The sequence below is a fragment of the Sphingobacterium sp. WOUb80 genome (genome assembly GCF_050058145.1).
GTDB lineage: Bacteria > Bacteroidota > Bacteroidia > Sphingobacteriales > Sphingobacteriaceae > Sphingobacterium.
The window spans coordinates 4267694-4325364 of the sequence record NZ_CP165617.1 but is presented as its reverse complement, the minus strand read 5'-3'; the positions used below and the strand labels follow the sequence as shown (position 1 = coordinate 4325364).

At 40.0% G+C, this 57671-nt stretch carries 34 protein-coding genes and 5 tRNA genes (2 of these 39 running past the window's edge); 29 read left to right on the top strand and 10 right to left on the bottom strand.

The window, feature by feature from the left end; translation table 11 throughout:
• The 14 genes from AB1Z56_RS18125 to AB1Z56_RS18060 form a co-directional block, all read left to right on the top strand.
• On the top strand, nt 1–2142 hold the 3' portion of the coding sequence (locus tag AB1Z56_RS18125) for a SusC/RagA family TonB-linked outer membrane protein (RefSeq protein WP_426789823.1). 1032 nt of this gene lie to the left of the window's left edge; the window shows 2142 of its 3174 coding nt (coding positions 1033–3174); its start codon lies beyond the left edge, outside the window; the stop codon is at nt 2140–2142.
• A gap of 4 nt (nt 2143–2146) precedes the next feature.
• Nucleotides 2147–3652 carry a RagB/SusD family nutrient uptake outer membrane protein gene (locus AB1Z56_RS18120; protein WP_426789822.1) on the top strand — a complete coding sequence of 502 codons (1506 nt, stop codon included), beginning with the start codon at nt 2147–2149 and terminating at the stop codon, nt 3650–3652.
• Nucleotides 3653–3935: 283 nt separating this feature from the next.
• Nucleotides 3936–7064, top strand: coding sequence for a SusC/RagA family TonB-linked outer membrane protein (locus AB1Z56_RS18115; RefSeq protein WP_426789821.1), 3129 nt, complete (start codon nt 3936–3938; stop codon nt 7062–7064).
• A gap of 27 nt (nt 7065–7091) precedes the next feature.
• Nucleotides 7092–9170, top strand: a complete 2079-nt coding sequence (locus tag AB1Z56_RS18110) for a RagB/SusD family nutrient uptake outer membrane protein (RefSeq protein WP_426789820.1) — start codon at nt 7092–7094, stop codon at nt 9168–9170.
• 197 nt (nt 9171–9367) lie between these two features.
• Nucleotides 9368–10429 (top strand): glycoside hydrolase family protein, encoded by a 1062-nt coding sequence (locus AB1Z56_RS18105; RefSeq protein WP_426789819.1) that lies wholly within the window; start codon nt 9368–9370, stop codon nt 10427–10429.
• Nucleotides 10430–10561: 132 nt separating this feature from the next.
• Nucleotides 10562–11962 (top strand): glycoside hydrolase family 28 protein, encoded by a 1401-nt coding sequence (locus tag AB1Z56_RS18100; protein WP_426789818.1) that lies wholly within the window; start codon nt 10562–10564, stop codon nt 11960–11962.
• A 104-nt stretch (nt 11963–12066) separates the two neighbouring features.
• Nucleotides 12067–12282 (top strand): hypothetical protein, encoded by a 216-nt coding sequence (locus AB1Z56_RS18095; protein ID WP_426789817.1) that lies wholly within the window; start codon nt 12067–12069, stop codon nt 12280–12282.
• Nucleotides 12283–12303: 21 nt separating this feature from the next.
• Nucleotides 12304–15654 carry a DUF4450 domain-containing protein gene (locus tag AB1Z56_RS18090; protein ID WP_426789816.1) on the top strand — a complete coding sequence of 1117 codons (3351 nt, stop codon included), beginning with the start codon at nt 12304–12306 and terminating at the stop codon, nt 15652–15654.
• A gap of 88 nt (nt 15655–15742) precedes the next feature.
• The gene (locus AB1Z56_RS18085) at nt 15743–17899 is read left to right on the top strand and encodes a hypothetical protein (RefSeq protein WP_309365803.1); all 2157 of its coding nucleotides are present in this window, start codon (nt 15743–15745) and stop codon (nt 17897–17899) included.
• A 3-nt stretch (nt 17900–17902) separates the two neighbouring features.
• Nucleotides 17903–19036 carry a glycoside hydrolase family 88/105 protein gene (locus AB1Z56_RS18080; RefSeq protein WP_426789815.1) on the top strand — a complete coding sequence of 378 codons (1134 nt, stop codon included), beginning with the start codon at nt 17903–17905 and terminating at the stop codon, nt 19034–19036.
• Between the two features lie 429 nt (nt 19037–19465).
• Nucleotides 19466–22720 carry a SusC/RagA family TonB-linked outer membrane protein gene (locus AB1Z56_RS18075; RefSeq protein ID WP_426789814.1) on the top strand — a complete coding sequence of 1085 codons (3255 nt, stop codon included), beginning with the start codon at nt 19466–19468 and terminating at the stop codon, nt 22718–22720.
• A 173-nt stretch (nt 22721–22893) separates the two neighbouring features.
• A complete protein-coding gene (locus AB1Z56_RS18070) occupies nt 22894–24702 on the top strand; it encodes a RagB/SusD family nutrient uptake outer membrane protein (protein ID WP_426789813.1) in 1809 nt (602 codons plus the stop codon).
• 94 nt (nt 24703–24796) lie between these two features.
• Entirely contained in the window at nt 24797–25939 is a 1143-nt protein-coding gene (locus AB1Z56_RS18065; RefSeq protein WP_309365807.1) for a glycoside hydrolase family 88/105 protein, read from the top strand.
• Between the two features lie 74 nt (nt 25940–26013).
• Nucleotides 26014–27051 carry a GntR family transcriptional regulator gene (locus tag AB1Z56_RS18060; protein ID WP_313267372.1) on the top strand — a complete coding sequence of 346 codons (1038 nt, stop codon included), beginning with the start codon at nt 26014–26016 and terminating at the stop codon, nt 27049–27051.
• Nucleotides 27052–27227: 176 nt separating this feature from the next.
• Here AB1Z56_RS18060 and AB1Z56_RS18055 read toward each other — a convergent pair whose 3' ends face one another.
• From AB1Z56_RS18055 to panC, 9 genes are all read right to left on the bottom strand, one after another.
• Complete coding sequence (locus AB1Z56_RS18055; protein ID WP_309365809.1) at nt 27228–27800, bottom strand: DUF4136 domain-containing protein; 573 nt, start codon at nt 27798–27800, stop codon at nt 27228–27230.
• 199 nt (nt 27801–27999) lie between these two features.
• Nucleotides 28000–29643: an NAD+ synthase gene (locus tag AB1Z56_RS18050; RefSeq protein ID WP_426789812.1), complete on the bottom strand. Its 1644-nt coding sequence runs from the start codon at nt 29641–29643 to the stop codon at nt 28000–28002.
• Nucleotides 29644–30558: 915 nt separating this feature from the next.
• Nucleotides 30559–31152, bottom strand: a complete 594-nt coding sequence (locus AB1Z56_RS18045; RefSeq protein ID WP_426789811.1) for an FKBP-type peptidyl-prolyl cis-trans isomerase — start codon at nt 31150–31152, stop codon at nt 30559–30561.
• A 202-nt stretch (nt 31153–31354) separates the two neighbouring features.
• Nucleotides 31355–32041 (bottom strand): hypothetical protein, encoded by a 687-nt coding sequence (locus AB1Z56_RS18040; RefSeq protein WP_426789810.1) that lies wholly within the window; start codon nt 32039–32041, stop codon nt 31355–31357.
• Between the two features lie 75 nt (nt 32042–32116).
• Nucleotides 32117–32584: a thioredoxin family protein gene (locus tag AB1Z56_RS18035; protein ID WP_426789809.1), complete on the bottom strand. Its 468-nt coding sequence runs from the start codon at nt 32582–32584 to the stop codon at nt 32117–32119.
• Between the two features lie 14 nt (nt 32585–32598).
• Nucleotides 32599–34935, bottom strand: a complete 2337-nt coding sequence (locus AB1Z56_RS18030) for a TonB-dependent receptor (RefSeq protein WP_426789808.1) — start codon at nt 34933–34935, stop codon at nt 32599–32601.
• Between the two features lie 370 nt (nt 34936–35305).
• Nucleotides 35306–35668, bottom strand: coding sequence for a hypothetical protein (locus AB1Z56_RS18025; RefSeq protein ID WP_309365815.1), 363 nt, complete (start codon nt 35666–35668; stop codon nt 35306–35308).
• Nucleotides 35669–35788: 120 nt separating this feature from the next.
• Complete coding sequence (gene panD / locus AB1Z56_RS18020) at nt 35789–36139, bottom strand: aspartate 1-decarboxylase (RefSeq protein ID WP_070570112.1); 351 nt, start codon at nt 36137–36139, stop codon at nt 35789–35791.
• 44 nt (nt 36140–36183) lie between these two features.
• The gene (gene panC / locus AB1Z56_RS18015; protein ID WP_426789807.1) at nt 36184–37044 is read right to left on the bottom strand and encodes a pantoate--beta-alanine ligase; all 861 of its coding nucleotides are present in this window, start codon (nt 37042–37044) and stop codon (nt 36184–36186) included.
• 148 nt (nt 37045–37192) lie between these two features.
• Between panC and AB1Z56_RS18010 the strand changes: the two genes are divergently transcribed.
• The 4 genes from AB1Z56_RS18010 to uvrC all read left to right on the top strand — a co-directional run bounded on the left by AB1Z56_RS18010 (nt 37193) and on the right by uvrC (nt 43264).
• Nucleotides 37193–38011 carry a glycogen/starch synthase gene (locus AB1Z56_RS18010; protein ID WP_309365817.1) on the top strand — a complete coding sequence of 273 codons (819 nt, stop codon included), beginning with the start codon at nt 37193–37195 and terminating at the stop codon, nt 38009–38011.
• Between the two features lie 369 nt (nt 38012–38380).
• On the top strand, nt 38381–38860 hold the full coding sequence (gene ispF / locus AB1Z56_RS18005) for a 2-C-methyl-D-erythritol 2,4-cyclodiphosphate synthase (protein ID WP_309365818.1): 480 nt from the start codon (nt 38381–38383) through the stop codon (nt 38858–38860).
• Nucleotides 38861–39100: 240 nt separating this feature from the next.
• Nucleotides 39101–41371 carry a penicillin-binding protein 1A gene (locus tag AB1Z56_RS18000; RefSeq protein ID WP_309365819.1) on the top strand — a complete coding sequence of 757 codons (2271 nt, stop codon included), beginning with the start codon at nt 39101–39103 and terminating at the stop codon, nt 41369–41371.
• 93 nt (nt 41372–41464) lie between these two features.
• A complete protein-coding gene (gene uvrC / locus AB1Z56_RS17995; RefSeq protein WP_426789806.1) occupies nt 41465–43264 on the top strand; it encodes an excinuclease ABC subunit UvrC in 1800 nt (599 codons plus the stop codon).
• Between the two features lie 75 nt (nt 43265–43339).
• Here uvrC and era read toward each other — a convergent pair whose 3' ends face one another.
• On the bottom strand, nt 43340–44218 hold the full coding sequence (gene era, locus AB1Z56_RS17990; RefSeq protein ID WP_293901579.1) for a GTPase Era: 879 nt from the start codon (nt 44216–44218) through the stop codon (nt 43340–43342).
• A 115-nt stretch (nt 44219–44333) separates the two neighbouring features.
• On the opposite strand from era, the gene AB1Z56_RS17985 reads away from it, so the two are divergent.
• The 11 genes from AB1Z56_RS17985 to cysS all read left to right on the top strand — a co-directional run.
• Nucleotides 44334–44406: transfer RNA gene (locus AB1Z56_RS17985), tRNA-Met, on the top strand.
• A 55-nt stretch (nt 44407–44461) separates the two neighbouring features.
• Nucleotides 44462–44534: transfer RNA gene (locus AB1Z56_RS17980), tRNA-Met, on the top strand.
• 55 nt (nt 44535–44589) lie between these two features.
• Nucleotides 44590–44662 (top strand) — tRNA-Met (locus AB1Z56_RS17975).
• Nucleotides 44663–44716: 54 nt separating this feature from the next.
• Nucleotides 44717–44789, top strand: a tRNA-Met gene (locus tag AB1Z56_RS17970).
• A 55-nt stretch (nt 44790–44844) separates the two neighbouring features.
• Nucleotides 44845–44917 (top strand) — tRNA-Met (locus AB1Z56_RS17965).
• Between the two features lie 540 nt (nt 44918–45457).
• Entirely contained in the window at nt 45458–48631 is a 3174-nt protein-coding gene (locus AB1Z56_RS17960) for a SusC/RagA family TonB-linked outer membrane protein (protein ID WP_426789805.1), read from the top strand.
• A gap of 17 nt (nt 48632–48648) precedes the next feature.
• On the top strand, nt 48649–50283 hold the full coding sequence (locus tag AB1Z56_RS17955; RefSeq protein ID WP_309365822.1) for a RagB/SusD family nutrient uptake outer membrane protein: 1635 nt from the start codon (nt 48649–48651) through the stop codon (nt 50281–50283).
• A 289-nt stretch (nt 50284–50572) separates the two neighbouring features.
• Nucleotides 50573–53563, top strand: a complete 2991-nt coding sequence (locus tag AB1Z56_RS17950) for a SusC/RagA family TonB-linked outer membrane protein (protein ID WP_426789804.1) — start codon at nt 50573–50575, stop codon at nt 53561–53563.
• Nucleotides 53564–53573: 10 nt separating this feature from the next.
• Nucleotides 53574–55208, top strand: coding sequence for a RagB/SusD family nutrient uptake outer membrane protein (locus AB1Z56_RS17945; RefSeq protein WP_309365824.1), 1635 nt, complete (start codon nt 53574–53576; stop codon nt 55206–55208).
• A gap of 167 nt (nt 55209–55375) precedes the next feature.
• Nucleotides 55376–56677, top strand: coding sequence for a ribosome biogenesis GTPase Der (der, locus tag AB1Z56_RS17940; protein WP_309365825.1), 1302 nt, complete (start codon nt 55376–55378; stop codon nt 56675–56677).
• Between the two features lie 21 nt (nt 56678–56698).
• Nucleotides 56699–57671: the 5' portion of a cysteine--tRNA ligase gene (gene cysS, locus AB1Z56_RS17935; RefSeq protein WP_309365826.1), read on the top strand. Its footprint extends 494 nt past the window's final position; 973 of the gene's 1467 nt are visible here — the first part of the coding sequence; its start codon is at nt 56699–56701; the stop codon falls past the right edge of the window.

The following is a 57671-nucleotide window of genomic DNA, read 5'->3' as shown; positions in this document are numbered from 1 at the left end:
CAAAATTATCAGGTTGCAGCGTCGGGAGCGACAGAATTTGTCAATTATTATGTCTCTGGGAATTATCTCAATCAGCAGGGTATTGTGAAAGGATTGGATTATAAAAACTATACTGCCAGGGCTAACGTTGAAGTGAAACCGAATAAGAAATTCGCATTCGGTTTAAACCTAGCACCTACTTATTCTATCGGAAATGACCCAGGTGTGGAAGGAAAGGATAATATCATGCATCAGATTTATTCGATGTCACCGGTTCAGGATCATCCTGCAGGAACTGTAAACGTTTTTGACAATGAAAAATATCCTTGGAGCACTTCAACAAATGATCCCATTGCCAAATTGAATTATTATATCGGGGAAAACAAAATTTCACGTTTACTGGGAACAGTTTATGGACAATACAATATCCTTGATAACTTCAATTTTAAGACTACGGTCAATTTGGATCAAACCGATAGCCGGAGCAATAGATTTCAGCCCTATACAGTTGGAGGAACTTTAGCTAACCGAACCAATAATCCGAATCAAGCGACCTACGGATCCAATAGTGTTTACCGAAAGCAGACCTTTGTGAATGAAAATACCTTAAATTATCACCTCAATATTGACAAGCATGATGTTACTGCGCTGTTGGGACAAGCTTATAATTTTGATAAACTTGAAACTTCTTCCATCACCTCGCAGGGAGGTTATACCAATAGTTCTATAACAACTTTGAACGGCGCAGTTGCTACAGTGGCTTCAACAGGTGCAACACAAAGTGTCTTGCTCTCTTATTTTGGGCGTGTCCAATATGCCTATGATGGTAAGTATTTGCTGTCTGGAAGTATTCGTCGGGACGGCTCATCACGTTTTGGATCCAATACCAAATGGGGTTGGTTCCCATCGCTATCCATGGGCTGGCGTCTGTCAGAGGAGAATTTTATGAAACCAATGGCCTTTATCAATGAGCTGAAATTACGCGGAAGTTATGGTGAATCTGGGAATAACAATATAGGTGATTACAGCAGTATTGCTTTATTGGGATTTTATAATTATTCGTTAAATGGTCTTTCGGCATCCGGGCAGGCGCCAAGCAATATTATTAATCCGGACCTAAAATGGGAAAAATCCCGGACTTATGATATTGGGTTGGATTTTGGTCTCTTAGGCTCACGCATCACCGGTTCATTTGACTGGTATACACGCAAAAGCAGTGATTTATTATTAAATGTCCCTTCCATGCTGGCGACCGGTTTTTCTTCCTATTTGGATAATGCTGGTGAGGTGAAAAGTAAAGGCTGGGATTTTGAGATCACCTCCCATCAAATCAGAAAATCGGATTTTTCGTGGTCTACCTCTTTTAACATCAGTCATAATTCCAATAAGGTAACAAAACTTGATGGGGAGCAAAAAGAAATTTTAATTCCATCTTCGTTTGATATCCAACATAGCCTTTTACGGATCGGTGAACCGATGTATAGTATTTATGTTGTTAAACAAGAAGGTATATTGAGTCAAGCAGATATTGATGCTGGGGTTGCATTGTATGGTAGCCAAAAGGCAGGCGATCCAAGATATGTGGATGCCAACGGGGATGGTGTGATTGATGCGAATGACCGTGTGATTGTGGGGCATCCAAACCCTAGCTATGTGTGGGGGATAACCAACAACTTTAAGTATAAAAATTTTGACCTGAGTTTTATGTTTCAAGGCCAGAATGGAGGTCATATCTATTCCTTATTAGGAAGGGCATTGGGACGTACGGGCCAAGGATCATCGGACAATGCACTTGGTTTTTATCGGGATAGATGGCGTTCAGAAGAGGAGCCTGGAGAAGGCCGTGTTGGAAAAGCTTATTCAACGTTTGGGCGGATTAAAAATACAGATTGGCTGTATTCCTCGGATTATTGGCGCCTACGCAACGTCACTCTTGGTTATAATATAAAAGACCTGAAATTGGGAAGTCAGTCCAAACTTAGTTTAGTCCGTTTATTCGTGACATTGGAAAATTTTTGGGGAAAGGACAAATATGACGGCGGTGTAAATCCCGAATCTTCAAATACAAATCTAAGCGGAAGCGCTGATTATCCCGAAGCGGGTGATTATGGTGGCCTGGCAATTCCAAAAACAGTAACATTTGGTTTAAACGTAAATTTTTAAGACAATGAAACAATTAAGTATATTTTTGTTGATGGCAGGTCTATTGGGATCTTGCAAAATGGATCTTGACCAGCAACCGATTTCTAGCGCTACCTCAGCGACTTACTTTAAGACCACGAATGATTTTATTCAAGGATTGAATGCCATATATAATAGTACACGAGGATATCCAGACCGTCTAATGAATCTTTCGGAGACACGATCGGATAATTTGTACGCCGTATCAGATGGCGGAGTGCGCGATTGGGAAGGAATCAACAGTTTTCATAAAACAATTGCCAGTAACCCCTATGTAATAGAAGCTTGGCAAACAAATTTTAACGGTATCTTTCGTGTAAACAATTATTTGGAACAACTTGAGGCGAATGGGGTTACAGCCATCTCGGATGTGAATCTTCGCAATAGAACGGAAGGCGAGGCCCGGTTCTTGCGTGCATTTTTTTATTTTGATTTGATTCGGTACTTTGGAAAAGTGCCACTGATCGATAAGGTTGTCTCTGCCAGCCAAGCCAAAAACATTGGTCGGAGCAACGTGGAGGAATTGTATGCTTTGATTATTGAAGATCTTAACAAGGCTATTAATGTGCTGCCTGCACCCAGTGCGTACGCTGCGGCAGATAAAGGTCGTGTCAATAAGTATGCTGCAAAAATGTTACTGGGATTGGTTTATATGACGCGGTCAGGACCTACTTTGGGTGTTGAAGGTGCGGGTTTGAACAGCAATGAATGGCCGAAAGCTGTGGAGCAGTTTAACGATGTGATCAATAGCAACGAGTTTGGTTTGTTGACAAGCTATAATAGCATTTTTGATTACGGTAATGAACGCAACAAAGAAGTTGTTTTTAATATTGAATATTCGAGCGGCGCGAACCCTGTTGTTGGGGCAACATTTCCTTGGGTACTTGTGCCTGACAATTGGTTCAATTCACTCGGGCTAGCGACGCAAGGAGGCCTTACGATTAGACCTGTATCTGATGACTTGCTTAAATTGTATGATGCAAGCGATGGTAGGAAAACATTCAGTATTCAGGAAGGATATATCTATGGGAATGTTGCTGAAACAAGATCATTTGTTAAGAAATTTGTGGACCTTACTAAAGTGCCCGCAAATCGAATGGATTGGCCAATAAATTACATTGTATTTCGCTATACGGATTTACTGTTGCTAAAAGCGGAATGTGTATTGAATGGTGCACCGGGGACCATTCAGACGGATGTGGATGCGGTCGTCAATCAAATCCGAAAACGCGCTGGATTGACAGCTGAGCTGACCAATGTCACTAAATCACAACTGATGGACGAACGGAGACGGGAGTTTATTGGCGAAGGCTTACGATGGTTTGATCTTGTCCGTAGTGGTAATGTGGAATCTGTCATGAAGGCTTGGATCGCGAAAGAGGACGTCGCAAAGCAGATGTCAGATTTCCAAGTCAATTATGTCTTATATCCAGTGCCACAGTCAGAACTAGATAACAGTCCCGGATTATATACACAGAATCCCGGATATTAATATGTTGATTAATTTAATCGCCCTTAGCATTTAAGGGCGATTTTTTTATTTTTGGTGCCAGCTAATGACAGGATTGAACAGGATGGTTATTACAAATCATCCTGTTATTTTTAGCCAACATTATAAGCCTGAGGGGAATTCTGATTATCTTTTTAAACCAGTCATCCTATAAAGCAATAAGTAAAGATCATACAACATTTTCATTATCTCGTGTAATGAAATCGATTTTCACTACCGAAGATCAACAAGGGAAAGAATAAAATAATACCTAAATAATACTTTAATGATAAACTATTTAACAATTAGGTTTGATCATCATGTAAAGAAGTACACTTTTTTGCTGTTTATGGCGATGCTGTGTACGTTTAATTTATTTGCTCAAACAACAAGGACTGGAAAGGTAAACGATGAAAAAGGTTCACCTATTCAAGGTGTGACGGTACAGTTAAAAGGTAAAGCCATGACGGTAAAGACCAATGCCGATGGGTCATTTACCATTACTGCCCTCCCCTCTGATGTATTGGCCTTCAGAAGTCTTGGCTTTGAATCCCAAGAAATTTCTGTTGGTAGTCAAAATAATTTCAATGTAGTTCTAGCACAAAAGGTCGATGTCATGGACGAAGTCGTGGTGGTTGGTTACGGCACGATGAAAAAGAAAGATGTAACGGGTTCGATAGCGAGTGTGGGGGAAAAAGAACTGAAAGCAATGCCCGTAAAAGATGCATTGCAAGCCATGCAAGGTAAGGTTGCGGGGGTTGATATTACATCGAATCAACGGCCGGGAACAACTGGTAGCATAAAAATCAGGGGTGTAAGGTCGTTAAACGCCGATCAAGACCCTTTATATGTAGTTGATGGGATGGTATTACAGGCCGGTGGCATTGACAATATCAATCCAAGCGATATAGAGACCATCGACGTCTTAAAAGATGCTTCTGCAACCGCTGTGTATGGTTCACGTGGTGCAAATGGGGTTATCTTGGTTACGACCAAACAGGGGAAAAAAGGTCGTTTATTGTTAAATTATGCTGGTACAGCGACATTCGAGAAGATGTATGATGTCACAGAATACATGGATGCTGCACAATGGTTGGATTATGCGCGCTTGGCGAAATTTGGAACAACAACACCTAGTTATACAAGTGACTTTTCAAAGTGGGGCTCTGTAGCAGCCTCCTGGGCAAATATCGCGAAAGGTTGGACCAATAATAATACGGTTTGGGATCCAAGCTTAGTAGGTAATTACGATTGGGCTGATGCTGGCCGTAAAAATGCCTTATCTACTGAACATACCTTAAGCGTCTCTGGTGGTGGCGAGAATTCAAAAGGTTATGGTTCATTTGGCTATTTAAAGCAAGATGCCACACAGCCAGGACAAAAATTTAATCGCTATACCTCGAAAGTAAGTTTTGAAGCGACTCCGACGAAGTGGTTTACTATGGGGGCTTCACTAAATGTATTTTTCTCCGATCAAGATTATGGCTATAACTTTTCTAAATCGGTTACTGGAGCAGGTGATTACTACAACGCTTTACGAGGAATGTTGCCCTGGACAGTACCCTATGATGAGAATGGAAACTACCTGAGAAACCCTGCGGCAGGTGATATCAATATCATTAATCCAATTAATGAATTGGAATACAATACCAATCAACGGCAGACTTTTGGTGCGAATGGTAGTTTCTTTAGCCAATTGGATTTTGGACAGATTTATGAGCCATTAAAAGGTTTAAAATATCGTGTGCAATTTGGGCCGGAGTTTAGATATTATCGTGCGGGCTTGGCCAATGCGGCTGAAGGAATTAATGGTGACGGAAATAACGCAGTAAGGTTTTCGACAACTCGAAATCTTGCTTGGACCTTGGATCATTTGATCTACTACGATCGCGACTTCGGCACAGATCATCACTTGGGGATTACCTTATTACAGAGTTCATCGAAAAAAAATGTCGAAACAAGCGATATGCGTGCGGCCGATGTGTATAGTGCAAATGAACTATGGTATAATATTAGTTCCGGAGGTTTTATCGGTAGCTACGGGACAGGCTTATCAGAACGACAAATGGAATCCTATATGGCTCGTGCAAACTATAGCTACAAGGACCGTTATATGTTAACTGCTTTTGTGCGATGGGATGGATCGTCGGTATTGGCTCCAGGGCATCAATGGAGTTCATTCCCCTCTGTAGCTGCTTCTTGGCGTATTGATCAAGAGGATTTTATGAAAAATTCATCTTACATCAATACTTTAAAATTACGCATGGGATTTGGTATCGTAGGAAACGAGGCAATATCTCCTTATCGAACTAAAGGCTTATTAACACAGAACTTTTACAATTGGAGTGCAACGAATTCAACGCCAGGCTATATTGCATCAGACCCTTCTGCGGCGTCTCCCCAATCCATGGCAAACCCTGAGTTGGGTTGGGAACGTACGACGCAATATAATATGGGAATAGATTATGGCTTTTTCAATAACCGCGTTAATGGAGCGCTGGATTTCTATAAGACACGAACCAATGATTTAATTATGTTGATGGGATTAAACCCTGTAACAGGATTTCCAAATACTTGGGCAAATATTGGGAAAACCGGTGGCTGGGGGATTGATTTACAATTGAATACTGTCAATATCAAACAGGATAATTTCCAGTGGAATACAACTTTAACTTGGTCCAAAGACAGGAGTAAAATTATCCAATTGCAAAACGGTCGTACGAGTGATATCAGCAACAAATGGTTTGTAGGTCAGGAAATTTCTGTTCCTTACGATATGGTTTACGATGGTATTTGGAAGACTTCCGAAGCAGAAGAAGCTAAAAAATATGGTGCTAATCCTGGACAAATTCGTGTAAAAGATATTAGTGGTCCGGATGGTGTGCCTGATGGAAAAGTGGACAGAAACTATGATTCACAAATATTAGGTTCTTATCGTCCGAAATGGTCAGCAGGTATTATGAACACCTTCACCTATAAAAACTTTGATTTATCTTTCTTTATTTTCTCCCGTTGGGGGCAAATGATTAATGCTGGTGCGGAGACCTTAGGCGGTCGTTTTATGATGCGTAAATTGGATTATTTTATTCCTGGGGTTCATGAAGATGCAGAATATTACCAACCAGGATCAAATGGAGAGGCGGCAGATCCGTGGAGTTCTTCCATGAATTACCGTGATGGCTCATTTATTAAGTTGCGGAATGTAAGTTTGGGCTATAATTTTCCGAAAACAAAATTAGCGAAGCTGGGGGTAAGTAACTTTAAAATCTATGCACAAATTATGAATCCGGCAATGTTGTATTCAAAAGTGGATTTCTTGGATCCGGATTTAGCAAGTTATAATAATAACACGACACAAGCTGGCTCAGCAATAACAACACGAGGTGCAGTAATTGGTGTAAACATTGGGTTTTAGACCGTAAAAAGATTAAAAAAGATTCTCATGAAAAATTATAAAATATTAATTGCTTTAATGCTTGGATCAGCGGGATTGCTGGGATTAAATGCTTGTAGTAAAGATTTTTTAAAAGAAGAGCAGATCACCACACCGACGACTGACTATTTTAAAACACAGGCAGGGTTGGATGATCTGGCGACAGGAGTTTACTCGAAGCTGAAATTTAAATATAATTATACCTGGGGCATGGCTCTGTTTAATTTAGGTGTTGACGAGTTTACGGATGCAAATAACCCCTCTCCGAGCTTCAATAGTTATAGTATGGATCTTAACCCAGCTGAATCAACCTATGGGGGAGCAAATATTCAGCCGGTGTTTGACAATATGTATAGCGGTATTGAATCGGCCAATACCCTGATTCAGAATGTACCACTGTATTATGATAAATCCAACGCCAACTATAATACACGCTTAGGTGAGGGGTACTTTATGCGGGGATATTTTTACTTGCAGTTAATTGTTCAGTTCGGTGGTGTACCCTTGAAATTGACACCAACCGAAAAAGTAGAATCTTATTTTACAAGAGCTTCCGAAGATGCTTGTTTTGCGCAGGCCATTTCGGATCTGGAGCAGGCTTATGCCTTGCTGCCCGCTTCGGCGACAGAATTTGGACGGGTGACCAAATCTGCTGCGGCACATTACGTTGCTAAAGCCAGACTGACTCGGGCCAGTGAGTTATATGCTTCTTGGAATTCAAAATATACTGCAGAAGACTTAGATGCTGTTATCAAATATGGAACGGAAGTCGTGGCGGCACATCCCTTGGTTGATGATTACGTAAAACTATGGGACTATCAAAAAGCCAATAGTGCCAATGAAAAAGTATCTGAGGTTGTTCTTTCGGCACAGTTTTCGGACGATCAGGCAACCTGGGGACGTTATGGAAATCAGATCCATCTTTACTACCCTGCTGTTTATCAAGATTTAGGTGGAACGAGTCGAGACATATCGGGCGATCGTGAATTCTCCTATGCACGTACCACAAACTATACCTTAGATGTCTTTGACCGCGTCAATGATTCCCGTTTCTGGAAATCCTTTATTACGATGTATGGCGCCAATAATACCGCGAATGCACCTGTATGGACTGCAGCTAATGCATCTCTTGGACCAGAAGGAACTGTTGTTGGAGCGAAGCGATTCAAAGGTGGTGAGCTCGGGATTAAATACATTGTTAACAACGCTGGTGATACCCGCTACAAAGCAGTGGCCAGCGATGCAACAGGAGTTCTTAAAAATGGCGTGATGCAAAATCCACATACGTTTGTGCGTTATTTTCAAGGAGAACCACAAGCTTGGGTGGGGCAACATGGAAATAATGGTTACTTTGGTGTCCAGTCACGTTATGTGGCACTTTCAAAATTTAGAGATGGTTACCGGGTAAGTATTGCATCGGCCAATGGTACCCGTGATGTGATTATGGCGCGCTCGGCAGAAGATGTCTTGATGGTAGCCGAAGCGTATATCCGTAAGGGTGAAGGCCAATATGCTAATGCCATACAGTGGATCAATAAACTGCGCAGCCGTGCCGGCTATAAAAGCGGTGAAGACCGTGCGAAGAATGTTGATGGCGGACAAGCCTACAAGAATAATTCCTATGCTGTTGGCAAAGGAGGAGGCTTTTCGGCGGAAGGAGCCATCTATTGGGAAGGAAACTCATACTACGAATCCAATAATGATATAGCGAAAACTACGGCATCTTCCGAAACCCAGATGCTGATCAATTCTGTCGCTGATGTTTATAATTCAGCCGTTGACGCGCCAATCTACGAGAAATTGGGTGCAACAAGCAATGCACAGAAAATGATGGCATTTTTGTTGAATGAACGCACACGTGAATTGTGCGGTGAACTCTATCGTTGGGAAGATCTAGCCCGTACCAAAACCTTGGAAGCGCGATGGAAAGCCTTTAATGACGGTTATGTACGTGGGAATACCGTCTTTAGTCCAAATACACATTACTATCGACCGATTCCGCAATCTTTCTTGGATGCAACCACCAATGAAAGTGGTGCTGCATTGACGCCGGCCGAAAAACAGGCTATGCAAAATCCGGGATATTAATTTCTGAGGGTAATAAACGTGAACCTGACCTACCTGTTCTGAATTGAATGGGTAGGTTTTTTTATGTAAAATGCAATCGGTTGCAGGATAGGGCAGGATAGGTTCCTTCGCTAGTTTTAGTATCTTACGGCTTGATTCGTATAACATTGCGGATCTAAGTAAACCAAATTGTAAATCAACGGAAGGGAAATGTTCACATGGATAGAAGAGTCTTCTTAAAGTCAAATGCATTTTTATGGATGACAGCGATATTACCTTTAGGTACATCGGCCCAAAAAAGCAGGATGCAGTCTCCCTATTTCAAATTGAAACCGATTGGTCGCTCTTTACAATTACAGGATTATTTTATTTGGTGCTCATCTCCGATTTGGGGGAACGATGGTAAGGTGCATCTTTTTTATTCACGTTGGCGAAAGGAAAAAGGGATGGGAGGCTGGATCAAAGGTTCTGAGATAGGGCACGCAGTTGCTGATTCTCCCTATGAAACATTCCAACATAAGGATGTTGTTCTACAACCTCGGGAAGGATTTTGGGATAGTACAACCTGCCATAATCCTCTGATAAAAAAGATAGCGGATACCTATTATCTTTTTTATATGGGAAACTCCAATGGAAAAACAGATACGAAGAGGATCGGTGTGGCAACTTCTACAAGCTTGGATGGACCATGGAAACGGAGCGATAATCCCATTTTGTTGCCCGGAGCGGAAGGTGCATGGGATGATCATTGTACCACAAACCCAGCATTTCTAAAAGGTAACGATGGTAAATTTTGGCTGTATTATAAATCTTGGAATACGGCTGAATACCTGCAGGATAAAGGTCCTGTTCGAGGAAATCGAAAGTATGGATTGGCCAAAGCTGAACATCCATTGGGACCCTATATGAAAGTATCCGTACATCCGGTAATTGATTTTTCTGATCGTCCTCATAATGCGCAGCTTGAAGATGCTTTTGTATGGAAACAGGATGAACAGTATTGTTTGTTAGCTAGGGATATGGGGTTTTACAATCACGAATATGGATTGATCTTAAAATCATCGGATGGCGTTAAATGGTCTGAACCGCAAGTAGCCTATTTAAATTTATCAACATATATTCAGGAGCCGCCGCCACCCGCAAACTTGAAGCGCTTTGGCAGACTTGAAAGACCTATGATCCTGATGGATAAAATAACGGATAAACCTCGCTTCCTTTTTGGAGCCACGCAAGGCGGAATAGCAGAAACCTCGACAGCCTTTGTATTTGAGATCGTGTGAAGAATCTGCCATAATCGTATTTAATTCGAGAAAATAACTGCAAAGTTTTGCTTCTGTATGTTGAAGATCGATAGAAGTGAGCTGAATTTGGCAGCTGATATAACAAGTATAACCAGAAACAATTATAAGCCAATGAAACAGATTTTTAGTATGCTCCTAGCAATTTTTGCATGCGTAGCAAGTCAAGGGCAACAAATAACCTGGGCCAGTGCACAGCAACCCTTAAAGGAAATAGAACAGCTTAAAAAGATCATTGTTGCTCCTACATTTAAAAAGAAAGATTATTCCATCGCTGATTTCGGTGCTATTGGAGATGGCAGGACGAAAAATACAGTGGCCTTTAAAAAAGCTATTGAAATGTGTAATAAGCAGGGGGGAGGACGTGTGATTGTGCCAAAAGGTGTCTATCTGACCGGTGCTATTTATTTGAAAAGCAACGTTAATCTGCATGTGAGTGAAGGGGCAACAATACTATTTAGTCGGGATAGTACTGATTATCCGATGGTATTCACGCGTTGGGAAGGCATGGAATGTATCAATTTTTCTCCGTTCATTTATGCGTATAAAGAAGAGAATATTGCGATTACAGGAAAAGGATTGCTGGATGGAAATGCCGATAATGATCATTGGTGGTATTGGTGTGGTGCCCGAAAATATGGTTGGCACGAAGGTCGTCCTGGCGAACAAAAGCCTGCCCGCGCAATTTTGCATCAGCAGATGGCCGAAGAGAAGGATCCGCATAAAAGAGTATTTGGCGATGGAAATTTTCTTCGTCCCAATTTTGTACAGCCTTATTTATGCAAAAATGTCTGGATTGCTGACGTCAAGCTGATTAATTCTCCGATGTGGAATCTCAATCCTGTTCTATGTGAGAATGTATTGATAGAAGGCGTGAAAGTGGTGAGTCATGGACCTAATAATGATGGCTGCGATCCTGAAGCAAGTAAAAATGTATGGATCAGAAATTGTTATTTTGATACCGGCGATGACTGTATTGCTATTAAATCCGGAAGAGATGAAGATGGCCGTAATATTGGTCGACCTGCGGAGAATCATATCATCGAAAATTGCGAAATGAAGGATGGTCATGGCGGCGTCGTTATCGGTAGTGAAATTGCAGGCGGAGCCAGAAATATTTATGCACTTAACAATGTGATGGACAGTCCAAATTTGGATCGGGCTCTACGGATAAAAACTAGTTCCAGCCGAGGCGGGATCATTGAAAACGTCTTTTTTTATAACACGGAAGTAGGGCAATATAAGGAAGCGGCTGTACGATTTAATATGTTTTATGAAAAACCCGGAAAACATATTCCGACGATTCGCAATATCTGGGTCGAAAACCTTCATGTTAAAGGCGGCGGAAAGTATGCTGTGCTCTCCACGGCCTACGAATCTTCACCTGTAACCGATTTTACGATGGTTAATTGTAAGATTGATGGTGTAAAAGAAGCGTTTAAAGTTGATTACCTCAAGAATGTCACGCTAAAAAATGTCATTGTCAATGGAAAAGAAATCAAGTCTTTCGATTAACATAACATCTCCAGCGATGAAAAGTATAAACGCTAGTGACTGCGAAGTAGCATAACGGTCATTAAAAGATCGGCACATAGCTAATTCATGAAATAATTATTGATATGATACGAAAGTATTTGATTTTTTGCGGTTTGCTGGTGGGAGCTGTCCTAGAGATGGCTGTTGCCCAGTCAAAACATTGGAAAGATAATGACCGTATACTTCATTATACAGAAGATCAGGGTGACTTTCTTTTGGTTAAAGGACGATATCGATTTAATCGTGCGCTTTATGGTAATAACCTAGCATCCCGTGTCGAAGCAGGCGATTTACCTTAATTTGCACTCTACATGCCTGGGATGGCAGGAAATCTACAATTTGTCCTGAGTAATAAACAGCTGCGAAAAAAAATGATTGATGCCGATCATATTGAAACAAGATACCGACCTGGAGCTATGTATTATCGGATCAAAGATGCTTTACTTGGCAAAGGTTATATCGATATCGTTGTGATGGCACAGGCCGATGCTGAAGGGATGATCGTAAAACTGCAAGGAACAAATATTAAGCCTGAAGTACGGGTCTATGCTGCCTATGGTGGAGCTAGCGGAAAAACTTTTAGCAGAAACGGCGACATAGGCGCGGATCCGGAATCGGGGTTTTATCTTCTCCCTGCATACTGTGAACATAATCAGTATACGGTAGAAAAAAATAGTTTTGAACTTAAATATCAAAATAAGAAAAATGAAGCCCAGTTTATTCAAGGTAGTTTTTCAGGGCTTTCAACACTGCAGATGTCAGATGCAAGGGTCCTGGAGGATCTATCGCGTCTGGGTAAGACGGAGGATCAGGGTAACCCTATCATTGTTGGGGAATATATTCTGGCTAAAAAATCATGTTATATTCAAATCTCTAAGGGTAAGCTCTCTGCTGCAAAATTTTCTGAAGGCACATTAGAAAAGGCTTATGAGCAAGCGGATCAGAAAAGGGTTTCCCTGGCTAGTCGAGTTAAAATAAACACACCGGATCGATATATCAATAATTTGGGGGCAGCACTGTCGGCAGCTGCCGATGGTATTTGGGAATCACCTACTTTCTTGCATGGGGCTGTGGCATGGCGTATGCGTTTGAATGCCTGGCGGGGTGCTTACGCCGCAGATGTATTGGGTTGGCATGACAGAGCGAAGGAGCACTTTTCCAGTTATGCCAGTTCACAGGTGGTCGAACCATGTTCTGGACCAGTTGTGATGGATACAACCTTGCACTTAGCTCGACATTTGGAAAAAATGGGTACTTCTATGTTTTCAAGCGGCTATATTTCTCGTAACCCACACAACAACACAGTAGCCCATCACTACGATATGAACTTGGTCTTTATCGATCAATTGTTGTCGCATTTTAATTATACAGGAGATGTCGCTTATATCAAAGAGATGTGGCCCACGCTGACTCGGCATCTCGATTGGGAAAAGCGAAATTTCGATCGGGACAATGATGGCTTATACGATGCCTATTGTGCAATATGGGCCAGTGATGGTTTACAATATTCCGGTGGCGCTGTCACGCACACAACCGCCTATATGTACCGCACCAATCACATGATGGCTCAATTGGCGCAGATAATTGGAGAAAATCCTAGACCCTATCAAGAAGAGGCAAATAAGATTAAAAAAGCGTTAAAAGATCGACTTTGGCTACAAAAGAAAGGTCATTTTGCTGAGTTCCAGGATGCGCTTGGCAATCAGCTTATACACGAAAATGCTGGTTTGTGGACCATTTATCATGCCGCGGACGTAGCTATCTTGGATGATTTTGAAAGCTACCAAAATCTCCAATATGTAACTAATTATTTGCCAAAGATTCCTATTCGTGTCAAAGGACAAGAACAGCATGACCTATATACATTGCCTACGACGACATGGCAGCCCTACACTTGGTCGATCAATAATGTTGCTTTGGCAGAGAATCTACAGACAGCATTGGCCTATTGGCAATCTGGTCGGGCAGATGATGCTTATCAGCTCTGGAAAAGTAACCTCATGGAAAGTATGTACCATGGGATCAGTCCAGCCAACTTTCAGCAGCTTTCCCATTATGATGCATTTAGAGGCGAATTATACCGTGATTTTGCCGACCCTATTGGTGTGGCATCTCGTACCTTAGTCGAAGGATTATTTGGCGTGCATCCGCGTCTATTGGACAAACAATTGTTTATTAAACCTGGTTTCCCATCGACATGGAATTTTGCACAGATTGAAATGCCGGAGTGGAGTTATACGTATAAGAAAACTAAAAATGCTATTACATTTCAGATTAACACGCGTTATGCGATGCCCGTAAAACTTGCATTGGAAGTTCCCGTAGATTTTACCCAGGTGAGTGCTGTTAAGGTCAACGGAAAGGAAGTCAAGTGGTCGCTAAAATCTTCCGCTATAAATGGGCCATGTATTGTTATTGAATCTGAAGCTGAGCGGAATTTCGACGTCACAATCATAGGTGATGGACAACTCGAAAAGATGGATACTAAAAATGTGACCCAAGTATTCACCGATCAATGGGCTTTTCCTTTACCTGCTAACACCCAATTGTTGGAAAGTTACGATCCTCAAGGAATTATTCAAAATCGGATAGGTCACAAATTTTCTTTTGTCGAGGAAGAGCGTGTAGGAACCTTTTTTGCGAAGCTTCGACAAGGGAATATGGTTTGGTGGCAAGCTGTTGATATTCGATTATTGCCGCCATTAAAAGCAACTATTGTAAAAAAACAGGTTAGTTATGATCTAGTTGTAGAAAACCGTTCGGGGCAGCCACAACGACTGGCGATTGATCATCAGGATTTTCAGGCAACCTTAAACTTGAGGTCAGGAGAAACAAATAAACTGGAACTTCCCATCAATATCTTTTCAAAGGGAACAAATAGCGTTGACCTGGTTGTGGGAACTTATCACCAAAAAGTAAATTATATCGATTGGAATATCGATGATAGACCTGATTTTTTCGAAAAAAATTTATCGAGTTATTACAATGCCCGTTTGACGGATATCTTCCAGCAGAAATATCTTTCGCCAAGACCGGAAGGGCCGACTTTGCAGCTGCCTTGGCAGGGGATAGGCAATTGGTGTTATCCATTGACGACGGCGAATATTGATGACAGCGGAATCATGAAAAAAGCCGAGCAGAAGGATCTAACATACCTAGGTATTCCGTTTCAGCTAAAAAATGACTCCAAAAATGTTGTCTTTGTCAGCCAGTGGGATAATTATCCGACAAGCGTCAAAATACCTTTAGCAGGCCAGGCCAGCAAAATGTATCTCTTGGTCGCCGGTTCTACAAATCCGATGCAATCCCAGTTTATCAACGCCAAGATTAAGGTCAATTATACCGATGGAACTTTAGATACGCTAGATCTCATCAATCCTATAAACTGGTGGCCTATCGAACAGGATTACCTCGATGACAACCACGCTTTTGAACTCCCCGATGAACGAATTCCTTACCGAATCAGTTTGAAGTCTGGAGAGCTTTATAAGGGAGGAACTTGGAACCGTTATACCGATATAAAAGGATATAGCAACCGTGGAGTTGATGGCGGGGCAGCTACATTATTGGATTTGCCCCTAAACAAAAAAAAGAAACTTCAATCAGCAGAACTTATTGCCGTAGCAAACGATGCGGTCATCGGGCTGATAGGTCTCACTTTAATGCGATAGATAAATTAAGAAATATTAAAAATGTGTACCGAAATTTCTAATAGAAATCTTGAACTCGGGATAGAGTATGTATAAAAAACCAATATAGATGAAAAAGAAGTTTAGTATTATTTTCACTTTCCTTGTAAGTGTCTTAAGTCCTATGTTGGTCCTAGCTCAGCAAGGGACAAAAATTAATCGAGAAAATGTCGTTAAAAGGCATAATGTTTCCAATCACGCCATGGATACATTAGCTTCGCTCACGGTCGGTAATGGTACCTTTGCTTATACGGTTGATGCTACGGGAATGCAGTCTTTTCCCATTTATTATAAAAATGGGGTTTCTTTGGGAACACAGTCCGAGTGGGGATGGGATTCCTTCCCCAATACAAAGAACTATAAATTTGAAGAAACATTAAAATCCTACGATTTTAACGACGAGGGGCGGAACGCAAAATATAGTATTCAATTGAAAGAACCGGAGCGCAATGCGGAAGCTGTCAACTATTTTAGAGAAAATAAACATCGTCTGCAATTGGGTAATGTAGGCTTGGAACTTTATTTGAAAAATGGGCAACGGGCAACTATACAACATATCCAGGATATTCGACAGGAGCTGAACCTTTGGACGGGTGTTATCACAAGTGAATTTCGAATTGAAGGAGAACCTGTTTCTGTAAAAACCGCATCGTATCAAGGCAGTGACCGCATAGCAGTACATGTCGCTTCGCCATTGATTGCACAGCAAAGGCTGAAAATATTTGTACATTATCCTTACCCAAGCGGAAAATTTCTGGATGAAGGTACCAACTATGATCAGGTGAATGATCATAAAACAACCCTCGTAGCTCAAGCGGTAAATGGTGCAGTGATAAATCATCAGTTGCAGGGGGCGAATTATTTTACACAATTGGATTACTCGCAGGGAACGTTAAAAAATACGGCTTCACACTATTTTGTGTACCAACCGGCTGCTACGCTCGGAGAGTTTGATTTTTCATTTGCATTTGCAGCGACAAACAACTTTGATAAGAAGAGCGTCCGATATACTGATGCGGCAGATGAAAGTGCAAGCTCCTGGAAGCATTTTTGGGAAAGTGGTGCTGCGGTAGACTTTGCAGGCAGCACAGACCCAAGAGCCAATGAATTGGAAAGAAGAGTTGTACTCTCTCAATACCTGACAAAAGTACAATGTGTCGGAAGCAATCCGCCCCAAGAAACAGGCCTCACTTTTAATAGTTGGTATGGAAAACCACACACGGAAATGCATTGGTGGCATGCTGTGCATTTTGCATTATGGGGACGTCCAGAAATTATGGAAAAAACATTGGATTATTATTTTAGGACCTTTGAAAAAGCGAGGGAACTCGCAAAGCGACAGGGCTATCAAGGGGTTAGGTGGATCAAAATGTCGGATAACGAAGGGAATGAAAGCCCCTCGTCGGTAGCTGCATTTTTAGTTTGGCAACAGCCACATATTATCTATATGACCGAATTGGCCTACCGGGACAAAAAGGATCTCGCTGTCCTAAAAAAATACAAGGATCTCGTATTTGCCACAGCTGATTTCATGGCTGACTTTGCACATTATGATCAGGCAACAGGTCGCTATAATGTAGGCAAGGGGGTTATTCCTGCACAAGAAGTTTTCAAAGCTTCCGAGACGATGAACCCGACCTATGAGGTCGCCTATTGGGATTGGGCACTTCGCATAGCCCAACAATGGAAAGAGCGTCTGGGAGAACCAAGAGTGACCAAATGGGATCAAGTTATTGAAAAATTGGCCCCATTACCAAGTAAGGACGACGTCTATTTGGCCACTGAAACTGCTCCCGATTCTTATACTTACGATCGTTGGATGACAGACCATCCTGCGGTACTTGGTGCATTAGGAATGGTTCCTGAATCACCGAAGTTAAATAAAGATGTGATGAAAAATACGCTGGATGTCGTTTGGAAGAAATGGCATTGGGAAAAGACCTGGGGTTGGGATTTCCCTATGACGGCCATGAACGCTGCTCGTTTGAATCTTCCCGATAAAGCGCTTGATGCACTATTTATGAATATTCAAACCAATACTTATCTAAAAAATGGACATAATTATCAAGATGGACGACTGCGGATCTATTTGCCAGGCAATGGTGGGGTGCTGACGACCGTGGCGATGATGCTTGAAGGTTGGGATGCGTCTACAGGTGATTTACCAGGGTTTCCAAAAGATGGCTCATGGGTTATAAAAAAAGAAGGATTTAAAAAAATGCCCTAATATATGATGAAGAAAATAATATTACTACTGCTTTTGGGTTGTGGAACAGTGGCGACGATTGCTCAGGAATTGCCCGGTAAATCAACGATCGTGCGTGAGCTGCGTTCCGCTAACGACTATTTTATGAATAAATGGCCCGATCCGGCCAAGACCATTATTACAAATAAAGAAAGACCAGCCAATATCTGGACCCGCGGCGTATACTATGAAGGACTTATGGCCTTTTATAAGATCGATAAACAGAAACGATATTATGATTATGCTGTAGAATGGGGGGATAAACATCATTGGAAACCTGTCCGTGGAGAAGTTTATACAAGACATGCCGATAATCAAAATTGTGGGATGACTTATATTGATCTATATCGCATTGATCCGAAACCCGAACGCCTGGCAGCAATCAAAGCAAATATAGATTCTGTTATTAACAGTGATCGATATGATGACTGGACTTGGATCGATGCCATCCAAATGGTGATGCCTATTTTTGTTAAACTAGGTGTAACCTTAAACGATACAAAATATTTTGACTATATGTATAAGATGTATAGCCATATTAAGTACCAGGAAGGGGGACGAGGACTTTTCAATGCTGCAGATAATCTATGGTGGCGTGATAAGGACTTCGTTCCCCCTTATAAAGAGCCTAACGGTGAAGACTGTTATTGGGCGAGGGGAAACGGTTGGGTTCTAGCTGCCTTGGCCTTGGTACTGCAAGAATTACCTAAGACCGATGCACATTATGCAGAATATTTGGGAGACTTCCAAAAACTTGCGAACGCATTGCTTCCATTGCAAAGAGCGGATGGTTTTTGGAATGTTAGTTTGCATGATCCGAATCACTTTGGTGGAAAAGAAACCTCGGGTACAGCATTGTTTGTCTATGGAATGACTTGGGGAATAAATGCTGGACATTTATCAAAAAGAGATTTTTTACCAGCGGTGGAAAAGGGATGGAATGCAATTTCTAAAGAATCGCTGCAACCGAACGGATTTTTAGGATATGTGCAATCGACAGGAAAAGAGCCCAAAGATGGCCAGCCTGTTACTGTTGATAAAGTTCCAGATTTTGAAGATTATGGGCTTGGTTGCTTCCTCTTGGCTGGAACTGAAATATATAAACTTACAAAAAGATAAGCCGACACTTTAAGTGAAAAATTTTAAAGATGCATTATAAAAGAAAATCTCTTACAAAAAAGGCGCTCTTCATAATTGAAGAGCGCCTTTTTTGTAAGATTTAGATTACTCTCTAAATGTGTTGTTATCAATTGTGTCATTCGGACATACAACAGTACAGTGCAGGATGATGAAACCGGTTGCATTGGGTAATATTGAGTAAACCAATACTATACAATTATAAACCAAAAGCTGACAACAGTTGGCTTGAAACTTTCATTGTTATGAAAATATATATGTATCATTTATTTTTCTGGGCATTCATTCTTTCCTGTTTCAAAGAGGGGAAAATTTTTAAAACAGGTTCAGACAATGGGTTTCCAGATGTGATTACAGGACAACCCGGTGCGAGTCAAAAAACGCTAAACGTCAACACTAAATTATATACTCATGTTAAAAAGAATGTCGCAGGGCAAGTCTACGTTGTTTAGCTCAAAGCTTAAACTTGCACTGGTTGCAATAGTTTTGCCAGTTCATTTGTGGGCACAGTCAAACAAGATCTCCGGCGTTGTCGTCGATGATGCTAATACGCCACTGATGGGGGTTAGCATTCGTGTCAAAGGCACAGGTTCCGTGATCCGAACAGATTCGAAAGGAGCATTCCAATATGCTGCTAAAGAGGGAGACATTTTACAATTGTCGAGTGTTGGTTTTGAAACAGCGACGTTTGTTGTGAAAGGGAATACGCCAATAAAAGTACAGCTCAGAAAATCCAACCAGGATCTTGATGAAGTTGTGGTTATTGGATATGGTACCGCTAGAAAGCGAGATTTGACTGGGGCTGTCGGATCTATAAAAGGTGCTGAAATTAAGGATATTCCAGTAACAACTGCTGCTCAGGCGTTGACAGGTAAAATTGCGGGGGTTAATATTGTGACACAAAGTGGAGCACCGGGGGCGGCGGCGAATGTCACAGTTCGTGGTGGAACGAGTTTTACAGGATCGAGCAATCCATTGGTTATCGTTGATGGGTTTGTTTTAGATGGTGGATTGAGCAATGTTGATGCTAGTGATATTGAAAGTATCGATGTACTGAAAGATGCTTCTGCTTCGGCTATTTATGGTTCCCGTGGAGCTAATGGTGTCATATTGATAACAACCAAATCGGCAAAATCGGGTCGGACCAATATCGATTACAATACCTATTTCAGCTTCGAAAAATTAAGTAAAAAATTAGACTTGTTAGATGTCGAGGAGTATGTGAAATACCAATATGAGTACCAGGCTTTAGGGGGGAGACAGCAGCAATTTGCTGCCATGTTTGGTGGAGATGCCACAGCCCCTGATTTTGCAAGCAATGCTTATGCTCATATACAGCAGGATTATGCGGGTCGGGCTGGAATCGATTGGCAACACGAAGTTTTTGGTGGCTCGGCGATCTTGCAGAATCATAATATCAATGTTAATGGTGGAAATGAAAAGACCAAATTGATGTTGAGTTACAATAATATGAGTCAAGATGGGATTTTGGCCAAATCTGGTTATAATCGTAACAGTATAAGAGCTAAAATCAATCATAACCTTTTTAAGGGGGTAGATTTGGACTTCAATACGCTATTGCAAGATGCAAATACACAAGGAGGGGGATCGTTGGGAGGGATGCTGAAGATGTCTATTTTGCAGCCCGTAACAGGGGGTATCCGATTTACTAACGAACAGTTGTTGCATGCAGATATAGCAGAAGAGCTTCAGGCGGTAGATTCACAATATGATATTTATAATCCGATCATCATGAATGATGCCGTTACGAAGACGAAAGCAAGTCGTTTAGCTGTGGTCAACTTAGGTTTAAATATTAAATTTCTCGATGATTTTACATTTAGGACTGCAGGTTCATATCAGTGGAAGCAGACAAGAAATGATATGTGGGATGATGGACGTACTGTAAACGCCCGGAATAATGGTGGTCCTTATGGTTCAAGAAGTAATGCCGAAGGATATCAGTGGCAGTTGACCAATACGTTGTCCTGGATGAAACAGCTAGAAAAGCACAATTTAAATCTCATGATTGGTCATGAAATCCTTTATTCCAAAGACCAAAGTTTAGGACATACATATTATGGGTTTCCACAAAGTAATTTTGGATTGAATGATGTATCCCTGGCGACCCGGATAGACCGTGCAGATGTTGACGAAGGCCGATATGGATTGGTCTCTGGATTTGCACGCGGAATTTATAATTATAATGACCGCTACTTGTTAACGGCCACCTTGCGCGCGGATGGTAATTCTAAATTCAAAGAAGGCCATCAATGGGGGTACTTCCCGTCAGCATCTGCAGCCTGGAATATACATAAAGAACATTTTATGGAAGGGCAGGTATTTTTCGACCAGTTAAAAATACGTGCTGGTTATGGATCTACAGGGAATGATAATATCGGTAATGTGACTTACGCTACATTATATGGATCCACAATCGCAGCCATTAACAATACAGAAGTTATTGGTTTGAAGCCAAGTGATTTGCTGGGTAATCCTGAATTACAATGGGAAAAGACACAAACGTCCAATATTGCGCTTGATATCGCTATTCTAAAGAATCGTATTAGTTTAACTACAGACTTTTATTCCAACAAGTCGAGCAACCTCTTACTGAAACAGACCATTCCAACATCAACTGGTTATCGTTATCAAAATCAGAATGTTGCCGCTCTACGCAATCGGGGAGTGGAGTTTACCTTGCGAACAGTGAATATCAAAAAGCAGGACTTTCAGTGGCAGACCAATTTTAATATTACATTCAATAGATCGAAAACACTGGGACTGTATGGCTCCAGTAGTGAAAATAGTGACTTTATGCTAAATAATCTCAGCTCTAGGATAGACTTTATTACAAGGGTTGGCGAAACAGTGGGACAATTTTATGGATACAAATACGATGGTGTATATACCACCGATAATTTTACCCAAAACGCAGATGGTAGCTATAGTTTGAAAGACGGTGTAGCCTCTTTGAAGGGAAAAAACAGAGCGAGTATTAAACCTGGAGATGTCAAATACTTGCCTACAGCAGGGGAGACCGATAGCAACGGCAATCCTGTGTGGTCGACCAATGATCGTACGGTGATAGGGAATCCTGAACCGAAGTTTTTCGGCGGACTAGGGAATAACTTTTCTTACAAAAAATTCGATTTAAACATATTTTTGAATTTTGCTTATGGTAATAAGGCATTTAATATGAATACACAACGGTTTATGGGACCCTATTTACCGAACCAAAATTCACTAGGAAAGATGGCCGAGCGGTTTACACTGGTCGATCCAGTTACAGGAACCGAAACGAAGGATCTCAATCGTCTGGCCGAACTGAACCCCAATCAACAGCAGAAAGATCAGGTCTGGAGTCTAAATTCGACCAATAATATTGCCATTAGCGACGCTTTAGACTATTATTTGGAAGATGCCTCCTTTTTGCGCATTAACAATATTACGTTGGGTTACACCATGCCCCAAGAATTATCAAAACGTGCATTTATTCAAAAAATGAGAGTATTCTTTACCCTCAACAATATTCATACATTCACTAAGTTTTCAGGATATGATCCTGAGGTGGCATCAACATCATCGATTTTAACGAGGGGTGTAGACAACTCCGCCTATCCGAGGACAAAAAGCTTTGTCATAGGCCTTAATTTGACTTTTTGATCGAATTTAGATGTGTAAAGAAAAATGGAACTGAAAAGGTCGATAAGATAAATAATATATCAGTATTTGAAGAACCGTTTATAAACAGAAAAATAATTTCCTATGAAATGCAAGCTGTAAGACCAATTACAGGAGCGTGGCAGATTCATAAGAAATAAAACAATTATATTCCAATGAAAAGAATTGTAATAATAGTAGGTATAGCCTGTTTATTGTCAACAGGAGCATGTAAGAAATTTTTAGATCTTCCTTCCCAAAGTGATTATGATAGCAGTAACATTTTTGAAAATGCCGATCGCGTAGAAATGGCATTATTGGGCGCTTATACAAGTGTCTTTAATTCTGAATTATATTACCAATTCGGTATGGGGACAGATGAATGTTTTTCAACGGAAGGAGAGACGAACTCCAAGAATCAAGTATCTAATTATGTCTATACTCCGGCAACAAGTCCGTCTTCTACCTATACAGCGATGTATTCCGGTGTTGAACAGGTCAATGTATTGATAAAGAATATTCCGTTAATGCAGCCAGGAACAGAAATAGAAAAGAAAAAACTGGATATGCTTCTTGGAGAATCATTGGCTATAAGGGCTAAGAATATGTTGAATGTGGTACGTTATTTTGGCGATGTTCCCTTTCCGCGTATTCCTGTAGTCGATGCCGGAAGTTTTTCTTCTTCTCGGGTAAGCCGGGATACTATATTGGACGGTTGTATTGAAGATTTGCAAAAAGCTATCACGTTACTTCCTTGGAAAGGTGAATCGGGGTTATCGGTGGAACGTATCTCAAAAAATGCGGCATATGGTCTTTTGGCTAGAACAGCATTGTACGCGGCGGGATATTCCTTACGTTGGGATTTAAATTCATATGCAGCAAGTAGCGTACAGTTGAATAGGCGTTCAGATCAGGGTAGAATACAGCAGTTATATCAAATTGCTAGGGATGCTTGTAAGGCGGTCGTAGAGCGAGGTGAAAATAATTTGATTGATTACGAAACGATTTTTAGAAACCTCATTAATGGAAAGTATGACAATGAGTCTATGCTGGAATATGGACAAAAAGGTGCAGATCGAAATGATGCGCAAATCGGTTATACCAATGGATTCTTTTCACATACAAATTCTTTCTATGGCAAAGCGCAGCCGGCAATGGCCGCATTTCCTACTTATTATTTTGAATTTGAAGCGGGTGATAGCCGGCGGGATGTAACCATTGCATCTTATTCCATTACATCAGATAGCAAGCACCAGATGAATACCTACGCGAGCAATACCATTGGTAAATTCCGTGTCAATTGGAAGGCAGAAAAAGGTATTGCTGTAAATAAAAGGGATATCAATTGGATTGAATTACGGTATGCAGATATCTTATTGATGTATGCAGAAGCTGAAAATGAAATTAATCAGGGACCAACTGCAATCGCAAAAGATTTATACGAACAAGTACGTTTGCGCGCATTTAAAAATGATAGATCTAAAATTGGGTTAACACCGAGCTCCTACCAAGGATTTAAAGATGCGATTATTCAAGAGCGTAAGCTGGAGCTCGGCTTTGAAGGATGGCGGCGAACGGATTTGATTCGTTGGGGGATATTATTTGAGAAGCTAACTCTAACCAAGCAGGAATTATTGGATCTGGCAGCACATAAAGGAAAATATGCGCAGGTTGATCTATTCCGTGCGTATAAAATGACTCCCGCCAATACATTTAATGATCCATTGGTCGTACAGGAATTTATCTCATTTAAAGAGTCTCCCGATGCGGTAAAAAGAGCCGAATTAACTGCACAGGGGTATACCCTATTGGACATGTATAGCAATCAATCAATCTTTTTCGCAAACACATTGACCCCAACGGCAACTTGGGTAAATAATATTTATAGAGGTCTGGAAAAGAATAAAGTAGAACTTGTACCTCTAAGTACATCAACAATCGATAATAATCCAGGGCTCGCAGGGCAGCAGCATCCGCTTTATTAAGATAAGTATTCTCTGCGATGAGTGCCTGCTCTTGCCTAAGTGCTGATCGCAGAGAAATATTTTAAGCAATAAGAACGCTATGATATTCCGAAAAATGAGCTTCATTCTTTATCTCTTGATCTATGCTCTTGGGGCGAGAGCACAGCCACTTTATCAACAATTTGCTGATTCAGAAATGCAGCGTTTTCCTGAAGCATGGCAATTAGATCATGGCAAACGCCTTTATTTTGGTTATGCGCAGGGCTTAGGTTGTCTTGCTATGTTAAGAGTAGCTGAAGAAACAGGTGATAAAAAGTACTTCAACTACGTAGAAAAGTGGGCTGATACGCTCATCAATGAAAAGGGTGAAATCCATCTATATGAGCTTAGTACCTATAATGTCGATTATGTCAATTCCGGGAAGATACTCTTTGAACTTTATGAGAAAACCAAGAAAGAAAAATATCGCTTGGCGATTGAAACATTGATCCACCAATTGAAATATCAACCGACGACCCTTGAAGGTGCCTATTGGCATAAATTGATCTATCCACATCAGGTTTGGCTGGATGGGGTATATATGACAGCACCATTTTTAGTGAAATACGCTGAATTGAGCAAACAAGATCGGTATTACGATCAAGCTATTGACGAAATTCTAATTACAGCTAAACATACACGAGATGAAAAGACGGGATTGTATTATCATGCTTGGGACGAAAGTAAAAAACAAAACTGGGCAAATCCGCAAACGGGGCAGTCCCCTAATTTTTGGGGACGAAGCATGGGTTGGTATTTTATGGCGGTCATTGATGTTTTGGAAGGGTTACCGGTAGATCATCCACGTAGAGGTGAACTAATTACACTAGTTCAATCGCTAGCCGAGAACCTGGCTAAATATCAAGATAAGGAAGGGTTGTGGTGGCAGGTAATAGATCAAGCTGGAAGAGAAGGAAATTATCAGGAAGCGTCAGTAAATAGTATGTTTCTGTATGCTTACTCGAAAGGCATGAATAAAAAATACCTTTCAAAAAATTATAAAAGTTTGGTTAGTAAACTGTATCAGGGGATCCAAAAGAGCTTGTTGAAGCGAGAAAACGGACTATGGCATTTGATACAATGTAATGCTGTTGCCGGTCTAGGTGGAAATCCTTATCGGGATGGTAGCTATGAATACTACGTTGGAGAGCGAATTCGCGAAAACGATGCTAAGGCGACAGGTCCCTTTATCATGGGTTGTATAGAGGCTGCGTTTTGAAATAGTTAGTTTAAAGTGTTTTTTTTAGATATTTATAAACAAATCGTTAATTTTATAATTATTAAACTCTTACAATGACCAGTTCCGTAAATCAATTTTTAAAAACCTTAGAAATTAGCGATTTTTCTGCTACTCCAAAGTATCTGCAATTAGCAAATACCATTATTGATGCTGTTAAAAATGAAACATTAGCCAGAGATGATATGTTGCCTTCCATTAATGAGTTGAGTGCATATTTGGAAATATCACGTGATACTGTTGAAAAAGCATACCGTTATCTAAAGAAAAATGAGATCATTGCATCCAACCCGGGAAAAGGCTATTATGTAAATAAAACTGATGTACAGTCTAAACTTAAAATAGCGCTCTTTCTTAATAAACTAAGTGCACATAAAAAAATTGTTTATGATTCTTTTGCAAAGCAACTGAGTGACTATGCGAATTTGGATTTGTTTGTATATAATTCAGATCTATCGTATCTGAATACACTTTTGGGAAGCCTAACCAAAACGTATGACCATTATGTTCTCTTTCCACATTTCAAAGAAGGAAGAGATAAGGCTCCCGATATTATCCGTAAGATTCCTACAGAAAAGCTCATGTTGCTTGGAAAGTTTATCGAAGATGTACCTGGGGATTTTCCTGCTGTTTATGAAAATTATGAACATGACATTTACTCTGCATTGGAGGTGGCCAATGAAGTATTGAGTAAATATAAGAGCTTGAAACTGGTATTTCCTGACTATAGTGATTTCCCAAAAGCTATTATCAAAGGGTTTTATAAATTTTGTCAACAATATGCTTTTGAGCACGAGCTGGTCTCCGATATCGACGAAGAGAAAGTAGAGAAAGGTACATGTTATATCAATATCATTGAAGATGATCTTGTCAAATTGTTAAACAAGGTTATTCAAAAAAAATTGGTCATAGGCAAAGATGTTGGCATCATTTCCTATAATGAAACCCCGTTGAAAAAATTTATCCTTAATGGTATTACAACAATATCTACCGACTTTGAAATGATGGGGAGAATGGCTGCCGAACTGATCATCAATAAATCCAAAGATCGTGTAGAAGTGCCGTTTTACTTGAAATTGAGACCATCTATTTAGTCTCAAAATGTAATATGTGATCTTGCCATGGACAAATGACTATACAACTCCTTTACATCTAATAAACGAAAAGGCGATCGAAGGTTCTTTCGGGCAATAGAAAAAAATGCTCACAAAAAAAGAGACTGGTTAATTTGAGTAAACCAGTCTCTTTTTTGTGAGTTTATAAATTTCGTTTATTTCTTTAAGGTTTTCACAGGAAATAAATCAATAACTCCTTTTGCTACCTTGCTGATGTTATTAATTGCTTTTTCTGGATTGTCGACGTCACCCGAACCACGTGCCTGCCAAATCACTGCGTTTGTTTTACGATCGATGGCTTCAATAATCAGATGGCCGTAACGATAACGTTCTTTTGCAACTGGGTAATAGCCTCCGCCATAGTAATAAGGTGAAAACCATGGACGATACCAGCCCCAGGGACCGCCCCAGCCGTAATAACCACCGCCGCCATAGACCAAACGACTTTTATTATTGACAATGGTAATATAGCGGAATAATAAATCAGGATTATCTTTGGAATATTGTAGGCCCTTTGCTTCCAACGCAGTATTCGCGGCATCCAAGATATTGGCTTTAGCAATATCGTTGTCAAAATAAGACTTCGAAAGCGAGTCTACCGGAGGTAACCAAGCATACGTCCTAAAAGGAGTAAAATCCATCTTTTCTACCCGAGTGGTATTGTATTGATAAGACGAACATGATGCGAGTGCAATGCAAAGCACCAAAAATAATAGAATCTTTTTCATGGCCTATATGGAACTTATATTTATTAACTAATTTGTTTTTATTCTTTATCCGTATGCCTTTCAAGTGTAAAAATATTACAGTTGACGGTCTTTATGGCAATTGTTTTTTTATCGTCCGGGATGCTTTTATCCTTTTTGATTTTACAATCTATTACTTTAGACAAAAAACTATAAATATGGTTTAATCCTAATTGTAAAATTAATAGGGATATTTTGCCACGAGCGGAATCTGTCTTCCAGGCCCAAATGCTTTAGGACTAACCCGCAAGATAGGAGGCGCTTGAAAACGTTTGAATTCAGCATTATTAACCAATTTACATACCCTTTCTACTAACGATTTTTCAAAGCCCATTGCTACAACCTCAGATCCTGCCTTCTCATTTTCGATGAGTTCAAAGAGGATTTGATCCAATAGTTCATATTCCGGTAAGGAGTCTGAATCTTTTTGATCTGGCCGAAGTTCCGCAGAAGGCGCTTTTTCAATGGTATTGACTGGAATGATCTCCCGTTCTCGATTGATATAGCGTGCTAAATCGTAGGCTTTGGATTTGTAAACATCACCGATCACGGAGATGGAACCCGCCATATCCCCATAGAGGGTGCCGTATCCTACAGCAGCTTCACTTTTATTGGATGTATTGAGTAGGATATTACCGAATTTATTGGAAACGGCCATCAAAATTACCGCACGCGCGCGCGCTTGAATATTTTCTTCAGTCGTATCTGGTTGCATTCCTTCAAAAAGAGGAGCTAGACTATGTTCGTAGGCATTGGCGATATCTTTGATCGGAACAATATAATGTTTGCACCCTGTATTGTTGACGAGGTCCATCGCATCTTTTATCGAATGGTCAGAAGAGTAAACCGAAGGCATGAGTATGGCTAATACATTATCGGCCCCCAAAGCCTCACAGGCCAAAGCGGCAACTAAGGCCGAATCTAATCCACCGGACAAGCCTAGAACGGCTTTTTTGAAACCGGATTTCTGAAAATAATCACGAAGCCCAAGGATCAATGCATCATGTATAAGAGCCGTCTCAGCTATGGACTCTTTCGAAGAAGCTGTAGTGGAGGTTATATTTTGTTGATGATAGGTGACAAATTGAAGATCCTCTTCAAAGCTTTTTAGTTCGGCAATTTTTGTTCCCTCATTATCCAGAGCGATTGAGCGACCATCAAAGATAATATCCATGTGAGCGCCAATCTGATTGACATAAATTAGCGGTCTGCCAGACTTTGCTACCTGTTGGCTGAGGACCTTGACACGTTCATCAAAATGCGTATAGGAAAAAGGGGAGGCCGCAATGTTGACGAGAAGATCTGGGTTTTCTTTTCTCAGCTCTTCCATCGGATCGCCAACGTAAGAATTCTCGCCTTCGTCGTCATCCCATAAATCTTCACAGATTGTTAGCGCAATTTTTACGCCGTTCAATTCGATACAATCGAAACGTCTGCTGGGTTCAAAATAACGATATTCATCAAATACATCATAATCGGGCAAAAGGCCTTTCTTAACAATGTTTCGGACGGCCCCATGCTCAATAAATACAGCGGTATTATAGAGTTCTTTGCCTTCAGGATCGCTGTTTTTAACCGGAGCTCCAATGATGCAGGCAATATCCTGACAATGTGCAGCGATTTGATGAATAGCTTCATCGCATTGACGTTTAAATGCCTTACTCCGCAAAAGATCCTTGGCGGGATAACCACCAATTGCGAGTTCGGCAAAAATAATAAGATCAGCTGTCGCTTCTTTGGCCTGATGGATTGCGCTAATTATTTTTTTAGTATTTGCTTCAAAATTACCGATATGGTAATTCAATTGTGCTAAAGCTATTTTCATATGCTATTAATCGTCTAACTAAAATGAGATACCAATAGATGTAGGATCTTCGTACAAATTTATTTCTTTTTTTTGATACTCCGCCTGAACTGATGGGAATAAAAGCGTTAACTATTTTCGGATGTAAAAACTTCTTAGTACAATATATCAACAGTGTAACATTGTGCTGGACCAGCGCGGAAAAGATTCGGCGGAAGGTGGGTCTATATGTGTAAACCGACAAATCGGCTAAGGAGGCATATTTACATGGATAAGGATGTGCTAAAATGTTTTAACATAATTTTAACAACGTTAAATGCTGTTAAATTTCTTGACATGAACGCCAATGTGTAGTACCTTTGATATATCAAAAGAAACGAAAGATATTTTAAAATAATATATAAAGAACTTTTCATAATTTAGGTTAATAATTGGTTAGGTAAAGCTCGGAGTTCCCCACTTCGAGCTTTTATTTTTTTAGCTAAGTTTCATTCTTTTTCAAGTCTAATTTGGATCATACTATTACCGCACAAGAGCGATTTTTGGTTAGGTAATTGTAGCTCATGCTATTTTTTCTCTTTAATTTTTAGGTCTAACAAAGTAGGATCAAAGGGCGGCCAAGTTTGGTCTTTTGACAGTGCTTGTTCAGTGCTCGTTCAGTGCTTGTTCAGTGATTACTCAGTGTGAACTGAGTAATCACTGAACAAGCACTGTCTAAAAATTGATTTAAAATTGCTTTTAGGCTTAAGTTGGTACCCCTATGTTCCAGTTTTGATGTTATCTTGATTATTTATAACTGGGCAATTATAGCAATGATCAAAAAGTCAACTTGTAGGTTTTTATCTTTTCGTAAAGCAATAATAAGGGGGCTAGGATTTGTAGATCCTAGCCCCCTATTAATGTAATGAAGACTATTTTTTAGTAGTTCATATATCTTTATTTGATGTCCGTTACTTCAATTACAAAATCCAATGGGGAGTTTGCCGGAATAGTTCCCACAGATTGGTTTTGGTATCCATATAGCGAAGGTGCCATGATATGAATTTTGCTGCCTTTTTGTAGGCCTTTTTCCGTTATACCGCCCAATTTCATGTCACCGATTTTTTGCGGAGCAAATGCAAAGGTCCATGCAGGAATAATAGTGCTGTAAAATGGATATTGATATCCTGTGTTTGTGATGATTTCAAATTCTTTGGCAGTATCTGTTTGATCAAATACACTTCCACTCAATAATTTTCCAACGTATTTTACAGTCGGTTTAAATTTTAAGTATTTGCCGTCCAATGTGTCTACCACTTTATATTCATAATTTCCTGTTCCTTCGGATAGAATTTCATACCAAATTCCTGTTTCGCTGTTGTATTGTGCATCAGGGTAATTTTGGCTGACGTAATTTTTAAGTGTTACAGAATCCGTCTTAAATTGTGCACTCGCATCATAAACAGGAGCATCGTCGCTTTTGTTACAGCTGACAATAAGGAAAGCGATTGCTGCAATTCCCATGAATAGTGGTGATAACAGTTTTTTCATTGTATTTTTTATTGGTTTTTCAAGGAAAAGCTATTTTCTTTATGAAAGTAGCTTTGCAAATGTATATTATTTTTTCTTCGTTAAAAGTTTTCGCGTTAATAATTAACATTTTGATACAGTAATTTACACTTCTAAACGCGGAGTCACAAAAAAGCCATTCTCACTAGGAAAATGGCTTTGATGAATGCATTGTTTGTGTTTCTTAGTTGGAAGTTGCAGCTCCAATAGTTAACAATTCGATCGTATATACAACAGGTGTGTTTTTAGGTACAGTTACTTTCTCACTGCCTTTGGTATATTCATCTTGATCAAAAGTATAATAAGAAGGTGCAATGAAAGTTATTTTATCTCCTTTTTGTAGTCCTTTTGGAAGTAAGCCATGTGGATAGTAATCTCTTCCGTCTTGTTTAATTACTGGAGGTGTAAAGGCTCTCATCCATCCTATATTGTAAATTCCGATTGCCTTATAAATGTTTGTATAAACAGCCGGTGTTCCAGCAGGATTTTTATCGAAAACAGTTCCGTTCATTAACTCTCCTTGAAAGTTAAATGTTGCAGCAAATGGTGTAATCGCAGGGCCGTTATTTGTTAACGTAATACCATAGGTATACGGAGTAGCGGTTTCTTTAGCATATTCAATTTTGTACCACATTCCTTTTGAAAGGGAAGAGTCTGAACGCATTGCGTCATTACCCCATTTTTGCTTTGCATATGCTTCTAAAATTGGCGCTTGAATTTTATATAATGAGTCTATTCTTGCTTTCTCCTTTTTCACAGCTTCTTCTTGCTGTTTGTAATAGGCGTCCCAATCAAAATTATCTTTATTACAAGCTGTAAAAAGAATGCCCAGAGACAAAAACGCCATTAAAAATTTTGTGATATTTTTCATAATTTCTTAAAGTGTGTATTAATTATAAAATCCAAAACGCAGGAATAAAGGAGTTCGCTACAAGTAAATGTTAAATTATTCTAAGAAAATAGCTAACTCCTTTGAATTCAGGTATTTTTGTCGTATACTTTTTAGACGAAATTCAGCGTCTAACCGTAAGAGGCTTGGAAAGATCATATTTCTTCCCTGCAGCAACTGTAATGCTAGCGGGTGGTATTGTCCAGTTTTCTTTCTTTTGTTTTTGGGCCTCCATATACTGTTGTCAAAAGCAAGATCCTGAATAGATTCAGCGTCTAAGTGAACGGCATAGTAGCGCTTGTTAATTAGTTGGACAATCTCCTTTTTTGTAAAGATTTCTTGTTCCATTTTCCGGCAGTAGCTACACCAATCTGTATGAATAAAGAGCAGTGTCTCGCGTGGTGAAATGGCCAAAAGTGAATCCAGTTGCGTAAAATCAATCCAATTTATCCGCTCCTGTCCATAATGACAGAGCGGATAAAAGAATAGGATCAAGAGCACATATATTCTTTGGAAATGCTTCATATCCCAAATTTATGTTAATGAAAATGACCAACACGAAGTCCAAACGTGTAGGTACGGGGGCGTGTTGGACCATAGATATAATCTGAATCACGGAGCGCTCCCTTGTCGAAGTCCTTCTGGAAAGCATTGAACATGTTTTGTACCCCACCGAAGATTTCAATGCTGAAATCCTTATGTATTGAAAAAGTGTAGCCCAGACGGAGATTTAATTCCACAAAGTCCCTGGCATTTTTAAGCGTCATCACATCCTGTTGAATATGTGGAACAATCATTTTTCCAGTGTACACGCCTGTCAGATCGATCGCAAATTGTTTGGTCGCCTTTAGATTACTGTTCATATAGCCATAAATATTGGGTGTACGGACATATTTCTTGGTGAGGATATCCTGTCCATCTTCTTTTCCCTCATAGATAAGTTGGTCTTTCTTATAGCGTGAGCGCTGGATCGTTCCGCCGGTTTGGAAGGAAAACCAGGAGGATGGCGCGATATTGATTTCAATATTGGAACCATACACCCGGGCTCCTTCACCATTTTGCATTTCCTGGATGATCAATCCATCTTTTTCAGATGCCATGACGTTGACAAACTGGTTGTTTAGATCCGTGTAGAATCCCTCCACGAGCAAACTTGTTTGTACATTTCCAAAATTTTTGTTGTAACTAAATGAACCTGTATACGCATTGGAGTATTCTGTTTTTAGGTTTTCACCGATCAATACAAATACTTGGTTCCCACCAATGGAAGTGACGTGCATGTCCTCATTAAAGGCCTGTGGTGCGCGGAAGCCGCGAGCGTAGCCCCCTCTAAATTGAAGGTCTTTTGTGATATCATACAAGACTGTCAACCGTGGGCTAAAAGTACCAAAGCGCTGATCTGAGTTTCGGTCTATACCTGCGAGACTATACTTGCCGTCAACATAGGTATAATCATATCGTGCTCCAATTAAAGTTTTAAAATTGCTTAAGGGCTTCCATTCATACTGGGCATAACTGCCTAGCCCTTTGTTCTGCTGATCAATAGTACGTTTATAACCCGGTATTTCATCTTGGGTATCGTTGTATGAAAACTCCACTCCAGCAGTAAATACATCTCGTTCAAAGTTGTAGGTATATTGTCCCCCGGCAACTAGCGCGATATCATTTGTTTTTCCATAGGCGTTTGCGGCTAATGTGCTGTCGGCAAGTGTTGTTCCGCCTCCAAGACCGCCATAGTAGCTGTCGCGAACAGTTTTCTGTACAGAGCCATAAAGCGATATTTTTTGCTTATAATCTGAGGAATAATGATCGTATGTGATTCCGCCAACAAGTGAACTGGTCTCCAATTGCTCGGTGATTTGCGTCAGATGCGGTACTTTATCGAGTTGATCGCCACCGCGACGGAACTCATTCACGGTGCTGAAATCAACAGTTATCTTATCAAGATCACTTGGTTTGTAAAATAGCTTTGTGCCGAAAGTGGTGTTACGGAGTTTGGTTATTTCCGAAAAACCATCGCCATTGGCATCATAAGCTTCCCGATTACGGTGCATACCGTAGAATGTGGCTCCTCTTTTGAGATCTTCCGAAACGGTGGAAGTATTAAAATCAACTGTATTATCCCAGCTTTTGCCACCAATGAGTGAGTTGGTGGATTTGACTTGCCAATCGTTTTCGACAGGGTCTTTTGTAATAATATTGATTGTTCCAGCGATCGCATTGGCTCCAAATAGTGCCGAACCGCCACTGCGTACAACCTCAATACGATCGATCATACTTGTTGGAATCTGATCTAATCCATATACGCTATTTAGTGCGGAAAATACGGCCCTACTATTGATCAATATTTGTGAATAGGGGCCTTCGAGACCATTAAGCCGGACCTGTGAAAAACCACAATTCTGGCAATTGTTTTCTACCCGTACACCCGGCTGATAATTCAACGTTTCCGACATGGCGACAGATTGTGTCGCATTAAATAATTTTGGACCTATGACATTGACAACCACAGGCGCGTCCTTACGTTTGACACCATAGCGTGTAGCCGAAACAACAACTTCATCCAAATTGAGGTTGTCTTCATCGAGCTGGATTTGTAATGGAGCTTTTAGGGTGTCTAAAGAGATAACCTTACTGAAGGAGCGATAGCCCACTGCTGATATATTTAAGGTTACTTTTTGCATTGGTATTGCAGACAGCTTAAAGTATCCATCGGTATCAGATGTAGTTGCGAGCTTGCTGTTTTTTAACGTGAGGGTACCGGAAGGAATCGCCTCATGATTTTTGTTGAATAAGTAGCCTTCAAGTTTTGACTGGGCATATATAGTGGATGTACTAGCCAGTAATGTGGCCAATAAAGTGTATTGCTTTAGCATCGTAATTTTATAAAAATTTTAAAAATACAAGCCTCATATAGAATCGTCTATTCCCCGTTATGAACGGCGTTCAAGGTATTGGACGCTGGTAGGAAACAAGAAAATAAATGTTTCGCTGCAAGGTTGTTTATACCAAGGAGTTCATTGAAACCATTGTGAGGGAGTTCAATGAAGGCTGTCGCCCTGGCATTAAAGATAATTCTCGAAAAGGAGGCCAATAAGAAATTGAATCAAAGATGGTGTACCGATAACTGTATTGCATACGATAGAAATAGAATTACGTTACCAGACGCATGCAGTATGGCCTGCTTATTTTGCGTCGAGTTTTGTTATTCTAGGATACAGGTCCTCGAAATCTCTGATTTTAGTTTTATGCTAAGCTGGGGGGACCACGTAAGTGGTGATAGTCAATGGTTGAGGTAATCGCTTCCGGACAAAAGGAACTATAGCGTGTCTGTTTTACTTCGCGGGGAACCGGAAGTTCAAGGACGGTAAATTCGGTCTGTACGTAAGTATTGTGATAGATGACATTCAGGTATTCGATCTGGTCATCTGTTTCTTGTGGCTTTTGTTTCTTGGTAAAATCATAAGGGTGGGTGTGCATGACAATTTCACCGGTTGATTTTACCTCTTTGTGCATAAAAACAACACCCGAAATAATAATCAGCGACATTAATACCAATTGGCAAAATGCGATAAGCTGACGCGGGGATTTCGTTGTTTTTCGGTACATAAAAAAGCGTTACTTTTTAGGGTAACGCTTCAAAAATACGATTTTATTTTGTGAGTAGGAATGCAATGCGTATTAAAAAAATATGAAGTATCAATACGCTAGGCTTGCATCTTTTCTCGATTATTTAATCAGATGATTGTTATCGTCTGGAAATACAACCGAAGGTTTGAACTGTTTGGCTTCCTCAAAGTCCATGTTTGCGTAGGAAATAATGATGACGATATCGCCAACTTGAACTAGGCGAGCCGCAGCACCATTCAAACAGATAATACCTGATCCACGTTGACCGGGGATGACGTATGTTTCAAGACGGGCTCCATTATTGTTGTTTACGATTTGAACTTTCTCGTTAGCGATGATATTTGCGGCATCCATCAAATCTTCATCTATTGTGATACTACCCACATAATTCAATTCCGCTTGTGTGACTTTAACGCGGTGAATCTTGGATTTCATTACTTCTATTACCATGGCGCAAAGGTAGGGCTTTCTGCTGAATTTGAAAGATTTGTCAATTAATTTGACAAATTATTCAGAATCATATTATCAATCAAACGCACTCCTTCGACCCAGGCTGTGACAAGTGCGACATGCTGCTTGTTGAAATCGATGTGATTGACCTCCTTTAAAGAAGAACTTTCACAGATTGCAAAGTATTCAACGCTAAGTCCATCAGTGTCTGTTAAAATCTGCAGGGCTTTGTCTTTTATATCCTTTAGCAGGATAGGGTCATGTATATGATCTTTTACGTGTTGTAGCGAACGGGAGAGTGCCAGAGCTGTTCTTTTTCCAGCTTCGCTTAAGCGCGCGTTTCTAGAGCTCAGTGCCAGGCCATCTTGATCTCTAATAATAGGACATATTGCCAATTGAATCGGGAGATCCTTCATTGCTATCATGCGTTTGATGACCATGACCTGCTGAAAATCTTTTTGCCCGAAACAAGCAATATCCGGTTGTACCAATGTAAATAATTTATAGACCACCTGGGTGACACCTTGGAAATGCCCGGGGCGTTTTTCACCTTCCCAAATTTGGTCCAGTTCGCCGAGGTCGAGGTGCCAGACCTCATTTTTATCGGGGTACATTTCATCAACGCTCGGTAAGAAAAGGATGTCGCAATCGACGGATTCCAGTAATCTGATGTCGTTTTCGATGGGCCGTGGATATTTTTCGAGATCTTTCGGATCGTTAAATTGTGTGGGGTTGACAAAAATGCTGCAAACACGAATATCACTGATTGGTTTTGCATAATTTAATAAGGATAAATGTCCTTCATGTAGTGCGCCCATTGTAGGAATTAAGGCGATTTTTTGACCTGTTGATCGGGCTTCTTGCAGGTATGCTTGGAGAGATGCTTTCGTTTTGAAAATTTCCACTTTGCTATTTAGTTTTTTGTTGGCAAAGGTGCATAATATTTTGGGAATATAAAACGATGATTAATAGTAAATTGCATAGTAAGTATTTTTTTCGTACCTTTGTAGACCGATTTTACTGTTCGAAAATAATAAATAAAAATAACTGGAGATGGCAAAAACGAAGATATTGTTTATTACTCACGAGATGTCGCCTTTCCTCGAATTAACTAAAATTTCTGAAATTACACGTCAACTTCCGCAAGCGATGCAAGAAAAGGGTTTTGAGATCCGGATCTTAATGCCGCGTTTTGGGAATATCAATGAGCGTCGAAATAGATTACATGAGGTTATTCGTCTTTCAGGCTTGAACATTGTTGTGGATAATAATGATAATCCGCTAATTATTAAAGTTGCTTCATTACCTGCGGCCCGTATGCAGGTGTATTTCTTGGATAATGAAGACTACTTTCAGCGTAAAAAAGTTTTTAGTGATGAGCATGGCGAATTCTTTGCAGACAATAATGAGCGTTCGGTGTTCTTCTGTAAAGGAGCGTTGGAAACTGTGAAGAAATTAGGATGGTCCCCTGATGTGGTACACTGTCATGGATGGTTCTCTGCTTTGGTACCGGCTTACGTGAAGACGACTTATAAAGACGATCCTACATTCAAGGATGCAAAAGTGATGTACTCTTTGTTCAACGAAGAATTTAAAGGTACATTAGGAGCTAAGTATGCAGAAATGGCACCCGAGGGTTCATTCAAAGCAGAGGATGCAAAGGTATACGGTGATGGTAGCTATGAGGCTATCTACAAAGGTGCTTTGCATTTTACCGATATGGTGGTTGTCGCTGACGAAAATGTCAATGCTGAAATAGTTGATTTTGCACGATCCAAAGATATTCAGGTTTTTGAGCCAAATGGCGATCAGGACTACGATGCTTTTGGAGAAGTATATGATCAGTTTGCGCCCGAAGAAGTAGAAGCTTAAGCTTTACTTTTCGAAGCGTTTGGAAAAACAAACAGACAATAATATAAAGAAGGCTATTCTCAAGGATAGCCTTTTTTTATACGTCTATTTTTCATCTGGTCGAACCTTTATTTCAATGATTTTCGTTGCGTTACCTGCTAGAAACCTTTTGCAGCGGTAAAATATAGCTGCGAATTGCTATCTTCGCAGTAATCTGTCATTGTTTTTATATGTTCGTACCAAGAGCTCTCAGCGAAGATGAATCGGGTTCGATCTATACCTATGCTAGGTTATCAAATAGCATACATTGGCTGTATTTTACTGTATATAAATCGCGTGTTTGGGCATGTTTCTAGGATATGAACAGATACCATAGCTATAATTAGTATAATGAAAATTAAGGTAGGATTTGGATTTGATGTCCATCAGATCAGAGAAGGTCATCCATTTATTGTCGGTGGAGTGCAATTAGAACACCATGCTGGGGCCTTTGGGCATTCTGACGCCGATGTGTTGGTCCATGCGATATGTGATGCCATTTTAGGTGCCGCCAATTTAGAAGATATTGGCTACCACTTTCCAAATACAGATATGCGCTGGAAAGGCATTAGTAGTTTATTGTTGTTAAAAGAATGTATGGCGCTGATTGCTGCGAAGGGATACACGCTTGGCAATATTGATGCGATGCTGTGTCTGGAAGCTCCTAAGATCAAACCCTATATTCCACAAATGAAAGTTAAACTGGCTGAAGCAACGGGTTTGGATATCGACGACATCTCTATTAAAGCAACAACAAATGAAACGATGGGATTTATCGGTCGTCAGGAAGGGGTGGTTGCCTATGCGGTTTGCTTGATTGAACGCGCGTAGTTCGCCTCAATATTTTCACGTTTAAATTCTTGCTTTTGGCCCAATTAGTAATACCTTTGCCAAAGTAGGGATTCTTGGCACACTATCTGATAGAGTGAGCATTAATGTCTTAATTGAAGTCTTTAAAGATCAAAATAATGTAGTATCCAAGTTTACAAAATACACTTGTGAATGGAAAAATGGGCTACTCATTGCGGTCTTTAAAATGAATAATATTTACGTCTGAAATTTAGTAAATAGATGAAACGAGTATCAAAAAAAAATCAACTTACTGAGGCTGATGTCAAGCGATATACGTTCAATTTTTGGAAAATTATCGTCGGCATCGTCGCGATAGGTTTCCTCTTTATATTGAGTATACGTCTTGGAGTATTTGGAAAATTACCTTCCTTCAGTGATTTGGAAAATCCCAAAAGTAATTTAGCTTCTGAAGTTATCACGGAAGATCATAAGGTATTGGGAACTTATTATGTCCAAAACCGTTCCAACGTAAAGTACAGTGAATTGTCGCCTTATTTGGTCAAAGCATTGGTTTCGACAGAGGATAAACGCTTTTATGATCACTCTGGGATAGACTACTCACGTACATTTACTGTTATCTTTCATACCTTGACCGGTAACAAACAGGGGGGGAGTACAATTACACAACAGCTGGCGCTTAATCTATTTTCGGATGGGCGGCAAAAGAATTTTTTAAAGCGTGTCATCCAAAAGTTTCAGGAATGGATTACAGCTGTTCGCTTGGAAAGGAATTATACCAAAGATGAGATTATTACCATGTATTTTAACACGGTAGACTTTGGTGCTTATAATACCTACGGAATCAAATCCGCTGCGCGGACTTATTTCAATACGACGCCGGATAAACTGACAGCTGACCAAGCAGCCCTTTTGGTAGGAATGCTTAAAGGCCCAGGGGCATATTCTCCTGTACGGTATCCTGAAAAATCACGTACTCGTCGTAATACGGTGTTAAACAATATGGTTGCCGCTAATTTTATTTCGGCTGAGGAGGCTACAAAAGCGAAGGAAAAACCACTTGGTTTAGAACTTAAGATCGCAAATTACGGTGAAGGTTTGGCACCATATTTTAGAGCGGTATTAAAGGATGAAATCAAAAAAGAATTTGCAAAATTGTCCATCACCAAACCAGATGGGACTCCTTATGACCTCGATCGTGATGGATTGAAAATCTATACGACGATCAATATGTCTATGCAGCAATATGCAGAGGATTCGCAAAAAGAGTGGATGAAGCAACTACAGTCTAAATTTGCCGCGCAATGGAAAAATAGGGATCCTTTTAAAGGCGATAAAGCGAAGCTGCTTATCAGTGGAATGAAGCGCTCTGACCGTTACCGCATTTTGAAAGAAGAGGGCTTAAATGAAGATGAGATCAAAAAGGCCTTCAATGTAAAGGTTCCGATGAATATTTTTACATGGAAGGGAAGTGTTGATACGATGATGACGCCAATGGATTCCATTAAGTACAATAAACTCATGTTGCGCAATGCGATGATGTCTATGGAGCCGAAGACTGGACATATCAAAGCCTGGGTTGGAGGTATTGACTTTGACCACTTCAAATATGATCAGGTAAAAATGGGTACACGTCAAGTCGGGTCAACGGCGAAACCATTTACGTACGCGGTGGCAATTGACAATGGTTATTCACCATGTTACAGTATTCCAAATTACCAACAAACCTATAATGGATGGACACCGAGAGGAAATGCACAAGGTGGAAACCCGATTACCTTAGCGAAAGCATTGGCCTATTCGCAAAATTATGCGACAGCCTATTTGGTGCACGAAGTGGGCGCTGCGGAAGTAGCTGCATTGACAAAACGGATGGGTATAACAAGTGATGTGCCTAATTATCCATCGATCTCATTGGGTGCTTATGAAGCGTCGGTCTTTGATATGGTGGGTGCTTATTCGGCATTTGTGAATCAAGGAACTTGGATTGAGCCAACAGCGATCTTACGGATTGAAGATAAGAATGGTACACCGATCTATGATAAAGCACCAAAGGTCGTAAAAGCCTTGAATAGTGAATCAGCTTACATTATTGTTGATATGTTGAAAAAGGTGGTGTCCCAGGGTACGGCGAGACGTATTCAGTGGATGTATAAACTGAACAATCCGATCGGAGGTAAAACAGGTACAACCAATGATAACTCCGATGCCTGGTTTATCGGTATCACACCAGAACTGGTTACAGGAGTTTGGACTGGTGCAGAAGATCGCGGCATTAGTTTCGACAGGATGGAGTACGGACAGGGGGCTGCAGCAGCGATGCCCGTATTTGCTTACTACATGCAGAAAGTGTATAAAGATTCAAATCTGAAGTATACCAAGGGTGATTTTGAGCAACCGCAGGGTGGGCTTACCCGTGTCATTGACTGTAATCAGTATTGGGGCGGTGGTGGCTCTGATGTCGAAGATGGGTCTACGGATTCAAGCGGTAAAGATGCGACTAAACTAAAAGATGATCGCTTAGGTTTCTAAGTTATTTTAACGAATACCATTGGGCCAGATAATAAATTTTTTCGAGATTTGTTGTCTGGCCTTTTTGCTGAAAATGTTTGATATTGGAACGTAATGGACGTATTTGATTATAGAGAAGAATTAAAAAAGATACCACATCGACCGGGAGTCTATCAGTATTTTGATAAAAATAACGAGCTGATTTATATCGGTAAAGCGAAGGATCTGCGTAATCGGGTCGGTTCGTATTTCGTTAATGAAAATCAGCTGAATGGCAAAACCCGTGTTTTGGTGCGGAAGATTAACCGTATATCTTTTACTATAGTTGATACAGAGATTGATGCTTGGCTGCTTGAGAATTCATTAATCAAGAAACACAAACCCAAGTATAATGTTCTGTTGAAGGACGATAAAACCTATCCATGGATTGTCATCAAGAATGAACCTTTTCCGCGTGTTTTTTGGACCAGACAATATATCAAGGATGGGTCCCGCTATTATGGTCCCTATCCTTCGGTGGGGATGATGCATATTGTATTGGATCTGATCCGTGAATTGTTTCCCCTCCGTACCTGCAATTTGGCTCTCACACAGGAAAATATACGGAAGGGGAAGTTTAAGATCTGTCTTGAATACCAAATTGGAAATTGTAAGGGGCCCTGTGAAGGGTATCAGTCCGAAGACGACTACGATCAGAACCTGAGTGATATCAAAGATATTCTGAACGGAAAGATTGCTGTGGTGACCAATCGTTTAAAAGAGAGTATTGCTACAGCAGCAGCAGCTTTGGATTTTGAAAGAGCGCAGTTAATTAAGGCGAAGCTGGATAAGCTGGACAATTACCAGAGCAAGTCTACAGTTGTAAACTCATCCATTACAAATGTGGATGTGTTTAGCATTGCTTCAGATGAGGGTTATGCTTTTGTCAATTACCTGAAGGTTATGAATGGTGTTATTATTCAGACACAGACCCTCGAAATGAAAAGGCGTTTGGACGAGAGTGAACAGGAGCTTCTGGCCTTGGCGATACCGGAGATTCGGGAGCGCTTCAAAAGCCTTTCACGGGAAATTATCGTACCTTTTGAATTGGATATTGAAGAGAACGAACGGATTCGATTTACGATTCCGAAGCTGGGCGAAAAGAAAAAATTGCTGGAGCTTTCCCAAAAGAATGTGGCATTTTTCAGAAAAGAGCGGCTGTTGCAATATGAAAAGCTTAATCCCGATATCCGGACGGAGCGCATCTTAAAGCAGATGCAAAAAGATCTGCGCATGAATGTGCTGCCACAGCATATTGAATGTTTCGATAACTCGAATATTCAGGGAAATTATCCCGTATCGGCTATTGTTGTGTTTAAGGACGCAAAACCTTCGAAGAAAGATTATCGCCACTTTAATGTGAAAACAGTGGAGGGACCCAATGATTTTGCCACGATGGAGGAGGCTGTTTTTAGACGCTATAGACGATTATTGGATGAAGATCAACCTTTGCCGCAATTGATCATTATCGATGGTGGAAAAGGACAGTTAGGCGCAGCCTTAAAGAGTCTTCGCTTGTTGGGGATAGAGCGAAAAGTAACCGTCATCGGTATTGCCAAAAGACTGGAGGAGCTTTTCTATCCAGGTGATCAATATCCACTTTATTTAGATAAAAAATCAGAGACTTTAAAGGTTATTCAGCATCTTCGGGATGAGGCACACCGCTTCGGAATTACTTTCCACCGTAATCAAAGGAGTAGGAAAACCTTCGTTTCGGAGCTGGAAAATGTTCAGGGCATAGGTAAAACAACGGTTGAGAAAGTATTGACCGAATTTAAATCGGTGAAAAAAGTGAAAGAAGCTTCAGATGAAGAGCTAAAAAAAGTGCTTAATCTGAAACAGATTAAAGCACTTCGTGAATATTTTGCAAAGTAAAGATTTAGAAGTAGACCTGTTCGTGAACCGAAGTTCTGTACAACCAAGATCTCCGTACTAATTATTTAATACGAATTAATCGTCGTAACCGAAACGTTTAAGGTAATTCTTTTTGCTTCTCCAGTCAGGAATTACCTTAACGAAAAGTTCGAGAAACACCTTCCCATCGATAAACTCTTCAATATCCTGGCGTGCATAGGTGCCTACTTTTTTGATCATAGCGCCTGCTTTTCCAATGATAATATTTTTTTGAGAATCGCGCTCTACAATGATTTCTGCTGCAATACGGGTGATATTTGCTTCCTCTTTGTAAGAGGTCACGATTACTTCTGTACTGTAAGGAATCTCCTTGTCGTATAATTTGAATACTTTTTCACGGATCATCTCAGAGACGAAGAAACGCATGGATTTATCCGTTAATTCATCTTTTTCATAATAGGCTTCGTGAATTGGCAGTTTGTCCTTAATGTATTGCATCACAGCGGCGACATTATGATTCAATTTTGCTGAAATGGCAAAAATAGTGTCAGGATTTAATTTTTCCTGCCAGAATTCAATCTTCGCCTTAACCTCTTCTTCCGAAGATTTATCGATTTTGTTGATAAGGACGGCAACTGGAGAGTTGGTTTTGCGCAATTTCTCCAAAACATCGTTCTCATCGTATTTTTCGTGGATATCTGTCACAAATAAAATAATGTCTGCATCGATCAACGATCCTTGAACAAAATTCATCATTGATTCCTGCAAAGAATAGTTTGGTTTGATAACACCAGGTGTGTCGGAAAACACAATTTGATGGTCTTCATCGTTTACAATACCGATAATGCGGTGTCTTGTCGTTTGCGCTTTGGGTGTAATGATAGACATTTTTTCACCCACTAAAGCGTTCATTAGGGTGGACTTACCAGCATTTGGCTTTCCGATGATACTTACGAATCCTGCTTTATGTGACATTTTTCTAAATTTTATTAGGATTACAAAGAAACAAAATATATCTTTGTACTCCAATTCGGAAGGATCATAATCTTGTTTTTTCAAAAGAAAAAAGCAATTTTGTTCAAAAATATATTGCGGGGTGGAGCAGTTGGTAGCTCGTCGGGCTCATAACCCGAAGGTCACTAGTTCGAGTCTGGTCCCCGCTACTAAAGAAAGAGCCGATTGCAATGATCGGTTCTTTTTAAGAAATTCAAAATACATTGCGGGGTGGAGCAGTTGGTAGCTCGTCGGGCTCATAACCCGAAGGTCACTAGTTCGAGTCTGGTCCCCGCTACTAAAGAAAGAGCCGATTGCAATGATCGGTTCTTTTTAAGAAATTTAAAATATATTGCGGGGTGGAGCAGTTGGTAGCTCGTCGGGCTCATAACCCGAAGGTCACTAGTTCGAGTCTGGTCCCCGCTACTAAAGAAAGAGCCGATTGCAATGATCGGTTCTTTTAAGAAATTTAAAATACATTGCGGGGTGGAGCAGTTGGTAGCTCGTCGGGCTCATAACCCGAAGGTCACTAGTTCGAGTCTGGTCCCCGCTACTAAAGAAAGAGCCGATTGCAATGATCGGTTCTTTTTAAGAAATTCAAAATACATTGCGGGGTGGAGCAGTTGGTAGCTCGTCGGGCTCATAACCCGAAGGTCACTAGTTCGAGTCTGGTCCCCGCTACTAAAAGAAAAAGCCGAGGTGAAAATCTTGGCTTTTTTTGTGTCATACTTTTCTGTACAATGCCTTGTACTTTGGATCAGTTTCAAAACGGGGGATCAAGCAAAAGTTAACACTTGATTTATATCAACTCCTATATTAACAGGGTATTTATAGGGGATTAACAAGGGTATAACAGGGGGTTAACAGGGGTAAATCCCTGTTAACCCCCTGTTATACCCCAGCTAAAATAGTTTTATTCCAGTCTTAATACAGGAAGTGGAGTCAATTTGATCATACATTAGGCTAAACAAGCAAAGTTGAATGAGCACAATCATGAACATAGAAAATTACAAAACTGTCTTTTGCTGTTATTTAATCGTTCTAATTTTTTGATATTGGATTGCACTGTAAAATGTGTGTTTGTGCAATCGTTTGTCTAGTTTACGCAATCGATTTCGTTGTTTCCATATTTTGATATACTCCTATCTTCTTCTAGTTTTAGCTTTCATTTACCTAAATTTTGATTAGAACGCTAATCAATTTTTAAACTAACTATTAGATATGATCATTTCAAAGATTCTTGGTAATCAAAAATTGAGCTTATTGTCTTTAGCCTTACTCGTTGGGAGTACAAATAACTTGGCTAATGCGAGCAGTTTCAATTTCTCGGAAAACGGCGCTTTGTTCAACAATGTGCTATTTCAACAGAAAGTAACAGGTAAAATTTCAGCTACAGACGGCCCCAAAGCAGGTGTCACCATTCGTGTTAAAGGGACTGCTAAGTCCACGTCATCTGACGGCGATGGGCAATTTAGTATTGATGCTAAAAATGGAGACGTTCTATTAATCAATAGCATCGGTTATAAATCACAGGAAATCACCGTTACGAGTTCGGTTGTAAATATCAATTTGGTGTCTGATAATGAGACGCTGGAGGAGGTTGTTGTTGTCGCATACGGAACACAAAAGAAAGTGAATATGACAGGTTCTGTAGCTACAATTACACCAAAACAATTGGCAGAACGTCCCGTTACTTCCCTTCAAAATGCGTTACAGGGAATTAGTCCCGGTGTTACTGTGTTGAGCCGTCCTGCAGAAGTAGGGCGGAGTTCTTCTGGTGCATCGTCTAATGCAGGATCGATAACTGTACGTGGTAGATCAAATTTAGGATCTCCATCGCCCATGTTTATTATTGATGGTATTCCAGCTACGAGTGCTGAATTTTCAGCGTTGAGCCCCAATGATATCTCGAGTATGTCTGTATTGAAAGATGCGGCTTCAGCTTCACTGTACGGGTCTCGGGCAGCAAATGGCGTTATCTTAGTGACAACAAAACGTGGCGGCGGAGAACGTGCTGTTATAGGGTTTAATGCAAATTATGGGTTTCAGAGTGCGACGTTTTTACCTGAATATGCAGATGCAGTATCTTATGCTGAACTGTATAATAAAGCGATGCTCAATGTGGGCAAAACGGCAACTTTTACTCCTGAGGTTATCGAAAAATTTAAAAATCAATCTGAACCAGATCTTTATCCCAACAATAATTGGTACGATGAAGTGCTAAAACATACTGCTCCACAGCGCGAACTCGGCCTCAATGTTAATGCACCCGGAAAAATAACGAATTACTATTTAGGTTTAAATTATTTCGATCAACAATCACTCGTGCCGGGCCGGAAGCAGGATCGTGTTAATATGAAGTTGAATACGAATACAACTGTCATTAAGGACCTATTGACTTTTAATACCAACATGTCTTTCCTTAAGCAGGATTTTGATCGTACGGGCAGTGCTATTAGCTGGGTTGAAATGGGAAGGGCTTTACCGTTTACGGCAATACGTCAATCTGATGGTTCATGGGGTTCTATTTCAAATGGAAAACCAAATGCAACAATCGCAAAAAATAATCAGCTGCGGGCCATTACCGAAGGCGGTAGAGGGAACAACAGAGATAATTATCTACAATTGGCTGCAAATGCGTCCTTGACACCACTTGAAGGCTTGTCAATAGATGGGTCAATGTCCTTAAAGTATACAAATACCAACTCCTTTGATTTTATTAACCGTACTGATCCTGTCATAAATTTTATTACGAAGGAACCAATGCCTTCTACCGTAAATGCGATTAATGAACTGAAAGAATACTGGGGAAAACGTCAGGAACTCCTACTGCAGGGTACGGTTAATTATGAACGAACGTTTGGAGATCATTTTGGGAAAGTTACAGTTGGCGCATCGCAGGAATCAAATGTGTATCGTGAAGCATTTTTGGGTAGGAAAAATTTTGTGACCAATGATGCATCAACAATTATCAATGGTGACTCAGGAATGCCGAGTTCGGATGATACAGGATTAGCAAATCGTACGACGCAAGACGAATGGGCATTACGTTCTGTATTTGGACGATTTAATTACTCCTATAAAGATAAATATCTGTTTGAGGCAAACTTGCGTATGGACAACTCATCGCGCTTTGCACCTGAGGTTAGAAAGGCTACGTTCCCTTCCTTTTCTGCTGGCTGGAATGTCAATAAGGAATCTTTTATGGAAAATGTGAAATGGATTGACTTGTTGAAACTTCGGGGATCCTACGGTTCATTGGGTAATCAAGATGCTGTTCCAATCGGAAATTATTATAACCTGTTGGATCGTTTCTCTGCTTATAGTTTCGATGGGACTGCGGTGGACGGATTGGAGCAACTTTACGGAGCCAATCGTTTAGCTTTATGGGAAAAAGTAACGATGAGTAATGTCGGTATTGACGCAACGTTTTTGGGCGGGAAATTCAATTTAGTGGCTGATTATTTTGTAAAGAAAACAGATGATATTTTATTGCAGTCAGCACCATTATTTATTGGTGGATTTGATAAAAAACATTCTCCATTTTACAATCAGGGCGCTACCCAAAATAAGGGGATAGAGATCTCATTGACATATAATGGTAAAATAGGCGATGAATTTACGTATTCATTGTCGGGTAATATCTCAAAGATCAAGAATAAAATTATCTCCTTGGGCGAAGTGAATGAAATTGTTGATAGCTATTATATTAATCGTGTAGGTGGATCGGTAGGTGATTATTATGGCTATAAGACAGCAGGATTATTTACGTCCCAAAGTGAAATAGATGAACACGCAGATCAGAGCAGTTTAGGAGGTGCGACTAAAGTTGGGGATATTAAATATGTCGATATCAATGGAGATAAAATCGTTGATGCTAAAGATCGGACTATTTTGGGGAATGATGTGCCTTGGTTCAATTATGGATTTAATGTTCGTGCGGCCTACAAGAATTTTGATTTGGATGTGCTGACTTACGGCGTCGGTGGGGTAAAAACCTATTTGGAGAATGAAGCTTCTCAGCCGTTTTTCAATGGCGCAAATATCAAAAGAAGTTGGGTTGACGGCTGGTCAGAAGAAAACAATAAAGCCGATGCGCCATTTCCACGTATTACATTGACAGGAGATGCTCCTCAGAACTACAAAACTTCCGATTTCTGGTTGTTTAGTGGTAACTACTTTAGAATACGTGCAATCACGGTTGGTTATACATTCCCTAAAGAAGTATTGAGTCATATGAAGATGTCTCAGCTGCGTTTGTTTGCATCTTCAACAAATCCATTCACTTTTATGGCTGATAAACGCCTTGGGGATTATGATCCTGAGACTGGTTCCGGAAGAGCAAGTTATCCAGGTATTAAGACGATTTCTATAGGTCTGACAGCTAAGTTTTAATTTTTAAGATAAGAGAAATGAAAAGAAGTATATTATATTCACTAATGTCCACAGCACTTTTATTTGGAAGTTGCTCAAAAGATTTTTTGGACCGTACGCCTGTAAATAAAATTGCTGAGGATGACTATTGGAAGACTGAAAGCGATGTGAAACTAGCCGCGAATGCGATCTATGCCAAGCTTTCAGATGCGATGTATATGGATGGCGCATCGGATTTGGTTCATGCACAGTATCCTTGGGAAAGTACGGCAACCAATATCTCGTCTGGAGCTGTGGCAACAGATTTAGATGCAGGTTGGGATTATATTGCCATCCGTAGTTGTAACTATTTTTTGGAAAATGTAGATAAGGCGACGATGAGCGAGGAGTTAAAGGAGCGTTATAAGGCTGAGGTGCGCTTTATCAGGGCATATTTATATGTTCCAATGGTCGAGAAGTTTGGCGACATCCCTTTAGTTACAAAGGTATTGTCTAAAAATGAGGCGAATGTACCGCGTAATAAGAAGAGTGAAGTATTAGAATTTTTATACAATGAATTACAGGATGTATCCACAAAATTGCCTGCTTCCTATGCGTCTGAAAAAGGCAGAATCACAAAAGGAGCAGCTCTTGCGTTGAAAGCCCGTCTTTATTTATACGAAAACAATTGGGAGAAAGCAGCTTCAACAGCAAAAGAAGTTATGGGCTTAGGTTATTCATTGTTTAAAGTAAGTAGCGAATCCGAAAGAGATAAAAAAGATAACTATAACCAATTTGTTGACTTTAGTAATGCAGCGGACGAATCTAGATTCAGATTAGGATTAAGAAGTTATGAAGGCTTATTTGAGGTCGAAAACGAAGGAAATAGTGAAGTCATTCTAGACAGACAATATATTCCTGTGACACAAACACAGCTCAACAATACCCTTTTGATGGAAGGAAGTGTTGGTGGATGGAGTTCCCTAACACCTACGCAAAATCTAATTGATTTGTATCCAAGTTATAAAACAGGTCAACCAGTTGAAAAAATTACCGCTGCTATTCGGGCCGCAAATTATGCGAAAGCGGATAAATCAGATTTTGTAAAAGAGTTTAAAAATAGAGATCCGCGTTTTTATGCTTCTGTTTTGTTTGAAACAGCACCATGGAATGCATTGACAGAAGAAGGTGGGTATGTATTTACTTGGCAAAGTGGCAAATCGAATATGTCGCAGACGGGGTATAATTTTAGGAAATTGGTTGATCCGACATCAAATAGAGCACAAGTGGATTCCTATGCAAATATTATTCTGATCCGTTATGCTGAAATATTGTTGACCTATGCTGAGGCACAGAATGAGCTATCCGGTCCAGATGCCTCTGTTTACGATGCTTTAGATGGAATTCGTGTTAGAGCAGGTATGCCAAAAGTCGATCGAACAGTATATGCCTCTCAAGCAAAATTGCGAGAGCTAATACGTAATGAGCGTGCAGTAGAACTTGTTTTGGAAGGATCTCGTTATTATGATATTCGCCGCTGGAAAACTGCTCCAGATGTCATGAAGAATATTTACAATGTGTCCAACGGTTTGGCGCAGGAACGTGTTTGGAATGATAAGTTATATTTGATGCCGATTCCTCAAGGGCAAATCGATTTGTCGTATGGTGTGTTGACTCAAAATAAAGGTTATTAGTATTCCAGTAACTTGAAGCTAAAACGGGCTCCTTCATGATTGAAGGGGCCCGTTTTATTTAATCATTTTAGGGGTTCTATTTAGTTTATACACTATGAATTACATCGCTATGGTGATCGGTTATTTTTTTGTTGCTATTGGATGTTTATGCAATCGTTTGTTTAATTGGCGCAATCGATTTCGTTGCTACTAAATTTTGATATACTGTCGTCATCCTTTAGTTTTAGCATTCATGTACCTAAATTTTGATTAGCACGCTAATCAATTTTTAAACTAACTATTAAATATTATGATTTCAAAGATTCTCGACAATCACAAGTTGAGTCTGTTATCATTAGCTTTACTCATTACAAGTACACACAACTCGGCTAATGCTAATGGTCTTACGTTTCCAGACAACAATATTTTGTTGAATGACGCGGTTTATCAACAAAAAGTGAGCGGAACAGTGCGGTCTGCAGACGGACCCTTGGCAGGAGCTACAGTCAATGTTAAAGGTTCTTCCAAATCTACATCGACTGATGCGACAGGAAAGTTTAACATTGATGCTAAGATTGGCGATTTGCTGGTAGTTAGTAGTGTAGGGTTTAAAACCCAAGAAATTGTTGTCACAGGACAAACGATTAATATCAATCTAGAATCCAACGACGAAGCGTTGGAAGAGGTTGTTGTCACCGGTTATTCGCGTCAGAAGAAAACGGAGGTTTCGGCATCTGTTGTTTCAATCGATCAAAAAACCTTAAAGGATGTCAAATCTCCCAATGTTTCGAATTTATTGCAAAGTAAGATTGCAGGGGTGGACGTTGTTGCTGGTTCAGGTAGGCCTGGCGCCAATGCCAATATCCGTGTTCGGGGAAGGAATTCAATAAATTCTAATATCAGTCCATTATGGGTGGTAGATGGTGTCATTATGCATGGAACACCAAATATCAATCCCAATGACATTGAGTCAGTATCTGTATTGAAAGATGCTGCTGCAACTACACAATACGGATCTAGAGGTGCTAGTGGTGTAATAGTTGTAACGACGAAAAGAGCATTAAAACCTGGTGAACATCTTTTTGCAGTAAATTTATCTTCTGGAATATCGAAATTCAATCCTGGTAAATTTAAGGTAATGAATTCACAGCAAATGTGGGATTTATATCAATCATTTAACAATCAAACTGCAATACCCAATAATATTACTTCGGACGTTTTAAATACAGATTTTAACTGGTTGGCTAATGGTACTCAAAATGGTGCTATTAATGATTTTAGTGCCAACTATTTGGGGAAAACAGAAGAGACGTCAATTTATGCGAGTGGCAATTATTATGACGAAAAAGGATCTGTAAAAGGATATGATTATAATAGACTTACAGGTAGACTAAATATTGAGCATAAGCTGACAAAGAACTTAACTTTTAAACCTAAGTTAAACGCATCGTACACCAGTTATAAAGATCGTCAACATTCCATATATGACATGTACCTCAATATGCCTTGGGATACACCATTCTATGCAGATGGTTCTTTAAAGAATACAAAACTAGACAATGTAGGTTGGTACGGGAGAGATAATAATAATTATCTGTATGACCTTCAGTATAATTATGGAGAGGGACAGACATTTGATGTGCAGTCAAATTTAGATTTTTCATTGAGAATATCGGATAAGTTTACATTCGAATCTATGAATAGTTTGACCTACTATAATCAAACGACCATGTCATATACGGATCCGAAATCAAATTCGGGGTTGGAAAATAAAGGTTCAGTGTCTCAGTTTTCTGATAAACGTATCACTCGATTTTTTAATCAAATGTTGAAGTACAAGGAAAACTTTGGTAAACACGAAGTTTCGGCACTCGCTGCATACGAATATTCGGATTATGTCTATACAAGTGTAGGTGCCGCTGGAAAAGGTATTTCAGCTGGGTCGACAATTGTTGATAACGCCGCTAACTTTTTGTCACAGTCTGGTACAAAAAATGATTATGCCTTTCAGTCCGGTCTTGTTCAGGTTAATTACAAATATGATGAACGTTATAATTTCCAAGGATCTTATCGTTTAGATGGAGCTTCACGATTTGGTGCCAATAACCGTTATGGCGGATTCTTCGCAGTCAGTGGAGCGTGGAATATTAACAAAGAAGATTTCTTTCATGTCGATATGATCAATTTGGCGAGACTGAGAGCTTCCTATGGAGAAGTTGGTAATACGCCAACATCGCTCTACGCATCCTATTCGCTGTATGGCCTAAATGGACAATATAACGGAGAGCCTGCTGCTATTCCAAATCAATACAATAATAGAAATGTAAGCTGGGAGAAATCGAGAGATGTGAATTTAGGTTTGGAGTTGGGTTTTCTCAACCGAATCGATTTAACTGTCGATGCGTATAATAAAAACACAGATGGTTTACTTTCCTATGTGAAATTTCCGGCAACAGCTGGGTGGGATGGTTACTGGTACAACATAGGCTCCATCAACAATAAAGGTCTGGAATTGGCGATTAATGCTCGGGTATTAGATCCGGAAAGCCCACTGCAATGGAATGTGGGTGCCAATTGGGCGGCAAACAGGAATAGGGTTAAGCAATTAAAAGATGGTACTGACGTTCCTGCAGGTAATAAGCGCTATTCCGAAGGAAGAGATATCGATTCATGGTATATGCGTAAGTGGTCCGGTGTAGATGAGAACAATGGCGCACCATTGTGGGAAGTTGTCAATGCTGAAACAGGTGAGATTTCTACCACATCCAATTACAATAAAGCAACATTACAATTTGTAGGTACTTCTACACCAAAGTACCAGGGTGGTATCAATACAAGCTTTTTATATAAAGGAATTTCATTGACGGCTACTTTCTCTTATTTACATGGAGCCTATGCCTACAACGGAGGTCGTGAATTGTTTGACTCAGATGGAGCGTATCCTTCCTATAACCAAATGGTTCTTGCTGATGGATGGTCAAGATGGAGTCCGTCAAATACTAATGCAACACATCCAGTAGCATCGTATAACAATAATAGCGGTTCTAACAAAACATCGTCCAGATACTTGGAAGATGCGTCATTTTTTAGGTTGAGAAATGTCACACTAGCTTATAATTTTAATCCGCAACTGTTGAAGAGACTTAAGTTGAAAAGCGTCAACGTTTTCGTAGCAGCAGACAATCTATGGTTGTCAACCAAATTTACCGGAGTTGATCCAGAAGCAGCTTTATTTGGAGATTCGACATCGCAATACCCCTCACCAAAACGTGTAACGGCAGGTGTTAATTTCACATTTTAAACTAAATCACATGAAACATAAATTTTTATATTCATCAATTATATTTTTCTTCTTAAGTTCTTGCTCACTAGATAAGGAACCTTTTACTGATTTGACAAACGAATCAATAGAAAATACAGAAGGAGCGATCGATGCGTTAAACCTTGGAAACTATCATACGCTAAAAAGCTGGGTGGAGAATTGGCACCGTGTTACCGAGTACCCTTCGGATGAAGTTTCTTTGAGCGGGACTACGACTGATGCATTCTTTTATAATTACAACTACAACCGTATTGTCAATAATGGCAGAGTAAATAGTTATTGGGAAAATTCTTATAAAATTATTGCGGGAACAAATAATATTTTAGGTCAACTGGAAGTAGGGACTTCAGAAAAAAATGATCAAATCATTGCTGAAAACCTCTATCTCAGAAGCTTGATGTATTTTTATTTGACAAATGTTTTTGGACGCCCATATAACCAAAATCCAGAGATAAACTTAGCGGTTCCTCTTAAGTTGAATGCAGATCCATTTGAGGTCTTGCCTCGTAACACTGTTAAGGAGGTTTATCAGCAAATCGTTTCGGACCTATTGAAAGCTGAAACGCTCTTTAAGTCATATAAAGGAAACATATATGCGAGTGAGTATGCTACTCAGGCTCTGTTGGCACGGGTGTATTTATTTATGGGGGAGAACGAGAAAGCTATAAGTTATGCTGATAAAGTAATTAATTCAGGGAAATTTACTTTGTTAACCCGAGACAAATATACAGAGATTGCTACTGCTGCACCTGAGAACAACTCTGAGACGATTTTTGCAATAAAATTTTTAAAGGATGTTGATTATTCTGACAACGGTTGGTATACAATTGGTTCGATGTATGCAACAATCAATGGGGCCGGTTGGGGCGAAATGTATGCTTCCAGATCTTATTTAGAGGAAGTACGTAAATATCCCGAAGATATTCGCTATAGTTTCGTAGAGCCAGTTGTGGCCAATGACAAGGAATTACATGCCTATTATGTTGATGATAATTATAAATATAATAGTGTTGTCGTTCAACAAGAAGGTACAGATTTTACATATACCTCAGGTGGAAGCAAAAATAAGTTGATTAAAGAATCTAATGGTGCTGGTTCTTTCCAATATTTCATTGAAATCGCAGGAAAGAAAAGGACGATTTTAATAGATAAAAAGTTGGAGGACCGTAACGGGTATCTTAAATATTTTATTCTAAAATGTTCTGGACAAGAAGGACAGGGACACCTTTGGTCTCCTGTGATATCCAGACTTGCGGAAATATATTTGATTCGCGCAGAAGCGAATGCAAAAATAGGTCGAACACAACAAGCATTAGACGATTTGAACGTTATCCGTAAACGCGCAGGAATCCCAACTGCTGGGTTATGGACAACAGCTAATCTTGGTGGAAAATCGGCTCTTGATGTTGTATTGTCAGAGCGAAAACTTGAACTCGCCTGGGAAGGACACCGGAAATTTGACGTGTTTAGAAATGGGTATACCTTAGATAGAAAATATCCGGGTACACATATCGCTAATTCAAATTCCTTTTTAACGGTCGATGCAAAAGCCAATGAAATTATTGATTTTATCCCAGAACAGCAGATTACATTGACACATGGTGTTTTAAAACAAAATCCATAACTTATATTGATAGATGATTAACCAAAAGCATTACTTTTTAGGAAGTAATGCTTTTTTTGTTTTATCCTGCATAATCCCTTTCGAATCCGTATCTTTGTTCCCTTAAGTATATTTTTAGCATAAAAGTGCCATCTGCTGTGATAGTGGGTGGATCAAATAAAATAAATATGGCAAATATTGTTGCAATTGTTGGTCGTCCAAATGTTGGTAAATCTACCTTATTCAATCGTCTTACAGAAAGTAGAAAAGCGATTGTTGATGACTTTAGCGGGGTGACGCGCGACCGTCATTATGAAACAGCCGAGTGGATCGGAAAGAAATTTACAGTAATTGATACAGGTGGTTTTGTACATGGTTCGGATGATATCTTTGAAGAGGCTATTCGTGATCAGGTCTATATCGCTATTGAAGAGGCTTCGGTCGTTATATTCATGGTGGATGTCACAACTGGCATTACCGACTTGGATGACGAAATCGCTGATATTCTGAGAAGGAGCTCCAAACCTGTGTATGTAGTGGCCAATAAAGTCGATCACGCTAAATTGCACCATGAATCGGCAGAGTTTTATGCCTTTGGTTTAGGTGAGGTCTTCAATATCTCATCGGCTACAGGATCGGGTACAGGGGAATTGTTGGATGCTGTTGTTTCTCATTTCGAAGTGGAAGAGGAAGAAGAAGAATCCTTACCTAAATATACCATCGTAGGCCGCCCGAATGTGGGTAAATCCTCCTTGACAAATGCATTGATCGGCAAAGATCGCAATATTGTAACGCCAATGGCAGGGACAACACGTGATTCAATCCGTATACATTACAATCAATATGGACATAACTTTTTATTGATCGATACTGCAGGTCTTCGCCGTAAGTCTAAAGTAAATGAAGATATCGAGTTTTATTCAGTGATGCGTACCATCAAAGCATTGGAAGATTCTGATGTGACGATTTTAATGCTAGATGCACAAGATGGATTGGAAGCGCAAGACGTGAATATCTTCAACTTAGCGGAGAAGAACCGTAAAGGTATCGTGATTGTTGTCAATAAATGGGATTTGATCGAAAAGGACAATAAAACAATGAAGGCCTTTGAAGATCGCATCAAAGAAAAAATAGCACCATTTACAGATGTGCCTATTATCTTTACTTCTGTCACCGAAAAACAACGTGTTCTTAAGGTATTGGAAGTTGCCGATAAAGTATACGCCAACAAGACAAAGAAAATCCCTACGTCCAAGTTGAATGAAGTGATGTTGGATATTATCGAAAACTATCCACCGCCATCCTTAAAAGGAAAATATATCAAAATTAAATATGCGACGCAGTTGCCTGGACGGACACCGATGTTTGCATTCTTTTGTAATCTGCCACAATACATCAAAGATCCATATAAACGCTTTATAGAGAATAAATTGCGTGAAAACTTTGACTTTACAGGTGTGCCAATTCAAATATATTTTAGACAGAAATAGATTTTCAAGTAGCGATTAAACATGGACCATAATCTCTTTTTATACAATACGCTTTCGCGAACAAAAGAAAAATTCGAACCTATTCATCCCAATCTCGTTGGCATGTACGTCTGTGGACCTACAGTATACAGCGATGTGCATTTGGGAAACTGCCGGACGTTTGTATCTTTTGATCTGATTTTTAGATACCTTCGCCATCTTGGTTATAAAGTGCGTTATGTACGCAATATTACAGATGCAGGGCATTTAGAGGGCGATCGCGACGAAGGAGATGACAAATTTGCAAAAAAAGCAAAATTGGAGCAATTGGAGCCGATGGAAATCGTTCAGAAATATACCATAGGTTTCCACGATGTGTTGCGTCTTTTCAATACGCTGCCTCCTAGTATAGAGCCTACGGCGACGGGACATATTTCCGAGCAGATCGAAATGATTGAACAAATTGTGGAGAATGGCTACGCTTATGAAAGGAATGGTACCGTCTATTTTGACGTTGAGAAGTATGTTGAGAAATACGACTATACAATATTAACCAATCGAAAATTGGAAGATATGCTCAACAATACCCGCGAATTGAGTGGTCAGGACGAGAAAAAGGGCCGTTTAGATTTTGCTTTATGGATTAAAGCAAAACCTGAAACGATTATGCGCTGGCCAGCTCCATGGAGTGTTGGATTTCCAGGATGGCATATTGAATGTTCGGCCATGAGCAGAAAATACTTAGGTGATCAATTTGATATTCATGGTGGTGGAATGGATCTGGCAGCTACACACCATACTAACGAAATTGCACAGTCCGAGGCGTGTAACCATACAAGCCCTGCCAAATACTGGATGCATACCAATATGTTGACTGTAAACGGTGCCCGGATGTCCAAATCCGCAGGAAATGGATTTTTGCCGGGAGAGCTTTTTACAGGAAATCATCCACTATTGAATAGAGGTTATTCGCCAATGGCTGTACGCTTCTTCATGTTACAAGCACATTATAGAA

What these genes read in the sequence shown, in the direction of transcription:
- AB1Z56_RS18120 (WP_426789822.1), top strand. Translation starts at nt 2,147, where the DNA reads ATGAAACAATTAAGTATATTTTTGTTGATGGCAGGTCTATTGGGATCT.
- AB1Z56_RS18115 (WP_426789821.1), top strand. Translation starts at nt 3,936, where the DNA reads ATGATAAACTATTTAACAATTAGGTTTGATCATCATGTAAAGAAGTAC.
- AB1Z56_RS18110 (WP_426789820.1), top strand. Translation starts at nt 7,092, where the DNA reads ATGAAAAATTATAAAATATTAATTGCTTTAATGCTTGGATCAGCGGGA.
- AB1Z56_RS18105 (WP_426789819.1), top strand. Translation starts at nt 9,368, where the DNA reads ATGGATAGAAGAGTCTTCTTAAAGTCAAATGCATTTTTATGGATGACA.
- AB1Z56_RS18100 (WP_426789818.1), top strand. Translation starts at nt 10,562, where the DNA reads ATGAAACAGATTTTTAGTATGCTCCTAGCAATTTTTGCATGCGTAGCA.
- AB1Z56_RS18095 (WP_426789817.1), top strand. Translation starts at nt 12,067, where the DNA reads ATGATACGAAAGTATTTGATTTTTTGCGGTTTGCTGGTGGGAGCTGTC.
- AB1Z56_RS18090 (WP_426789816.1), top strand. Translation starts at nt 12,304, where the DNA reads ATGGCAGGAAATCTACAATTTGTCCTGAGTAATAAACAGCTGCGAAAA.
- AB1Z56_RS18085 (WP_309365803.1), top strand. Translation starts at nt 15,743, where the DNA reads ATGAAAAAGAAGTTTAGTATTATTTTCACTTTCCTTGTAAGTGTCTTA.
- AB1Z56_RS18080 (WP_426789815.1), top strand. Translation starts at nt 17,903, where the DNA reads ATGATGAAGAAAATAATATTACTACTGCTTTTGGGTTGTGGAACAGTG.
- AB1Z56_RS18075 (WP_426789814.1), top strand. Translation starts at nt 19,466, where the DNA reads ATGTTAAAAAGAATGTCGCAGGGCAAGTCTACGTTGTTTAGCTCAAAG.
- AB1Z56_RS18070 (WP_426789813.1), top strand. Translation starts at nt 22,894, where the DNA reads ATGAAAAGAATTGTAATAATAGTAGGTATAGCCTGTTTATTGTCAACA.
- AB1Z56_RS18065 (WP_309365807.1), top strand. Translation starts at nt 24,797, where the DNA reads ATGAGCTTCATTCTTTATCTCTTGATCTATGCTCTTGGGGCGAGAGCA.
- AB1Z56_RS18060 (WP_313267372.1), top strand. Translation starts at nt 26,014, where the DNA reads ATGACCAGTTCCGTAAATCAATTTTTAAAAACCTTAGAAATTAGCGAT.
- AB1Z56_RS18055 (WP_309365809.1), bottom strand. Translation starts at nt 27,800, where the DNA reads ATGAAAAAGATTCTATTATTTTTGGTGCTTTGCATTGCACTCGCATCA.
- AB1Z56_RS18050 (WP_426789812.1), bottom strand. Translation starts at nt 29,643, where the DNA reads ATGAAAATAGCTTTAGCACAATTGAATTACCATATCGGTAATTTTGAA.
- AB1Z56_RS18045 (WP_426789811.1), bottom strand. Translation starts at nt 31,152, where the DNA reads ATGAAAAAACTGTTATCACCACTATTCATGGGAATTGCAGCAATCGCT.
- AB1Z56_RS18040 (WP_426789810.1), bottom strand. Translation starts at nt 32,041, where the DNA reads ATGAAAAATATCACAAAATTTTTAATGGCGTTTTTGTCTCTGGGCATT.
- AB1Z56_RS18035 (WP_426789809.1), bottom strand. Translation starts at nt 32,584, where the DNA reads ATGAAGCATTTCCAAAGAATATATGTGCTCTTGATCCTATTCTTTTAT.
- AB1Z56_RS18030 (WP_426789808.1), bottom strand. Translation starts at nt 34,935, where the DNA reads ATGCTAAAGCAATACACTTTATTGGCCACATTACTGGCTAGTACATCC.
- AB1Z56_RS18025 (WP_309365815.1), bottom strand. Translation starts at nt 35,668, where the DNA reads ATGTACCGAAAAACAACGAAATCCCCGCGTCAGCTTATCGCATTTTGC.
- panD (WP_070570112.1), bottom strand. Translation starts at nt 36,139, where the DNA reads ATGGTAATAGAAGTAATGAAATCCAAGATTCACCGCGTTAAAGTCACA.
- AB1Z56_RS18010 (WP_309365817.1), top strand. Translation starts at nt 37,193, where the DNA reads ATGGCAAAAACGAAGATATTGTTTATTACTCACGAGATGTCGCCTTTC.
- ispF (WP_309365818.1), top strand. Translation starts at nt 38,381, where the DNA reads ATGAAAATTAAGGTAGGATTTGGATTTGATGTCCATCAGATCAGAGAA.
- AB1Z56_RS18000 (WP_309365819.1), top strand. Translation starts at nt 39,101, where the DNA reads ATGAAACGAGTATCAAAAAAAAATCAACTTACTGAGGCTGATGTCAAG.
- uvrC (WP_426789806.1), top strand. Translation starts at nt 41,465, where the DNA reads ATGGACGTATTTGATTATAGAGAAGAATTAAAAAAGATACCACATCGA.
- era (WP_293901579.1), bottom strand. Translation starts at nt 44,218, where the DNA reads ATGTCACATAAAGCAGGATTCGTAAGTATCATCGGAAAGCCAAATGCT.
- AB1Z56_RS17960 (WP_426789805.1), top strand. Translation starts at nt 45,458, where the DNA reads ATGATCATTTCAAAGATTCTTGGTAATCAAAAATTGAGCTTATTGTCT.
- AB1Z56_RS17955 (WP_309365822.1), top strand. Translation starts at nt 48,649, where the DNA reads ATGAAAAGAAGTATATTATATTCACTAATGTCCACAGCACTTTTATTT.
- AB1Z56_RS17950 (WP_426789804.1), top strand. Translation starts at nt 50,573, where the DNA reads ATGATTTCAAAGATTCTCGACAATCACAAGTTGAGTCTGTTATCATTA.
- AB1Z56_RS17945 (WP_309365824.1), top strand. Translation starts at nt 53,574, where the DNA reads ATGAAACATAAATTTTTATATTCATCAATTATATTTTTCTTCTTAAGT.
- der (WP_309365825.1), top strand. Translation starts at nt 55,376, where the DNA reads ATGGCAAATATTGTTGCAATTGTTGGTCGTCCAAATGTTGGTAAATCT.